We start from the raw sequence: 41619 nt of genomic DNA, 5'->3' as shown, positions 1-41619 counted from the left end.
CAGCGTCGCTGAGCACAATCTCCGTCGGACGTGGACCCCGAGTTGCCATGGGCAACTCTAACAACTGAACCACCATTTCAGACTCAGGACACTAGTTCTCCACCGCCGAACGGGCGGGTACCGGGCAGGCCACTCGGCCGGAGCTCAGGTACCCGCCCGTTCGGCGATCAGCTCCCCGATCGGCAGCGCCGACGTCGCCGCCGGCGACGGCGCGTTGACGACGTGCACCATCCGATCCGTGGTGCGGATCAGGAAGTCGTGCACGAAGGTGCCGTCCCGGAGCACCGCCTGCGCGCGGATGCCCGCGTGCCGATCCTGCAGATCGTCCAGTTCGAGCGACGGGCAGTACTTGCGGCACTCGTCGAGGTAGCCGCGCTTGAAGATCGCGTTGCGCATCTCCCGGAACCCGGTGCGCACGTTCGCGGCGGCGACCCGCCGCAACGCCGGGAAACGCACCATCTCGGCGACGTCGCGGCGATCGAAGGCGAACGGCCGGTACTTCTCCCGCGCGAAACCGAGGACCGCGTTGGGTCCGACGGTGATGTCGCCACCGATGGTCGGGCTCAGGTGCACGCCGAGGAACGGCAGCTCGGGGTCCGGAATCGGGTAGATCAGGTGCCGCACGATCGACGACTTCTCCGGCCGCAGCCGGTAGTACTCACCGCGGAACGGCATGATCTGGAAGTCGACGGGCAGCCCGGCGAGCCGCGCGATCCGGTCGGCTTGCAGTCCGGCGCACGCGATCAGCGTCCCGGCGGTCACCGTGGTGTCCCGGGTGGCGATCGTGACGGCGTCCGGTCGTTCGGAGATCTCGACGACGGCGGCGCCGGTGCGGACCTCACCGCCTGCCGCCCGGACGTCGTCGGCCAGCGCGCGGCACACCAACCGGTAGTCGATGATGCCGGTGGTCTCGATCAAGAGCGCTCCGAGACCCGACACGAGGGGTTCGCGGTCACGCAGTTCGGCGGCGTCGAGCCGCTGGTGCGCGATGCCGTTGATCCGGGCCCGCTCGACCAGGTTCTCCATGCGCGCGAGTTCGACGGTGTCGGTTGCGACGAGGAGTTTCCCGGTGACGCGGTAGGCGATGCCGTGATCGTCGGCGAACCGCTTCGTCGCCGCCGCTCCGCGCTTGCACAGGTCCGCCTTGAGGCTGCCGGGCTCGTAGTAGATGCCCGCATGGATGACGCCGCTGTTGTGCCCGGTCTGGTGGACACCGACGTCGGGCTCCTTCTCGAGCACCACCACGGAGGATCCCGGCGCTCGCCGAAGCAGCGCCCGCGCGGTCGCGAGCCCCACGATGCCGGCGCCGACGATGCAGTAGTCGAAGGTCATCGGACGATGATGCCGCAGCGATCGCAGAACGGGCGGTTGCCGAGCATTCCCCGAGAGGAATGCGCGGCAACCGCCCGTCCGGCGGGGTGGTTGCTAGTCGCTGTTGAAGTAGCTCAGCAGCCGCAGGATCTCGACGTACAGCCACACCAGGGTGACGGTCAGGCCGAGGGCGACGCCCCACGCGGCCTTCTCCGGCGCCTGGGCGCGGATCAACTGGTCGGCGGCGTCGAAGTCGAGCAGGAAGCTGAACGCGGCGATACCGATGCAGACGAGGCTGAAGACGATCGCGAGTCCGCCACCGTCGCGCAGGCCGAGGCCGCCGTCGATGAAGAAGCTGGCGATCAGATTGCCCAGCGACAACACCACGACGCCGATGAGTGCACCGATGATCATCCGCGTCAGCCGCGGGGTGACGCGGATGGCTCCGGTCTTGTAGACGACGAGCATGCCGAAGAACACGCCGAACGTACCGAGCACGGCCTGCGCGATCAGGGTCTCGGCGCTGACGCCGGAGATCTCGAACGTCATCAGGAACGACAGGGCACCGAGGAACAGGCCCTCGGCCGCGGCGTACGCGAGCACGATCGCCGGGTTGTCCATCTTGTTGCCGAAGCTGGCGATCAGGACGAGGACCAGGCCGACGAGTCCGCCGATGAGGACGAACGGAGCGGCCAGGTCGATGTTGTCGTTGACCAGCACGTACGAGATGATCGCGGTGATCGACAGCACGCCGAGCGTGATGCCCGTCTTGGTGACGACGTCGTCGATCGTCATGGACCGCTGGGCGGGTCCGGTGGTGTAGGGCTCGGCCTGGGTGTACTGCGGTTGGCCGAACTGCTGGGTCATCTGCCCGGCGCCTGCCGCGGCAGAACCGAACGAGGCGTATCCGCCCTCCTGTTTCGGGAGGTTGCGGAACACCGGGTTGCTGGTGGTGCGCACCGTGCGTGTCCCTTCTGTGGCGGGCCCGTGGGGGCCGGTCCGGCCGGTGTTGTCCGGCCGTGTACTTCTTCAACGAGCGGTGTCCGTCCACGAGTTCCCCACGGCCGGACAATTCGGACTCTACCGGTACGCCGCCCGGATCACCGCGCCACCGAGCGCGTGACCGTGAACTTCGGGTTACGCCCCACCTGGTCGGTCTCCCCGACCGCGGTCCGCAGTGCGGACCGGTATCCGAGGTGCGAGTTGTACACCGTCCACAGCTCGCCCCCGGACCGCAGAACGCGCCCGGCGGCCCGGAACATCGCCAGCGCCGCGCCGGTGTGGACCGCGGCCCCGACGTGGAACGGTGGATTGCACACGATCAGGTCCACGCTGCCCTCCGCGAGGCTCGACATCGCGTCGTCCCGGAGCACCGTGACCCGCGCCGCCCCGTTCACGGCGGCGGTCGCGGCGGCGGAGGCGACCGCGGCGGCCGACTGGTCCGTGGCGATCACGTCGAGGTCGGGTCGCAGCCGCGCCAGGGCGACCGCGAGGATCCCGGTACCGCACCCCAGGTCGACGGCGACCCGCGCGGCGGGATCGGTGCGCGGCAGGAAGTCGAGCAGGAAGCGGGTCCCGATGTCGAGGGTGGCGCCGGCGAATGCGGCGCCGTGCGCGACGACGTCGAGGTCGAGGTCGGCGAGGTGCTCGGTCCGCGGATAGGTCGGCGGCACCGGCGTCGGCTGCGCGGCGACGAGGACCCGCGACTTCTGCCTGCCGCGGGTGGCGTGGACGTCGCCGAAGCAGGTCGCCAGGACCTCGTTGAAGGCGTGGGTGAGATGCTTGTCGCGACCTCCCGCGAAGACCGTCACCGACGGATCCGCATATCGGGCAACGGTTTCCGCTATCTCCGTCAGGGCGGCCAGGCTTCGCGGCAGTTGCACGAGGACGACGGTCGCACCGGCGAGCAGTTCCGCTCCGAGCTCACACCGCCGGTAGCTGTCCGCCAGTCCGGCACGGTCGGCGTTGCCGGCCAGCGCGAGTTCACCGGTGAGCGGATCCTGGTGCACGCGAACGTCGTTCGCACCGAACCCGGCGATCGCACCGAGCGTCAGCGCTCCGTACCGGTCGCCGATCACCGCGACCCGACCCGGTCCCGCCGCGGCCACCGCCTCGGCGGCCTCGTCGAGGATCAGGCGGTCGGCGGCGTCGACGGCATGAAGGTTGGGCGCTTCGACGTCGGGATGACGCCGCAGCGTGGCGAAGAGTTCCTCGGGGACCGGCACCCGCCCAGTGTGTCAGGCGAGGGCCTCGATCAGTTCGACACCCACGTGACGACGGATTCGAGGTCGGCCCGGCCGGTGCGGAACCCGTTGGCCGGGTCGGCCAGGTCCGGGTAGCCGAACGAGATGGCACACAAGACGTTCCGGTCGTCGGCGATGTCGAAGAAGTCCCGCACGTAAGGGGCGCACCCGGCCAGCGCGGCCTGCGGCACGGTGGCGACGCCGAGACTCTGCGCGGCGAGCAGGAACGTGTTGACGTAGAGACCGCAGTCGACGGCCGCGTAGGTACCGAGCGCGGCGTCGGTGGTCACGATCGCGACGTGCGGTGCTCCGAACAGGTCGAAGTTCCTCATCGCCTGCTCGGCGGAGGCCTGCCTGTCCCCCGCGATGCCGAGGCTCGAGTACAGCTGCAGCGCGCATTCCCTGCGCCGATCGCGGTACACGCCGTGGTAGCTGCCGGGGAATTCGATGTCGGGCGCCTGCGAGACGGTCCGGACCGCCTCGGCGAGCCCCTGCCGGAACCGGTCGGTGGCCTCGCTGTCGGTGACCGCGACCTGCCAGGGCTGGGTGTTGCACCAGGACGGTGTGCGCTGCGCCATCGTCAGGATCTCGACGATCACGTCCTCGGGGACGGGATCGGGAAGGAACGCCCGGCAGCTGAAGCGGGAGGAGAGGAGTGCGGCGAGTGTCGACGGTGCGACGGTGGTGTCGGTCACGAGTGTCGAATCCTGGCAGATCGCGGGCCACGCGTGGTGATCGGATCCCGGTTCATACGTTGCGTCCGTTGTTGCCCCAGGTGACGGCGACGCCCTTGTCCCGCAGCCAGGCGGAGGGATCGACCTTGGTGCCCTGCGGGTCCCACACCTCGAAGTGCAGGTGCGGGCCCGTCGACTGACCGCGGTTGCCGACGGTGGCGATCTGCTGTCCCGCGGACACCTCCTGCCCGACGGTCACCTGGTAGTCGTTGACGTGGCCGTAGACGGTGATGGTGCGGTCCGGGTGCATGACGCGCACCCACAGTCCGAACCCGGAGGCCGGGCCGGCGGAGATCACGGTGCCGTCCTCGGCCGCGAGCACCGGAGTGCCGATCGGTGCGGCGATGTCGATGCCGCCGTGATGCTCGCCCCAGCGAGAACCGAAGTCGGAGGTCAGTGTTCCGGAAACCGGCTGCACGGTGCGCCCTCGCAGCGGCACCGCGGACCCGAAGTGCTGATCCTCGAGCCACTGCTCGGCGGTCGCGAATCCCGGAATCGAGTCCGCGGCGAGGTCGGGCACGTCGACGGTCGCGGGCACCTCGACGCCGAGCGACTGCAGACCGGACGTGACTTCGGCGGGCAGGGCGGGAAGATCGACCGCGGCCGCGGAGGCGGAGGCACCACCGAACTGCACCCCGCCGACGATGATCGCGCCGGTGGCGGCGGCCACTGTCGCGGCCTTGACCCCCGTTCCGTGACCTTGCGCGGGCGCGCGGTGGCGACCGCGTGCGACGCCCGGGTGGACAGCGAAGGGCACCGGCGAAAGCGCGCCTGAACTGCGATGATCTGCCACGGTCGGTATCCCATCCGTATCTTCGGGTCGGCGGCACCCAGGTCGCTGAGCACCGTTTGTCGCGACCGAAGATAACAACTTGGTCTCGGCGCGTCCAGGAAACGAACGCCTCCGCCGGTCACCCGGCGTGGCGTTCGTTCGGATGCCGACCGGGATCGGAACTAGGAACCCCAGTTCGGCACCACTCCACGCTGGCCGAGCCAGTCGTTGGGGTTGATCCGGCTGCCCGCGGCGTTCCACGTCTCGAAGTGCAGGTGCGGGCCGGTGGACTCACCACGGTTGCCGACGGTGGCGATCTGCTGGCCCGCGGCCACACGCTGACCGACGTGCACGGAGTAGGTGTCGACGTGGCCGTAGACGGTGATGGTCCCGTCGTCGTGCCGGATTCGGACCCACTGCCCGAAGCCGGAGGCCGGACCGGCCGAGATGACCTCACCGTCCGCCGCGGCCAGGATCGGCGTGCCGATCGAGGCCGCGATGTCGATGCCGCCGTGCTGGGTGCCCCAGCGGGCACCGTACCCGGAGCTCAGAGTGCCCGAGACGGGCTGGACGGTCCGGTGCACGGGCGAGGGCGCGGCACTGCCGGGTCCCAGCGGCACGGCGAATCCGGCGGCCCAGTCGGCGACGGGTCCGTTCGGCACCTCGATCGTGGGCAACTGGACACCGGCGGGCAGCACGCCGGCCGGAAGCTGCAGGGTCTGGGCGTCGGCCGCACCGGCACCGAACTGGACGCCTGCGACGGCGATGGCACCGGCGGCGGCGACGACCGCCGCCACCTTGACGCGGCGGGTGAGCGAGTGAGAACGGGTAACCGTCCTGTGGTGATGGGCCACAGCTGTTTCCTTCAATCCGTCTTCGTTGACACGGCCGGTGGGCGTGGTGGGCGCCGGCCGTGGGTCCCCCAGAACGGATTTGAAGGTAACGAAACGATCTCGACACGTCGATTGTGACCAAATATTTATCAAAACTTGATCTTGTTTGGACCTTTCGAGAAAACGCCAGGTCCAGGCCTTTTCCGACTTTCGTACGACACACACGTGATGTCGGTCACAACGGCCCCGCCGCCGCCCCGGAGAAGGCCCGAAACGAAGGCGGCCCCCGCACGTCACGCCGGGTCCGGCGAACGAGCGGGGGCTCGCGAGTACTACCGATCGGACGTCAGGCGAGCGCCTTCGCCTTGAGCTGCTCGTACTCGGCCTGCGTGATCGCGCCCGAGTCCAGCAGTGCCTTCGCCGACGCGATCGCGTCGGCGGGCGTCGTGGCTGCCACGTCCCTGATGTACGCGTCGGCGGCCTCCTTGGCCCGGGCGTTCGCCTCCACCGTGCGTTCGGTCATGCCACGACCCCGCACGATCAGGTACACGAACGCCGTCAGATACGGGAACACGATGAGGAAGATGATCCACACGACCTTGACGAATCCACTGACCTTGTGGTCCCGGAAGAGGTCCGTGAGGATCTGGAACAGGATGAACAGGTACGCGACGAAGGCGAACACCAGCAGCGTGTACCAGAGGAAATCCCAGAACGAGTCGAGCATGGGTGCGACCACTTTCCCGAAGAGGACCCGACCCGCGGTCCGGGGGCGGGGCAACGCCTTCGCAGCTTCGCACACCACCTCGCCTGCGTCTTCTCGTCCGTCGTTCGACCGACACCCGCGATGTGTGCCACGAATCGCGGCGGACTGACACCATGGAGGAATGGCCGTCTGGATCCTCCTGCTCCTCGCGTGGCTCGCGATCTCCGTTGTCGCGGCGCTCACGCTCGGAGCGATGATCCGCCTGCGGGACCGCAAGGAGTCGCCATCCGACACCGTCGAACCTCCCGTTCAGGATCGGCAGCCGCGCCGGGAGACCGGAGCATGACGCCACCCCCGCGCGAGACCCACCGGCTCCCGGATACAGTCGGCGGCGGGACGTCCCGGAGGGGGTGACGTGCCGCGCTCCGGCGCCGCCGTACGGCGGCGCCGGATTCGTGCAGTGGACGCTCGTTCATGAAAACCTGCAGGTCCGATACTCGCGCGTCACCGTGATCAGGCCCTACGATTCCCCCGCGCCGTTGTCGCCCCTCTGCGGAACGGCGAAGGCCCGCCGGCCCACCACCCCCCCTCCTGGGCCGGCGGGCCGCCCCGGCAACCACCGCGGACGCGCACCACAGACCGCCTCCCGAATCGTGGCGATACCGATTGATCGCTGCGCATGGTTTGCTGAATTCCATGTTTCGCGGGTTCAAGGATTCTGTCGCACGCGCAACCGGGGAGATTCGAGAACGGCTCTGGCCGGCTTCTCACGTGCACGAGTTGCCACCCGGCGACGGGCCGGCGATGCTCGGCGGCGACTGGGTCGACATCCCCGACGAGGACGGCCGTTGACACGCCCCGGAACAGGGAACCGTCCCGGAATTGCCGTCGCGGAGTGAATAATCGGGGCCATGGTCGACGGGGGCAGCACCGGCAGTTCGGGACGACGCACTCCTGACCGTCAACGAATACGCACCCTCGCCCAAGCCGCCCTCAACGCCGACCTCACCGTCGGCCAGGTCGACACGATCCTCACCGGACTCGACGGGGCACTGTCCGGTCTCGACGCGACGATGACGGACATGAACTCCACGATCGGCCGACTCGACGACGCGTTGAGTCGCGTCGTCCGGTCGCTCGACCACGTCGACGCCACGGTGCAGCGCATGGCGGCCGTGGTCGAACGAATGGAATACGTCGTCGGCCGGATCGAGCGGATCGTCGACGTCGCGGAGATCGCGGTCAAACCGCTCGGCATGCTGGAAAGCGCCGGACGCGGCGTCCTCGGATTCATCGGCCTGCGCGGACGCTGACGCCCACCCGGAGTGCCCCCGGTCGGGCTCGAACCGACACTTGGCGGATTTTAAGTCCGCTGCCTCTGCCAATTGGGCTACGGGGGCGAGGGTGCCCGGGGGCACCGGTGGATCAGAGGATCGACAGGGCGATGCCGTCGAGGATGTCGTGTTCGCTGACGACGAGTTCGGTGATGCCGGCGCGGCGGGCCAGTTCGACGCCGAGGACGTCGGCGACGAGCGCGCCGCCGCCGATCACGTCGACGCGGCCGGGGTGGATCGTGGCGATCGCGGCGCGTTGGTCGTGCGTCAGGTGCAGCAGCCGGTCGTTGATCTCGTGCAGGCGCTCGAGCGACATCCGCGACAGGTGGACACGCTCGGCGTCGTACTCGGGCAGTTCGAGGGACACCGCGGCGAGCGTGGTCATGGTGCCCGCGACCCCGACCCAGGTGTGCGCCTGCTCGACCGGCACCCGCTCAAAGGCCTCGCCGAGTTTGCTCGCGGCGAATTCCCGTGCCTCCGCGATCTGTTCGGCGGTCGGCGGGTCGTCGTGCAGGCAGCGTTCGGTGAGCCGCACGCAGCCGATGTCGGTGGAGTACGCGGCGTGCACGCCACCGCCGTCGCCGAGCACGACCTCCGTCGATCCGCCACCGAGGTCGACGACCACGAACGGGCCGGCGGACGCGTCGAGTTCACCGACTGCGCCGGCGAACGACAGGCGCGCCTCCTCGTCGCCGGTGATCACCTCGGCCTCGGCGCCCGGAATGACGGCGCCGAGGATCTCGCGGGTCATCGCGAAGAAGTCCTCGCGGTTGGCGGCGTCACGGGTCGCGGACGTCGCGACCATCCGCACCTTGGTGGCACCGGTCTCCCGGATCATCCCCGCGTACTCCTCGAGGGCCACCCGGGTTCGTTCGATGGCTTCCGGAGCGAATCGCCCGGTGGCGTCGACACCCTGACCGAGCCGGTTGACGCGCATCTCGCGGACGACATCGGTCAGGCCGTCGTCACTGGCGTCGGCGACGAGGAGCCGGATCGAGTTGGTGCCGCAGTCGATCGCGGCGACGCGAGTCATTCCGCACCTCCAGCGGGTGTGACGTACTTCGGCCAGTCCGCGGGAATCGCGGTGCCGCGCAATGGTCCTTCGGCGGCCAGTGCCACGGACTCGTCGCCGAGCGGGTTGACGCCGGGGCCCTTCGCCAGCGAGTGCGCCATCAGCACGTGCAGGCACTTGACCCGGTCCGGCATCCCGCCGCCGGTGAATTCCGTTCCGAGGGAGTCGATCTCGTTCCGCTCGCTGAGGTACGACTCGTGCGCGCGGCGGTAGGCGGCGGCGAGTTCCTCGTCCCGGGTAAGGCGTTCGGTCATCTCCCGCATCACGCCCGCGGACTCCTGCCTGCTGGCCTCGGCCGTCAGGCGCGGGTCGGTGAGGTAGTACAGCGTCGGGAACGGGGTGCCGTCGGGCAGCCGCGGCGCCGTCTTCACCACGCCGGGAGCACCGTCGGGCGCCCGGTAGGCGATCGCGAGCACGCCGCGCGGCTCACGACCCAGCTGCGCGGCAACGGCATCCAGGTCCGCCTGGGAAACGTTGTTCTCGCTCGGCTCGGTCACCCGGTGGGCCCTCCTTGATCGTGGGGAATGGTCATCGACCCGGCACTGTCCGGCGCCGGTGCGGGCGTCGGTGTCGGGGCGGGGGTCTCGGTGGGGGTGGGCTGCGGCTCCACGATCGGCCGCCACAGGTCGGTGTACCAGGGGTCGTTGTCGTGCTTCGGCGTGGTCAGGTCCTCGACCGGCGGCGCGGTCGCACCCGGCAGCTGCACCTGGTAGGGGGTCTCCCCCGGCATCACGTACTGCAACCGTTCCCTGGCCTGGGCCCGCACGTACGCGGGGTCGTCGGCCTGGTCGTTCTCCCGGGTCAGACGCGCGACGTCGGCTTCGAGTTGTTCGCGCTGTTCGGCCAGCTGCTCGGCCTCACTGCGCTGGGCGAGGTAGGTGCGCAGCGGCACCACGAGCGTGAGCAGGAGCGCGCACACCACCATCGCCAGGATCACCGCACGCGCCGTCGACAGCCCGAAGAACGTGCGTTCCGGGGTGATCCGGGCCGAGCCGCGTTTCGAGGACCGCGCGCCGACCGGCTTCTCGGTCGGCGACGGCGGCGACGCGGCGGGATCCTGGTCCCCGCCGCGGTTGCCGGTCGCGGCAGGTCCCGTCGGCCGGGTCCGCGACGGGCGTCGCGTCCCTGCCCCGTCGCGTGTGCGACGGGGGTCTCGGCCGCCCGGGCTGCTGCCCGGTCGGGACCTGCCGCGCTGGTTCACGAAGCCCTCGAACTAGCTCGCGTCGAACGAGAAACGCGGGAAGGCGAGCTCGCCGGCGTAGCGGGCGGCGTCACCGAGCGACTCCTCGATGCGCAGCAGCTGGTTGTACTTCGCGACGCGCTCGGAACGGGCCGGGGCACCGGTCTTGATCTGCCCGCTGCCGACGGCGACGGCGAGGTCGGCGATGGTGGTGTCCTCGGTCTCACCGGACCGGTGGCTCATCATCGTCTTGTAGCCGTTGCGGTGCGCGAGGTCGACGGCGTCGAGGGTCTCGGTCAGGGTGCCGATCTGGTTCACCTTGACCAGCAACGCGTTCGCGGCGCCCTTGGCGATGCCGTCCTCGAGACGCTCCGGGTTGGTGACGAACAGGTCGTCGCCGACGAGCTGGATCTTGTCGCCGATCGCCTCGGTCAGCGCGACCCAGCCGGTCCAGTCGTCCTCGCTGAGCGGGTCCTCGATCGAGACCAGCGGGTACTGACCGAGCAGCTCGGCGTAGAACGCGCCCATCTCCTCGGCGGAGCGGACCTTGCCCTCGAACTTGTAGCCGGAGCCGTCGGTGTAGAACTCGGTCGCCGCGACGTCGAGTGCCAGCGCGACATCGGAGCCCAGCGCCAGGCCGGTCTTGCCGATGGCCTCGCTGATCAGGTCCAGCGCCGCCTTGGTGCCCGCGACGTCCGGCGCGAAGCCGCCCTCGTCACCGAGACCGGTCGACAGGCCCTTGGCCTTGAGCACCGACTTGAGCGAGTGGTAGATCTCCGCACCCCAGCGCAGGGACTCCTTGAAGGTGGCGGCACCGACCGGCGCGACCATGAACTCCTGGACGTCGACACCGGTGTCGGCGTGCGCGCCGCCGTTGAGGATGTTCATCATCGGCACCGGCAGTACGTGCGCGTTCGGGCCGCCGACGTAGCGGAACAGTTCCAGGCCGGCGGAGTCGGCGGCGGCGCGGGCAACGGCCAGCGACACACCGAGCAGGGCGTTGGCGCCCAGGCGCGACTTGTCGGGGGTGCCGTCCTCGTCGAGCAGGGCCTGGTCGACCGTGCGCTGCTCCGAGGCGTCGAGCCCGATGATCGCGGGCGCGATGTCGCCGAGGACGGCCTCGACGGCCTTTTCGACACCCTTGCCGTTGTAGCGGTCGCCGCCGTCACGCAGCTCGACGGCCTCGTGCTCACCGGTGGACGCGCCGGACGGCACGGCCGCCCGGGCGAAGGTGCCGTCGTCGAGCAGCACCTCGACCTCGACCGTGGGGTTGCCTCGGGAATCGAGGATCTCGCGAGCTCCGACCTGCTCAATGATGGCCACGGATGCTTCTCCTTATGGGTGGCGTGACGAAGGCGTGACGGCTACATGGTGCCAGGTCCGAGCCTAACGGCAGCAACCGACCGCGCGGGGACCTCAGGCGGATCACGGCAGGCTGCGGGTCGCGTACGTGTTCGCCCGGTCGCGGACGTCGAGCAGGTACGGAACCGACAGGTTGTACGCCGTCAACGCCGCACGCCAGCCGTCCGCGGTGGTCAGGTCGCCGCCGCGGGCACACAGGTAGCGGGCGGCGGTGAGCGCGGCGTCGTCGATGTTGTCGGGATCGATCACCCCGTCACCGTTGGCGTCGACACCCCAGCGCTGCCACGTCTCCGGGATGAACTGCAGCGGCCCCATGGCGCGGTCGTGCACGGGGTCGCCGTCCATGGCCCCGCCGTCGGTGTCGGGGATCTCGGCGACGCCCGGCCCACCGTCGAGCGGGATGCCCCGGATCACCGGCGCGACGGTGCCGTCCGCGGCCACCGACGCGCCGCGGTACGTGCCGTGCCTGCTCTCGACGCCCGCGATACCCGCGATCGTGGTCCACGCGATGCCGCAGCCGGGCTGGGACCGCGCCATCACGGCGGCGGCGTATCCGTACGCCTCGAGCGCGGTCGTCGAGATCCCGGTCGAGTCCGACACGCCCGCGGCCCAGTCCACGAGCTGGGTTGCGGTGCGGCCGGGTCCGTCGACGTCGATCGGCGGCAGGAGTGCGCCCGGTCGCGGTGGTACGTCCTGCGGGATCGGTTCCCGGATGTCCCGGGTGCAACCGGCGAGGGCGACGCAGAGCACGAGTGTGGCGGAGGCTCGCAGTGTGACGGATCGTCGGCTCACCGGGTCCATCATCCATGCACGGTCACCACACGGACGGCACCGACCGTCCGGTGGGTCGAGCTGTCAGTACGCGCCCTCCGAGCGCAACACGGCGGCGGCGGTCTTCCAGAGGATCATCAGGTCGAGAGTCATCGTCCAGTTCTCGACGTACCGGAGGTCCATCCGCACCGACTCCTCCCAGGAGAGGTCGCTGCGGCCACTGATCTGCCACAGGCCCGTCAGCCCGGGTTTGACGAGCATCCGGCGCCGAACGCCGCCGTCGTCGTACTTCTCGACCTCGGCGATCAGGGGAGGTCGGGGGCCGACGAGGGACATGTGCCCGGCCACCACGTTGAACAGTTGCGGCAGCTCGTCGATCGAGTAGCGCCGAATGAAGTGACCCACCCGGGTGACCCGCGGATCGTCCTTGATCTTGAACAGGACACCCGCCCCCTCGTTGGCGGACGACAGTTCGGCCAGCCTGACGTCGGCGTCGCGCACCATGCTGCGGAACTTGATCATCTCGAAGGTCGTCCCGGCCCGTCCGACCCGCGTCTGACGGTAGAACGCGGGCCCGGGGCTGGTCAGCCGAATCGCACTGCCGACCGCGATCAGCAGCGGCGACATCGCGATCAGCAACCCGAGCGCGAGCACTCGGTCGAGGACGGACTTGACCACCCAGGCCGGTCCGGTGAATCGCGGCGCGCTCAACTGCAGCAACGGCGTTCCCGCCACCGGGCTGATGTGCAGCCGGGGCCCAACGATGTCCATGAGTGCGGGAGCGATGAGGAGATCGGCCCCGGTGCCCTCGAGGTCCCAGGCGAGGCGTTGGGTCCGAGACGGCGACCACCCGACCGACGGGAGCAGTGCCACGGCGGCGAAACCCCGCAGCGCCACGATCCCGACAATGTCGTGCTCGGTGCCCAGGACGGGCACCCCGTCGACCTCCAGGGGCAGGTCCTCGGCCGGGTCGGAGCGCGAGAGGCAGACCGCCTCGACGGTCCACCCCGTGTGGGTGGCCACCCGAGTCCGGTGGATCAGCTCCCGCACCGACACCTCGTCGCCGGTCGCGACCACCGACCGCAGATAGGATCCCGACCTCCGGCGACGATGAAGCCACTTGCGCAGCAGGTAACGACCCGTCAGCGACGCCATCGCGGCGAGGGGCAGGGCCCCGAACACCCACGAATGCCCGCCCGCCGTCTCGACCGCGTAGCCGGCCACCGCCATCACGGCGATGACCGTCACGTAGGCCGACGCGACCCGGCGGAACTCCTCGGGACCGGACCCGAGGATCCTCGGGTCCCAGGCGTGGTTGAGCGCGAGGGACAGCAGCGCGAGTATCGGAACCGCCACCGCAACAGCAAGATTGGCGGGAAGGTCGAGAACGGTCACGTCGTGGTAGACCGCCGAGACGAACACGTCGGCGATCACCACGCTCAGCACGTCGAGACCGAGCGCCGCTCGGGCGTAGCCAGACTCCCAACCCGGACGCGGAGGCGCGGACATCGGTATCGGGAGATCCCAGGCGCCTCGCCGTTCCGCGGGCGCGCCGATCGGTCGTCCACACAGCGGGCAGAACGCTTGGTCCTGCGCACGCATCGTCGAGGACCCGCTCCGCGCACCGCCTGTCGCATTGCATTCGCACATCAGGGATATCCCACTTGTCGGTCTACCGCAACCCCGCGAACAGGATCAAAACATACCCCAAGTCGGTTAGATCCCTCAAGACTGTCCTCCTACCCCCTTTCGTCGGCTTCGATCAGACCTTCCATCGGAGCCTGCTGCGGCGCACCGGAGCGGCGGGGGTCCCACACCGGAATTCGTCCCTCGCGGAGCAGTTCACCGCATCGCAGCGCGGACACCGGCCGGCTGAACAGGTACCCCTGCGCCCGGTGACAACCCAGCCGAAGCAGCGTGTGCGCCGAGCCCTCCGTCTCCACGCCCTCGGCGACCAGATCCAGGTCGAACGATTTCGCCAGACCCACAATCGATGTGACGATCGCGCGACCTCCGCGACTGTTGCCGAGATCCCGCACGAACTCGCGGTCGATCTTGAGCACGTCGAACCGCAGCTGCTTGAGCTGGGCCAACGAGCTGTATCCGGTTCCGAAGTCGTCGATCGCCACCCGCACGCCGAGGTCGGCGAGCCCCTGCAGGACCACGCGGGTGCGATCCATGTCCCCGACCATTCCGTTCTCGGTGATCTCCAGACACACCCGGCCACCCTCCACCTCGAACTCCGCGAGAATCCGTGCGACGGTGTCGACGAATTCGAGCCCCACCAGCTGAGCAGGCGACACGTTGACCCTCAGGGTCACGTCGAGCCCCGGGATCTCGGCCCGCCACCCGGCGTACTCGCGACACGCCCGGCGCAGCACCCAGGCACCCAGCTCGTCGGCGAGGTTGGTCGACTCGGCAACCGAGATGAACGACTTCGGCATGAGCAGTCCCAGGACCGGGTGGTCCCACCGGACGAGAGCCTCCACCGCGAGGATCTCCCCGGTACGAAGGTCGACCTCCGGCTGGTAGACGAGGTGGAGCCAGTCGTCCGTGATCGACGACTTGAGGCTGAGCTCGATGATGTTCCGGACCTCGATCTCCTCCCGCATGTCCTCCGTGAACGCGACAATCGCGTTGCCCCCCTGCGCTTTCGCCGCAATCACCGCCTGGTCCGCCTGCCACAGCAGATCGGACGCCGTGCACTCACCCGGCATCCCGACAGCGATTCCGATACTCGCGCTGCGGCTGATGGAGATGTTGCCGAGTATCACCCGTTCGTTGACCAGTCCGCTGATCCGCTCGGCTTCGCGGCGAGCGCCGTCCGCCCCGACGCCCTCACCGAGCACGACCACGAACTCGTCGCCTCCCAACCGCGCCACCAACGACCCGGGCGCGCACCGATCGGTGAGGCGCGTGCTGATCTCGACGATGAACCGGTCACCGGCGGTGTGGCCGAGGAAGTCGTTGAGAGACTTGAGACGGTCCAGGTCGAGGAACAGCACCGCGACCGGTCCGGGGCGCCCGCGCTCCATCCGACCGTTCAACTGGGCGAGCAGCGAGTGCCGGTTGGCCAGGCCGGTCAGCTCGTCGTGGTCGGCCCAGTAGCGCAGGCTGTTCTCGGCACGCACCCGTTCCTGCACCTGTGTGAGCAGCGCGGCAATTGCTCTGAGCACGTTGATCTCCACCGTGCTCCATTCCCGGTCGCCGAACTTGACGAATCCCAGCGTCCCGGTCGTCACGTCACCGGAGAGCAGTGGCACCGCCACCATCGACGCGGCGGTGACACCCGATGCCCGCCCGATGCGTTCCTGGTATTCGGTGCTGCTACCTCCCGGGCGCGCGAGGATGACGTCCCTCAGGTTCTCCGAGCTCGCGAACTCCGGGCCGGCATCGGCGAAGTAGACGACGCCGAGCGGATCCGGATCGGGCTTGTCCTCGCGTGGTGGCCACTCCGCGACCAACACCGTCGCGCCGATCTCGTGGTCGTTGCGTCGCAGGAAGCAGACATCGAGCCCGAAGTAGTCGACGACCTCGTGCAGCACCTGTTCGGCGCTGGCCTCCCACGTCTCGGACTGGGTGGCGGTCAGGCGGGAGGCGACCGAGGTCACCAACTCCTCGAGCGTGCGCGGTTGCATGGGAGACCTCAACTTTCCGTTCCGGGCGATCGACGACGGCTGCGTACCGACGGTGGGGGCGCGTGGCTCAGACGCAGCACGAGCGCCACGGCCTCGCCCTCGGCGACCCCGAAGAGGTCGAGCAGTGACCGACTGGCCTCGGCCAGCACTTCGGTGTGGTCCGGAGCCAGTTCCTCCAACTCGCCCGGCCGGACGCCGTACAGGAACACCGGGGACACCGGCTGCACGGCGAAGCCCTCCCCCTCGGACGTGATCCACACGTTCTCCACCGCGGACCCCCCGCGGAAGTAGTCGACGTCCCGGGTTCCGCCGATGACCACCGCCGCGAGCGCCGAGCTGGAGTTGACGCGATCGCGGGTCGCGTCCCCGAGACCGGCCCCGAGCTGCCACCGGGCGAGCTGGGCGGTGACGTCACCGCGGCGAACGATGCTCAGCGCCGCGAGGTCCGTCGCGCTGAGTTCGAGGCAGCGGACGTCGATGCCGGTGCCGACGTCCTCACCGGACCAACGAATCTCGCTCATCATCTCGCGATGGAGGCGGGGGGTCAGGAACCGGAGCCGATCGGAGAGGGCGAGCACGTCGGCGGCCGCCGCGATGTCGCCCCGATCGGTGAGCACCGCCAGGCGGGCCCCTTCGTGACGTGCCGACGACTCCAGCACATCGACGGTCAGCGGGTCGACCGGGCCGACGGTACCGGTCCGACGGTTCGTCGCGCGGCGCAGCATCCGCTCGTACCGGCTCGCGAGCTCGTCGTCGGCGCCGGCGCCGAATGTCATCGTCACCACGGGCACCGAACCGTCCGTGACCCGATCGTCGTCGCCGAACACCTCGACCGGCCCCAGCACCCGGTGGGCGGCAGCCGCGACACTCGCGTTGTAGAACGCCGCTCCGAGCGCGACGAAGCTGCCCCGGAACCGGACGTCCATCGCACTCGTGCGATCCGGATCCAGGTAGAGGCGAACGGCGCCCGGGTCCGCGATCACTCGCCACGGTTGTGCGTTGCCGCCCGACGGCGCCGCGCAGGCGGCCCGGACGACGGCATTCCGCGGGCTAGGGTTCTCCGGATCGGCCTCCGCGTCGTCCGCGTGGTCGGCGTCGGTCGGGTGGACCGGCGGTGCCAGGTCGTCGAGCGCTCGCTCCAGGTCGACCCGCACCCGACCGGACGGCAACGGCCGACCGGTCCCGAAGCGTCTGACCGCCGTTGCCACGCCGGCACCTCCGAGCAGCACATCGCCGCCGAGTTGGGGCCAGGTGGAGATGGTGGTGTCGATCTCCACCAGTGATGCACCCAACCGCGCGGACAACTGGTCTGCACCGAGAATTCCCAGCACCGCGGGCAGCTTCTCCTTCGGCGTCAGACCGGCCAGCGACCGGCTGGAGACCTCGCCGAGGAGCCCGTGGAAGAGCGGCCGGCCCGGTTCGAGATCGAACCGCTCGACATCGAGCAGTCCACGATCGCTGGTCTCCATCAGCACCGGGATGCGCAGGCGACGGGCCTCCTCTCGCACCGACACCTTCATGTCCAGCGAGTCGCACTCCTCGACAACCAGGTCGAGGCCGGCCAGGAAGTCCCCGACGGTCCGCTCGGTGACGCCGTCGGGCCATGCGGTCACTCTCAGGTACGGGTCGATCTCCGAGATCCTCCGCGCGGCCACGATCGCCTTGTTGACGCCGAGATCGAACACCCCCGCAGGGACCCGGTTGAGGTTCGACAGCTCCAGCGTGTCGTGGTCGGCGAGATGCAGTGCCCCACAGGCATTCTCCAGGGCCAGTGCCACGGCCACCGCGTGGCCCACACTGAGGCCGACCACTCCCACCTCGAGTGCGGCGAGACGTTGCTGCTCGGCGTCGGTGATCTTGTTGCGGTTCCGATCGAGCCGCAGCCGCCGGAACGAATTCGGACCGAGCACATGGACCAGCGTGCGGCGCCAGGGGTAGTACGCCCACATCGGGGCCTCCTCGGCGGCGCCGCGCATCACCGTCGGGACCAGCGCCCGCAAGCAGGACCGCTGCATGTCGATCGTGTCGTGCACGACGCAGTCCGGACGCTGTCGTAGTTCGGCCACGGTCTGCGCGTCCGCCGCCCGCCGCTCGTCCAGCAGCGTCGCGGAGTACTGCCCCGCCGAACCGGTCACGACGTCACCGGTCACACCGACCGACTCAGTCGGACGGGGTCGCCACCGTGCGCGTGCGACGAGGCCGCCGGCCTCGTGAGTCGGTGCGCGTCCGGTCCGATCGGCAGCTTGCGCCGATCCCACCACATCACCCGGGTGCAGTAGCGCTCGTCCGGGTACGGCGTCGGCGGGATACGGCTGCTGACCTCACCTCCGGACGACGACCACAACTTCAGCACGTGATCGGCCGCGGTGCCCAACACGAACTGCACGTCGAGCAGCTCGAGGCCCCACACGATCACGTCGGCGAGCGACCGCGTCAGTTCCTTGCGGCGTGCGACGCCGTCGGCCACCCATGCCGACTTCATCTCGACCACACCGAACGGAATCCGGTCGGCGACCATCGCCGTCAGTTCGCGTTCGCCCGGCCTGCCGGCCCATTCGCTGATCGCGTGCACCTGCTCCACCCGAGTGTGCGGACCCTGCGCTCGCATCCCTCCGTTCACCGAGCCGTCCGGCCCCACCGCGACGAAGAACAACGTGCTCGACGTGCCGTCACGAATCTGCTCGTACTGCAAGGCCTCGAGGACCTCGTGTTTGGTGTAGCTGTTGAGCGCACCGGCCAGATACTCCGACCACAGTTCGGGTTCCTCGTCCGGTTGCGCTGCGACGAATCTGCATTCGGACCGCGGATCCCACACACTGGTCGTTTCGAATTTCTCCCTGCCCCCCGAGATTTCGCACGACATTGCACGGGTCATCACTGCCTCCATTGTCGGAGTGTTCGAGTTCGGTTCACACCGGAAACCCGACCATCCGCGGAGCGTGCGCCTAGGTCAGCGAGATGAAGAGTTCGACCGCGTTCGGCGCGCGGGTGATCTCGATTTCCTCGGCGAAGCCACGGTCGATCCTTCCTTCCTTTGCCGCGGCCTCCGCCTGTTTCCACACATCGGCGACCGGATCGACTTCCCGGCCGTCCGGAACGAATTTCGCGAAGTATCCCGCCGACACCCGAATCATCACGTCACCCTCGGCCAGGTGCTCGGGACCGTCGCACCGATAGCCGACGACCGCGATCGAGCCACCGGTCGGGTTCGGGGTGTAGACCGTCACGATCTCGTCGATTCCCCGCGCGAGGATGCGTTCGCGGGTGAACTGCATCAGCCCACCCGATCGCGCCCCGGAACCGGCATCCTCGTTCGGCAGCACCAGCCCGCCGACGTCGACCACGTCACGTTTGACGATCTCAAAGCCCATGACGTGAACTCCGAGATTCGGGGGCGACCGCGATGTAGAGGTCGATGCGGTACGCGTTCGGGTAGCACTCGTAGGCTCCCGTCGCCGCTCGGTCGATCTGTCCCTCGGCCTCCGCCGCGCGCACCTGCTGCCACAGGTTGTGCACGACGTCGGGGTATTCACCGGTCGACACGAACCGTGCGTACAGTCCGCTCGGCACCTTCGCCAGGACATGACCGCGCATCACGTCCTCGGTCGATCTGCACCGGTACCCCACGACCTGGGTGCAGAACGATCCGGCGTCCTCCGAGTAGTCGGTGTAGATGGCGGCCAACTGGCCCGGGGGATTCTGACGAAGAACCGCGGACCACGCTCGCTCGAGATTCGAATCCCGCAGCATTCCCAACGGGCGCTTGGGACTTCGCACCGGCAGACCCCCCACGAAGGTTTCACCGAGTTCGGTGAACTGGAGCTTCTGTGACCGCACCTCAACCACACTCCCTCCCCGGAAGCAAGCCCCCAACCCGCGGGTGGGGACGTCACTCCGGTCAACGCAAATCAACCATAACCGTGAATTCAGAACACCGGGAGCGACAACGCGGCAAGCCCAAAACAGTGTTCGGACAAACCGATTCGATAACTGACCAAAGAATTGAATGAGGGGCAATAAACAAACTTCAGGTCTATTCGAGGCCTTGAAAGCCGGGCTCGAGTGTGGTTAGTTGGACACAGTCCACCAGCCAGCGTCCCGAGATGGAGGTGTGGACATGCGGTGCAGACTCTGCGGCTCGGACCGCCTCGCGAGCGTCCTCGATCTCGGCGCCACCCCACCGTGCGAACGCTTCCTGACCGTTGAGCAACTGGACGCACCCGAGCCCACGTACCCCCTGCACCTGCGCCTGTGCGAGGACTGCCTGCTCCTCCAGATCCCCGCGTTGATCAGCCCCGAGGAGACCTTCACCGACTACGCGTACTTCGCTTCGTACTCCGACAGCTGGGTCGAGCACGCGCGGCGCTTCGTCGTGGAGTCCGTCGATCGCCTCGAGCTCGGTACCCACTCCCGCGTGGTGGAGGTGGCGAGCAACGACGGCTATCTGCTCCAGCACGTCGTCCACGCCGGCATCCCGTGCGTCGGGATCGAGCCCTCGGTCAACGTCGGCACCGCCGCCCGCGCGCGCGGTGTGCCCACCCGCACCGAGTTCCTCGACCCGACGACGGCAGCTGCCGTTCGGAGCGAGTTCGGTCCCGCCGACCTCGTCGTCGCGAACAACGTGTACGCCCACGTTCCGGACCTGGTCGCGTTCACCATGGCGCTGCGCACACTGATGGCGGAGACGGGGTGGCTGAGCATCGAGGTTCATCACGCGTTGAACCTGGTCCGCCTCGGCCAGTTCGACACCGTCTACCACGAACACTTCCAGTACTACACGGTGCTGTCCGCGGCCCGCGCCCTCGCCGTCGCCGGTCTCGCGGTCACCGACGTCGAGGTGCTCCCGACCCATGGCGGGTCCATCCGGATCTGGGCCCGACCCGACGGCGTCGCCGGCGCGCCGAGCACACAGGTTCTGGAGCTCCTCGCGAGCGAGAAACTGGCAGGCCTGCACGAGGTGGACGGCTACGTCCACCTCGCCGAGCAGGCCCGGGCCGTCCGCCATCAGCTGCTGGGTTTCCTTCTCGACTGCCGCAGCAGCGGTCGTTCGGTTGTGGGGTACGGCGCGCCGGGCAAGGGCAACACCCTGCTCAACTACTGCGGCATCCGTCCTGACCTGCTCGAGTACACCGTCGACCGGAACCCGTACAAGCACGGACGGTTCACACCGGGCACCCGGATTCCGATCCGCGAACCGGAACAGATCGCCAAGGATCGACCCGACGTGGTGCTCGCGCTGCCGTGGAACCTCGAGCCGGAGCTCACCGAGCAACTCGACTACATCAAGGAGTGGGGCGGGCAACTGGTGTTCCCGCTCCCCCGACTGCACAAGGCCGCGGCGTGATGGTCCGGACGTGCACCGAAGGAGGGCGGACACCATGAAAGTCGTGTTGTTCTGCGGCGGCTACGGAATGCGCATGAGAACCACTCGTGACGACGAGATTCCCAAGCCGATGCAGATGGTGGGGCCCAGACCCCTGCTGTGGCACATCATGCGCTACTACGCGCACTTCGGGCACACCGAGTTCATCCTGTGCCTCGGCTACGGCGCCACCAAGATCAAGGACTACTTCCTCGACTACCACGAAGAGCAGTCCAACGACTTCGTGCTCCACGGCAACCAGGTCGAGTTGCTGCACACCGACATCAGCAACTGGTCGATCACCTTCGCCGACACCGGCCTCGAATCCTCGATCGGCGAGCGACTGCGCCGGGTGCGGCCGTACCTGGGTGGGGACCGGTGCTTCCTGGCCAACTACGCGGACGTCCTCACCGACGCCCCCCTCGACCTCGTGGTCGAACGTTTCCGCGAGTCGGGCGCGGTTGCCTCGCTGCTCGTGGTCCCGCCCCAGTCGTCCTTCCACTGCGTCGACGTCGCCGAGAACGGCGAGATCAAGCAGCTGACGCCGATCAGTCAGTTCCCGATCTGGGAGAACGGCGGCTACTTCGTCCTCACCCAGGAGATCTTCGACCTCCTGCCCCCCGGGGGTGACCTCGTCGCGGACGTCTGCGGCACCCTCGCCGGCGAGGGGCGACTGTTCGGCTACCGGTACGAGGGCTTCTGGAAGCCCGCCGACACGTTCAAGGAGCGGGCCGAACTCGACGCCGGATACGCCCGCGGGGAGCACCCGTGGATGCTCTGGGCCGACACGGAAGCGGTGGCGGTTCCATGATCGGACTCCGCGCGCACATCGAGGAGGTGGCAGTCCTCGGCGCGCACTGCGACGACATCGCCATCGGCGCGGGTGGCACCCTGCTGACACTCGCCACCGCGCACCCCGGACTGCGGGTACGCGCGCTCGTCCTCTCGGGCACCGACACCGGACGTGAGATCGAGGAACGACACGCACTGGCGGCCCTGTGCCCGGACGCCGATCTCGAGGTCACGGTGCTCGACGTGCCCGACGGGCACGCCCCCGCGTACTGGGGTCCGATCAAGAATGCGCTGGCGGCGTTCCGCAGCATGGTCGAACCCGATGTGGTGTTCGCCCCCCAACGCGGTGACGCGCACCAGGACCACCGACTGCTCGCCGAACTGGTCCCGACAGAGTTCCGGGACCACCTCGTGCTCGGCTACGAGATCCTCAAGTGGGAGTCGGACGCACCGCGACCGACGGTGTTCCATCCGCTGGCGGTCAAGATCGCCGAGGAGAAGGCGCGGATCCTGCTCAAGTTCTACCCGTCCCAGGCCGACCACGACTGGTTCGACGAGCGCGCGTTCCTCGGGTCGTCGCGCCTGCGCGGGGTGCAGTGCCACAAGCCCCATGCGGAGGCGTTCGTCGTGGAGAAGGCGATGTTGACGTTCGGGGGGAGTTGACATGCGAGTGCTCGTGACCGGTCATCAGGGCTACCTCGGGACGGTCATGGTGCCGGTGCTTCGCGCGGCCGGGCACGACGTCGTCGGCCTCGACACGGGACTGTTCGCCGAATGCGTCCTCGGTCCGGAACCCGACGACCCGCCGACAATCCCCGTCGACCTCCGCGACGTGACCGTCGAACAGTTGACCGGGTTCGATGCCGTCGTCCACCTGGCGGCACTGTCGAACGATCCGCTCGGCTCCCTCGAACCCCGGATCACCTACGACATCAATCACCACGCGTCGGTGCGACTGGCTCGACTGGCGAAAGATGCAGGAGTTCAACGGTTCCTGTACGCGTCCACCTGTTCCGTGTACGGGTCGGCCGGCGACGAGCTCGTCACCGAGCAGGCCCCGCTACGCCCACTGACTCCGTACGCGGAGAGCAAGGTCAGAGTCGAGGACGACGTGGCCGCGCTCGCCGACTCGGGATTCTCCCCGGTGTTCCTGCGCAACGCCACCGCCTTCGGGTTCTCGCCCCGACTGCGCGCCGACATCGTGCTCAACAACCTCGTCGGGCTCGCGTTGCTGACCGGTGAGGTGCGGGTTCTGTCCGACGGAACGCCGTGGCGTCCCCTCGTCCACGCTCGGGACATCGCGGCGGCGTTCGCCGCCGCTCTCGACGCCCCCGATCGTCGAATTCACTGCGCTGCCTACAATGTCGGAACCGAAGCGAACAATCTGACCGTCGCTCGGATCGCCGATGCGGTCGCCTCCGCGGTCCCCGGCTGTGACGTCGTGATCACCGGACAGTCGGGTCCGGACCGTCGCTCGTATCGCGTCGACTTCTCCGCGATCCGAACCGCGTTGGGCGGCTTCGAAGCACGGTGGACGGTGGCGGACGGAGCCGTCGAGTTGTACCGGCAGTACACCCGATGGGGGCTGACCGAGCCGGACTTCGAGTGCAGGTACACCAGGCTCGCCCGACTCGAACACCTTCGCCGGGACGGACGTGTCGACGACACTCTGCGACCACGGACGATCGGCGTCCGACATGGGTGACCTCGCCCCCGGTGACGTTGCCCGCTCAGAGGCGCCGCACCAGATCGGCCCACGACCCGGCGCCGGCGTCACGGGCACTGACGACGGTCACCGGCAGCGGCCACACGATCCCGAGGTCCGGGTCGTCGTGCACGACCGCGATGTCCTCCGTCGGGTCGTGTTCCCGGTCGATCCGGTAGCAGACGTCGGCGATCGGGGTGAGCGCCTGGAAACCGTGCAGGAATCCGGGAGGGACGTAGAGGTGGGCGAAGTCGACGTCGTCGAGGGTGAACGCCTGCTGCACTCCGAACGTCGGAGAGTCCGGGCGGATGTCCACCAGGACGTCGTGCACCGCACCGTGAGCACACCGCACGAGCTTCGCCTCGCCGCGACCCGAACGGCCGTGCATTCCCCGGACCACGCCGAGCACCGACCGGGACTGCGAATCCTGGACGAAGTCCGCCGCGTGGACTCCCACCCGCTCCCCCACCCGGGCGTCGAACGTCCGGGTGAACAGCCCGCGGTCGTCCCGGAACGGCTCGGGAACGAACACGAGAACGTCTGCCAGCTCGGTGGTTTCGACACGCATGTGCTCATCCTCCACCGCCGCGGCCTCGGATTCCACCGATTCGGCCGGCCGGGTCGTCGATGATGCGCTGCCGAGGATGCGGATCCACCGGCACCGACCGGGTGCTCGACCTCGGTCGTGTGCCCGCCGCGGACTTCTTCCCACTCGCGTCCACGCCGGTGTCGCTGGACGAGTCCTCCCACCCGCTCGCGATGGAGCTGTGCCGCGACTGCGGTCTGGCGCAACTCGCCGAGGACGACACCACGCCCGACGAACCTCGCGGTGTCGAACCCCAGGCACTCAAAGACCAGGCAGCGGAGGCAGTTCGGACCGTGGCAGCGGCCGGATGGTTACTCGGTGACACCGTCGTCGAGTTCGGCAGCCCCCACGGGGGCAGCTGGCTTCCGCTCCTCGGTGAGCGGGGACACCGGACCCCCCCTCCCGGTGTCCCCGCGTCAGTGGTCCTGGACTGCTTCGGCCTCATGCACGAACCGGACCAACTCCGCGCCGTCCGGCAACGCGCCGCGTCCACCGCCGTGGACGGGGTGCTTCTGCTCCAGTTCCACTCCCTGCGCACCATCGTCGAGCGGGGACAGTGGAACGCGCTGCGGCACGGACACTTCGCCTACTACTCGTTGACGACGCTGACCCGCCTGCTGGCGGATGCCGGAATGCGGGTCGCCGACGCGTGGGAGTTCCCGCTGTACGGCGGCACCGTCCTGACCGCCGCACGCCGGGGCGGAGGCCTGGACGTATCCGGATCGACCGCTGTCCGCCGGATCATGGCGAAAGAGCACGACGCCACACTGACCGAGGCGGAGACCGTCCGACGGCTGCAGTCCAGCGCGGACCTGCAAGCGACCTCACTTCGGCACTGGCTCGAGGAGATGGCCGCAGATGGCCGGCGTATCTGCGCGTACGGCGCCGCCTCCCGCGCAGTGGCACTGTTCACCCGCGCCCGGATCGACCGCAGGCTTGTCGCGGTGGTCGCCGACGCCTCGGAGGCCAAGCAGGGACGGAGGATGCCTGGTACCGACATCCCCATCGTCTCCCCCGACCACCTGCTCGCGACCGAGCCCCACCGAGTGCTCGTGACCGTCCCCGACCTGATGCCCGAGGTGAGTCGTCGACTTCCGACACTGCAGGGACGATGGATCACACCGGCACTCGAAGAAGCGGGAAACACCCTCATTACCAAGGGTATTCACGAGGTCATTGTTGGCGGCCAGCCAGGGGGCACCTGATGAAACGATCGATGAGGAGCCGCACGCTCGGAACGGCGCGTAGGCGGGCCAGCCAGCTCTTGTCGATCGCGCACGCGGGCGGCCCGCACGAAGTGCTCCAACGATGCGCGCGGCGTGCGTACGACATTTCCGGCGCCGCGGAGCTCGACTTCCCACTTCTCTGGGCGGACATGACCGATTCCGCCAGTGTGCACTGGACGGTACCGGCGAGCCCGCCGCCACGTGGCCGACCCCTGACAATCGGTTGGGCGATGACGCCACCGAAGCCCGGGTCCGGCGGACACACTACGATATTCCGCATGGTCGAGGCATTGGAAGTTGCCGGCCACAACTGCGTGATCCACCTCTACGATCGGCACGGTTCACCCGTCGGGTATCACGCTGCGGTGATTCGCGACCACTGGCCGGCGGTCAACGCTCGCATCGTAGACGCGCGCGACTCATTCGAACCCGCCGATGCGTACGTCGCAACGAGCTGGGAAAGCGCCCACGTGATCGGAAAGCACGCTACACATCCCGGTCGTCGGCTCTACTTCGTCCAGGACTACGAGCCGTACTTCTATCCCCGCGGCTCCGAGTACACACTGGCAGAGGACACCTACCGGTTCGGATATCGCACAATCGCGCTCGGAGGAATGGTAGCGGAGACGCTGCACGCCACCCACTCGATCCCCGCCGATCGACTGCCGTTCGGCACCGATGTCTCGGTGTACCGACTGACGAACAACGGACCGCGGAACGGCGTAGTCTGCTATGCCAAGCCGCGCACAGCCCGCCGAGGCTACGCGCTCGCGGTGGCAGCCCTAGCGGCGTTTCACCATCAGTGCCCGGACCAGGTGATCCACCTGTTCGGCGACGCGCACGTGCGTCCGCCATTCCCCGCGCAGATTCATGGAACGGTGTCGCCTTGTGAACTAGCTGACCTGTACAACTCGTGCATCGCCGGAATCACCATCTCATTCACCAACATCTCCCTGGTTCCGTATGAAATGCTTTCTTGTGGAACAATTCCCGTCGTCAACGACGACCGCTGCGCACGCGCCGAGCTGAGCAATTCCGCTGTGCGGTGGGCCGACCCCACCCCCGCCGCACTCGCACACGAACTGTCCGCGGCAGTGACCGGCAACGACGTCACCGAAACCGCCCGACAGGCGGCCACCGCGCTGGAGAACCTCGACTGGCAGCGGGCCACGGAGGAATTCGTACGGACAGTCGAGGCCGAGACCTACCGCGACCGGCTGAGCGTGCATCCGGCGCACACCGCGACGAGTTCGCGAATCGAGCATGCCGAGTGAGGTGACACTGCGACGGGAGCCCCGCACGGGCAAGCACGGAGGATCATGAAGGGTAATCTGGCACAGTCGATTCAGCGAGGAGTCGCCTGGTCGCTGGTCACCACGATCACAGTCCGACTGGGTACGCTCGTCGTCGGGGTCGCGCTGGCGAGAATCTTGACGCCCGAGCAATTCGGTGTCTACGCGGTCGCCTTGACCGTCACCACGATCCTCATCACCCTCGCCGACCTCGGATTGGGTGCGGTCCTGCTGCGTGCGGACGATCCGGAACGACTGGCCCCCACGGTCGCCACACTCGGTCTCGTCGCCGGCATTGCCCTGGCCGGTGCTATGGCAATCGGCTCGGAGACACTCGCAGCCTCGTTCGGGGTGCCCCACGCCGCCCCCGTCATCGCCGTCCTGTCACCGACACTCGCACTCGGCGGACTCGCCGTGGTGCCGTACAGCATGCTGCTGCGGAACTTCGAGCAGAACAAGCTTTTTGCGGCAAGTATCACCGACTTCGTGGTCGGCTCCGCTGTAGCGATCGTCCTGGTCCTGGTCGGCTTCGGGCCGATGGCTCTCGCCCTCTCCCGAGTGTCCGCCCAGAGCTGCTCGACTGTAATGCTGTTCGTGCTCTCGAGGCGTCGCCCCGCTCTGGGTCTCGATCCAGCAGCAGCCGGCCCCGCCCTGCGCTTCGGCCTGCCGGCGTCGTCGGCTGCACTCCTGTCCGTGACACTCATGAACATCGACAACGTGGTCGTGGCTCGCGTCGCGGGCGAAGTGGCGCTGGGCTTCTACGTTCTGGCATTCAACATCGCGAGCTGGCCGATGACAGCGATTGGACAAGCCGTTCAGTCGGTGTCCATCCAGGCCTTCGTGGAATCCGAGCGCCGACGGGTCGGCGGGAGCGCCGGCCGTGATCCAAGCCTGGCAGTCGGTACAACGTTCGTATCGGCCGCGGCCACGCCGGCCGGGATGCTACTGGCAGTCCTGTCAATTCCGCTCACCGACGTGCTGTATGGAAGCAAGTGGACGCCGGCCGCTTCGGCACTTGCCGCACTGGGCGCGTTCGGCGCGCTCCGGGTCCTGCTGACGATGTTCGACTACTACCTGCTGGCGCGCGGCAAGGCCGGAACCGTGGCGGGCATTCAAGCTCTGTGGATCCTGGTCCTGACACCCGCAATGATCGTGGGTACCCGCTTGTTCGGTATTGCGGGGGGCGGTTGGTCTCACGTGATCGTCGGCATGTGCGTAATGCTGCCCGTGTATCTCGTCGCGACCTACCGGGTCGGAGCCGACGTGTCGGCAGTCGTCCGCGGACTGATTCCTCCGATACTCGCAGCCGTCCCTGCCTGGCTGGCAGCGCACTGGATGGTGAACAGTGTCTCGTCATCCCTCCTCGGCCTCCTGTGCGGGGGCCTCGCCGGGATCGTGGTCTACTTCGTTCTGGTTCGTCGGTGGATCTCACGAATCTGGGAGGCCGTCCATCGCCAGGGATCTCCACCGGTCTCCTCGGACCAGGACCGAGTACCGTCCGGCTCGCGGGAAGATCTCGGTTCCCGCCGCGTTCCCCGAGTCCTGCCCGGTGACCCGCACCGAGCCCGGTGAGTTACGGGAGGCACTTGTCGTGGTGGTTCGAATACAGCCGGTCGCTCCTCCGACCAGACCGTCCGTCACCGTCATCGTTCCTTGCTATGAGTACGGGAGGTTCCTCGCGGATTCTGTCGGATCCGCGCTGACGCAGACCGACGTGGACGTCGACGTCCTGATCATCGACAACGCCTCGTCCGACGACAGTCCGGAGATCGCGAAATCCCTTGCAGCTGAAGATAATCGGGTCGAGTGCATCCTGCACACGACCAACCAGGGGCATATCGCCTCTTTCAACGAAGGACTCTCATCGGCGCGCGGAGAGTACGTCGTGCTGCTGTGCGCAGACGATGTACTCGCACCCGGCTCTCTCAGACGGTCCACGGCACTTCTCGACGCATGTCCCGAGGTTGCCTTCGTCTACGGTCACGCCCCGCATTTCGATGACGCGCCCCCGACGAGGAGGACCGAGGTCCGGAGTTGGTCGGTGTGGTCCGGTCCCGAATGGACGAATCGGATCTGCCACAACGGACATTCCGTGGTGACAAGTCCGGAAGCGGTGGTCCGCAGTTCCGCTGCCGGTGATGTCAGATACGACGCCGAGAGCGGCCATGCCGCGGACTTCAAGTACTGGCTCAATTGCGCACGGCGCGGCTGCGTCGGACGGGTCAACGGTCCCGACCAGGGCTACTACAGGGTTCACGGCGCAAATCTCCACCTCAACACCTACGGTGGTTGGTTCGACGACCTCGAATCCCGCGCAACGGCATTCGAGCGTTTCTTCGCCGAGATCTACGATGACGACCAGGACTGCGGACGTAGCGAGGGAATCGGGCGCGAGTTCTCCGGGCTGCGAAGCCTGCATGACGAGTGGAGGCGGACACTCGCGGCCGAAGCCCTCGACGAGGCCTGTCGGTCGTACGAGCGCGGTCGTGTCGTCGCGGTCGACGTCCACAACCTGGAACAGTTCGCCGTGTCGACATACCCCGCTGCGCGACAGTTACCTCAATGGCATCGCCTGTCCAGACGTAAGGCGATCGGCGCGAGGTGCGCCCCGTACGTCCCGCCCTTCTTTGCCAGTGCGGTTCGACGCCGAGTCAACGAGGAGATCAGGCGCCGGCGCTGGGTCCGCACCGGGATGTACGAGCGCACCGGGAGACACGCGGGCGATTGACCACCACGTGCGGTGTCAACAACCCACGTGCAGTGCGGCCTTCACGAAGCCCGCTGTCTGGTATCCGTATTCGAAAATCCATCCGGGAAGCGACATCTCGGCGGGACTCGCCACCATGATCAGCGCTCCGTCGAAACACCGGTCCAGGATGAACCTGGCTCGGGATATGTGCGGTGTGAACGTCACGACGATGACCTGGCGCCAGCCGAACTGCTCGGCGCGGCGACGCAGTTCACGGCCCTCGCCCAACGTCGTCGGCGGATCCGGCACGAAGCAGTCCACCTCGACACCGGGATGCGGCGCAACGCACAGCCGCGCCAACGCCGGATCCTCGGGCGCGTGCGGATTCGACATCACCACCACCGGCGCCCAACCGTCTTCGCCCAGAGCGATCCCGAAGGGGTACCGCTCGTAATAGGCACCGCCCAGAACGAATACGGCGTCCGCGTGCCTGAGCGGGTCGACTTGCGGCCGGACGTAAACCGGAAGTCCCCCCGCGAAGATCAGGACCAGAAGAACGCAGGCCGTCGCCGCCCACCGTCGGGCCCGGTGCTGCCGGCCCGTCACCGGACGACCACACGAGGCCGCGATCGGGCGCGTCCACCTGTCGCAGGCGATCTGGTGAGTAGGCCCATACCACGCGTATGCTAGCGCGTTGTGAGCCGATTGACGCGGGCCCGAGGGCACGCCTGGTTACCACCAATGCAACGGGGGGATCCGAGCACGGGCGCCGTCCGCTACCGGGTCGGAGACTGGGTGGAAGTACTCAGCCCCGAGGAAATTCTCCAGACGCTCGACGACCGCGGCGCCGTCGACAACATGCCGTTCATGCCCGAGATGCTGCGGCACGCGGGCAGGCGATTCCAGGTCTCCGCGTCGGCCCACAAGGCCTGCGACACGATCGACACGTATAGAAATCGCCGGATCGACGATGCCGTTCATCTGGGTGTTCGGTGCGATGGCAGCGCCCACGGGGGCTGCCAGGCATCCTGCCTGCTGTACTGGAAGACAGCGTGGCTGAGGCCGGTCGACGGTCCCGTACCGACACCTCCGTCGACGACCGCCCCGGTCACCGCCGTCAACACAGCGGTTGTTGATCGGGCTGCGCGAGCCGCTTCGCCGAAGGCCACTGATCGACGAGTGAAGTACTCATGCCAGGCCACTCGACTGGTCGAAGCGAGCATCCCGATGCGTCAGCGCGATCTCCGCCAATACTGGAGAGACTGGGCCTCGGGCAACGTCGACCTCTGGACAATGTTCCGATACATGCCACTGGCGCTGTACAACACGATTGTCTGGAGGACCGGGCGCTGCCGGGTGATTCCGTCCTTCGAGGGCCTGGCCGGGAGTACGACTCCCACCGAGGCGCTCGGCCTCCAGCCGGGCGAGCTCGTCGAGGTGAAGCCGATGGACGAGATCGCAGCGACGCTCGACGCCCACGGCCGCAACCGTGGCATGTACTTCGATGTCGAGATGATGCCCTTCTGTGGTGGGCGGTACCGCGTACACAAGCGGGTTGACAAGCTCATCGACGAAAAGACCGGCTACATGATGAATATGAAGACCCCCGGCGTCATTCTCGAGAATGTCGTGTGCAAGGGGTGCTACCACCCCGAACGACTGTTCTGCCCCCGGGACATCCACCCGTACTGGCGTGAGATATGGCTCAGGCGCGTGTGAGCTCGAGAATCCTTCGAGGCGGTGCGAAAAGGTGGTGAATCCGCCACCGCCCCGTAGTGCCCGCCGATTACCCTCGACTATGTGTCCGGTCGCCGGCTCCGTACCGCCATTCTCGGGATCAACTACGAACCCGAGTCGACAGGGATCGCGCCGTACACGACCGGTCTGGCCGTGGGGCTCGCGGAGCACGGGCACGACGTCGAGGTCTTGACCGGCTATCTGCACCACCCGCAGTGGCATCCCCGTGCGGTGGGCATCCCCGGGGCGCTGTTCGCGGCCCGTCTGCAGGCGAGGAAGCAGCCGGTGCTGGTCCTGCTCGTCATGCCCTCGACGTACCGGTGCGGCTTCACCGTGTTCATCCACACGCCGGGAGACGTCAGCCCGGTGGCCGCGACGGCTCGTCCGGACGCAGAGCTGGTCGATGTGACCGTGACCGCCGGGACCGCAGCAGACGCGTTCCAGTACGCGACGGCCTCCGTAACCGAATACGCAGCGAGGGTCCTGGCGTCGGTGTCCGGCTCGGCGCTCCCGCGCGCCGAGGGTGGTGTCGTGGCAACGAGCGCGGTCTCGCCGGGCCACTCCCCGTCAGCAACAGCCGTCACCCTCGCCACCGCGGCACGCGAGCATGGTGACACCGTGGTCCTGGTCGACTTCGATCTCGACTCCGCCGACCTCGGTCGGAGTCGTGACCTGTGCCGTCTCCGCGACCACCTCACTCCCGGCGGGGGCGGCGAGTCCCCCCGAGCGACACCGAGCGAGTCCATCCGATCAAACGAGGTCGGCACCGTGACATACCTTCCTCCACCGGCTCACCCACATGAGACAGGTGACATCCCTGAGCAGTCGGACCACGTCTGCGCAATCGGACGGCAAGGACAGGAGGGGGCATGACATGGATCTCTTCGACGTCGCCCGTGCGTGTATCCGGCGCTGGTACATATTCCTACCGCTGATGCTCGTCACAGCGTGGTTCGGCTACACCGCGTACACCAACGTCAAACCCGTCTACTACGCGAGCACCACCATCGGACTCGCACCTCCAAGCGTAAGGACACAACCCCCCAACGGTGAGGACGCGCGGCGCAACGCGCTCGTCGACACGGGCGGTGCACCGCTGCTGGCAAACCTACTGGCCATGGGCCTGATGGAACCGACTGTCAGTGCGCAGGTCACTGCCGCGGGCGGCGACGCCGGGTACACCGCGAAGGTGTTCTCCCTGCCACCGCCCCTCGGTCAGCTTCCCCTCGTCACGATCGAGTCCCAGCTCGCGGATCCTGCTCAGGTGACGAAGACACTCGAAGTGGTGGCCGCTCAGGGTCAGTCGACACTGCAGGCTCTCCAGCAGAGCGCCGGGGTCCCCGCCGACGAAATGGTCTCGACATTCGTCGTGCAGCCGCCCGGCCCCCCCGTCCAGGCAATGCCGAGCCGAACCCGGTCCGCCCTCTCGATACTCATTGCCGGCGCCGGACTTTCGACACTGGTCACGGTCCTCCTCGACGTCGCCCTGTCTCGAAGGAGAGCGAAACCCGTGAATCCTGAACGCGACTCGGAATCACCACGCTCCGAGACCGACGGATCCCCCTCGATGTCTCCCGAGCGAGACTCCTCATCACCGGCTGTCGAAACGGAAGGGGTCCGTGAATGACCCGAGCGCGACCGTGCGCCACCGCCGCAGGCATGCAGGAGATTCCGCGGGGCGGCGCCAGTCCTCCCGATCCGGCGCGGGCGGACGATCGACCGGACAGATTGCCGTGGCTGCTCGGGTTCTTCTACGTGCTCGTCCCTGTACTGCCGACGATCTCGGTCCTGGCCGGTCCACTCAAGAGCAACGGCTCCCCGGCGCGACTCGTCGCGTTCGTGTTCTTCGCACTGGCAGTGATGACATTCACACTGCTGCGGCGCTCTTCGCCCCGTGCGATCAACGTCGGCGCGGTCCTGATCAGCATCTACTTCTTCGCACAGGTCCTCGTCTACGGTGTCGGACTCCTCGCTCGTGGCGACACGATCGTCGAGGCGAGCAAGACCCGCGCGGTACTGGGCCTTGTCGCGAGCGTCGGTGTGGTGCTGTACACCGTTGTGTCTGTACGGACCACCCGACAGCGAGCAGTTGCGATCGGCTTGCTGGCCACCGCCCTGACGTTCGCCTGCACGGTGGGCCTGCTCCAGAGCTACACCGGAGTCGACCTGCGCTTTCTTTTCCAGCCACCGGGTTTCGTGCTCAACAACGACGCCGCACTGCTCTCGGAGCGGCAAGGGTCGTTCCGGGTGGTCGGCACCTCCCAGCACGCGATCGAGTTCTCGGTGCTGGCAGCAGCAACCGTGCCGCTCACTCTGCACCTCGCCCGATTCGCGACCCACAAATGGTGTCGAGGGCTCGCTGTGATCGCATGCGTGATCGCTGTGATGGCCATACCTGCCTCGGTGTCGAGGTCAGGCGTGATCTCGCTCGCCGCGGCACTTTTGCTCTACATGTTCTCACTGAACCTTCGCCAGCTCGGCAACGGCATCCTGATCGGATTCGGCGCGGTTCTCGCGTATGTCATCGCGTTCCCTGTGTCCGCGAATGCACTGTGGTCGACGATCATCCATTCAGAGCAGGACGACAGTGTCCTCACACGACTCGACGACTACGCCGCCGTCTCACAGACGTTCCACGACCATCCCTGGTTCGGGCTCGGCCTCGGCGCAACCCCTCCGACGGAGTACCGATTCCTCGACAACGAGTGGTTGCAGTCGATCGCACAGGGCGGGATGGTCGGTCTGGGCGCAATGATGCTGCTGGCCGCCAGCGGGATCATCGGAATCGCAGCGGGTTTGCGCGGCGCCGCGTCGCCACGGGATCGCGGCCAGGTCTACTCAGTGGGTTCGGCGTTTGTCGCCGTCCTGGTCTCGACCTTCACCTTCGACCTGTTCTCGTTCCAGCAGGCCTCGCTGCTGTTCTTCGCGCTCTACGGTCTCGTGTGGTCGACCTGTCGGCATCCGCGGGTGGCCCCGTCACATCCGACAGCGACCGTGGTTCCGGTCAGCGCAGGCGTTTGAGCACGCCCCTCACCGACTGCGTCACCCTCCGCACGGGAGGCGGAACCGTGAGGACTTCGGCCCGCAGCGACTCGGCAGTGTCGTTCGACCTGACACTGAACCGTGGCTGCAACCACGCCCCGGCCCTCGCGGCACGACGGTCGCTGGTGTGAACTGCGGTGTAGCCCTGTGCCCGCAGGTGCGCAAGGAGTGCGCGATCGTAGAGGCCGAGTGGCAGCGCCACCTCGTCGACCGGGGCACCGGACGCCTCCGCGATCCATTGCCTGGCCACGATCAGTTCCCGGTCGCGTGTCGTCGGTGACAGGCCTCGCCAGGACCGATGGTCCATGCCGTGACTGCCGATGGTCATGCCCCGACTCCTCAGTACCTGGACGTCGTCCTCCGCAAGACTTCCGGCGACACCGAACCGCCCGGCCAGCACGAAGAAGGTCGCGACGAGACCTCGCTCCTCGAGTGCCGTCAACCCGACCTCGACATCGGATCGATTGCCGTCGTCGAAACTGATCCGTACGAGTGGCCACCGGACCAATTCGTCAAGAATGCGTAGAAATTCGTCGACGCTCGTCCAGTAGGCGCCTTCGCCCGGTTCGAGACGTCGGGCGGGAACGCCGACTCCGTGGAAGCAGACGTTCACCAGCCGACGGTCATGCATGGCTGCCGCCCCCACCCGACTGGGTATGCGGACCCGTCCGGGTCGAGTCATCGCGGCCCCATGCCGTGCTCGAGTCGGGTTCCCTGCGCGCAAGAACCGCCGCGAGCGTCGATATCACCACATAGCTGACCGCCGCACCCACGAGGCGCGGGTCGGGCACCACGACGTCCCTCAGCCACGCGAACCGATCCGCATCGCGGACCCGCGCCGACACGATGCCCGCACGACTCGCAGCTCTCATCGCGGAATTACCACGTCGGACCCGCACCAGTCTCCGAACGAGGGCACGCGTACTCCGCGGCGCAGCTACGACCGTGTGCACCCGCTCGACTTGGATCTTCTCGGCCGCGCCGAACTGTGCGTCGAGAAACAGGTCGTCGGCCACCATGTCGGGGAACCGACCGAAGCGTGCGCGTCCATCGGCGGACAACGCGATCATGCCTCGACCGAACAGCCCGTCACGATACACCGGCAACTGTGAGCTGATCGCGACGTAGTGGCGGACCGGTAGTGGGCAGCCGGTCAGATCCACCCTGCGACGCGGGACTGCTGCCATCGGCCGACCCGCCCCGTCCAGCGCATCTCGGAGGGCCCGGACGACATCGGCGTCGACGACGATGTCGGCGTCGAGGTAGACCCGCGGAAACCCGACAGCGACGTCGTCTCCGGCGTTGAGAGCCCGCGGCTTGCTCGCCGCTCCGATCTCGACCACACGCGCACCGTGCGCGGCCGCCGCTTCGGCGGTTCGGTCGACACAGCCGTTCGCCACAACGGTCACGTCGAACTCACCGGGACGCGCATCGGCGAACAGCGCATCCAGGCATCGTCCAATGACCGGCGCCTCGTTGTGCGCGGCTATCACGATGCTGACCGTCGGTTCCGATGCCGAATACATGGTCGCCTTCCGCAACCCCGTTCGATACTCCACGATCCACTGACAAGTACTTCCCACGATAGCCGAGGCAGAAGCCCTCAGAAGTGATCGGACGGTTCCCTTACCCGTGCTCACGGTGTCCGATTGCATCGGGCCCGTCCATCCCGCTCGTGTAGGGTGGGAAGCTGTCACAGGAACCACGTGCCTTCCGAAAACCCTCGGAAAGGAACGGCGGATCGATCGATGCCACACAGTTTTGAAAAGCATGTCGCCGGTGTCTGCGGCACCCTCCTCCTTGTCGCCGGAGGGTGTACATCCGACCCACGCGGCGGGTCGACTGAACAGAACGGGACAGGCCCCGGCGGTCTACATGCCTCCGCACTGACGGTGCAGAACGGCTTCCCAGGCCCTTCGGACACCGGCGTACCGGCGGGTGCTGTCCTGACCGCCTACGACGGACCGATGACGATCACCGTACCCGGCACCGTCATCGATGCCCGAATCATCCGTGGCACCTTGCATGTCGATGCGCCCGGCGTCACCGTCACACGGTCGATGATTGCCGGAAACATCGACCTCGACGAGCCCACGTCCACACTCGTGCTCGAGGACGTAGAGGTCGACGGCGCCCCGACGTGGCAACCCGCGATCGGGTTCAACAACATCACGATGCGACGTGTGGAGGTCGAGGGTGCCCGGGTGTCGGTGCTGTGCGGATCCAACTGCACCATCGAGGATTCGTGGTTGCACGGCCAATACCTCGAGCCAGGGACCGACTGGCACGTGAACGGCTACCTCTCCAACGGCGGTTCCAATGTTCTCCTGCGGCACAACACACTTGTGTGCGACGCACCGGAGAATTCCGCGGAGGGCAGTTGCACCGGCCCGGCCGCATCGTTCGGCGACTTCGAACCTCTACGAAACATCACCTACGAACGCAACCTCTTCGCCGCCGGTCCGGGTGCGTACTGCCTCTACGCCGGTTACAACCCGGACAAGCCGTTCGGGAGCGATCCGATGGGAATCGTCGTGACCAACAACATCTTCGAACGTGGCCCGAACGGACAATGCGCCTCCTACGGACCTGTGGCGTCCTTCCAGGCCGGCCCCGGCAACGTTTGGGCCGGCAATCGATGGGACGACGGCGGGGAGGTGTCTCCAGGGTGAACCACCGACCGGGTGACGCACCGACCTGTGCCGGTAATTCGACCGGCAGGGTCTCACGAGCCGCGATCATGCGGTCCGGGACGACACTCTCGTGACCTGAATTCCCTGACGAGGCGCCGCGCAGGTGGTCCGAGCGGCGAGTCGGACAGCGCAGCAAGGCCTGCCCTGACCGCGCGGCGCCTCATACTGCGGGTCACCATTCCCTGGAAGACCTGGGTCTCCCCGGTCTTCGCTCTCCTCTTGTACTCGTCCTCGCCGCGGCCCAGATCTATCCGTTCCACGCCCACCGTGGACGCCGCGATCACAAGCTCGCGCAACAGCATCCACCCGGGCGCCAGCTGTGCGTACGCCGGGTCGTACACCGGGAACCACCAATGCAGAACCCGATCGGACCGGATGCCGAAGTGTGCGGCCAGCAAATGCGGTCCGGCACACAGCGTGGACAGGATCCCACCGAATTCCGTACTGCGCGTGCGCAACAACCGCGACATCAGCTCGACCCGGTCCGGGCGTCCGAAGTAGTCACGAGCACCGGTTGCCGCGTACTGTCTGCGTTTGAGCTCAATCAGCTTGGCCAGCACCCCCGCATCCGGATTGTCGACTCTGAACGAGACCGGCCCGAGGGTTCGCTCGGCCCTGGCCAGGTGCCTGCGGGCCTGAGCCATGTTCGCCCTGCCACTACGCGAGGCTCGCCCCAAATACGCCTCGAACCCACCCGAGACGTCGAGAAACGGCGAGACACGGCAACTCTCGATCCATGGCGCGAAATCAGCCACACCGGTTGCCAGATGATCGAACTCGAAGGTCCGCACCCCTCCGCTCAACAGCCTCCGCACCGGAAATCTCGACCCCACAGCGAGCAAGGGCCCCTGGAAGTCTGCGGCGGGCGACCCCAAGGGTGACAGCACGGACCGATCTCGATGGACGGGCATCAGGCCTGTGACCCTGTCGTCTCGGTCCGCCACCACCACGACCTTCACGTCCCGTCCCGTCGCGTGAACCGCTGCCGCAAAGCCAGGGTGAAAATACGGACTGTCCAGTTCGGCTGCCGCATCCCTCAACCGATGCCAGACGTCTAGATCGACCTGATCGAACGGAACCAGGGTGAGTAGGCCGACCCGCGGCGGCTCCCCGGCGGTCATCCGCCGACCAGTCGCGTCAGTCGCCGCGAGGGCAGGACCAGGGCAGCGAATGCAGCGCGAGAACCGGGGCGCCCGGCCAGGGCCCGGAGGCCCTCGCCTGCGGTCAACGCGACCGCGTAGGCAACCGTGGAGGGAAGACCCCGCCGTCTGCGAAACAGGCGGACCTTGTTCACCGCCATCAGCCCGGCGAGGGAAGGGTTGAACCCGGACGCGGCACCGATGTGCTCGACCACGGCCGACGGCTCGTACCAGAGTGCCCAACCCTGTTCAGCAGCACGGAGAATGAAATCCGTCTCCTCGCTGTACAGGAGAAACGACTCGTCCCAGTCCCCGGTGTCGCGGAGGGTCGCCACGGACATCAGGAGGGCGGCGCCGGTGGCCCACACCGCCGGGCCCGGCTCGGCATGGCGCTCGGAACTCATGATCAACTCACTCCAGCGACCGGCCAGTCGACCACCGAGCAGTGCTTCGGCAACGGCCCGGTGCACTGCGGGCATTCTGCGCAGGGTCGGCTGCACAGTTCCATCCGGATTCACCAGCCTGGGGGCCGCGATCCCGAAACCGGGCCGTTGCAAGGCCTCGGCGAGAGCGCCCAGTGCCCCGGGGCACAGTCGGCAGTCCGGGTTGAGGACACAGACCGCGTCGAGGTCGGCAAGGTCGAGGGTGGCAGCCCCCGCGTTGAACCCGGCGGCATAGCCCGCGTTTCGACCCACCTGGACAGTCGACGCCCCGGCCGCAGCGGCGACCTCGAGCGAGTTGTCGTCAGAGTTGTTGTCGGCCACGACAACTGCCACGAGATCGACTCCGCACGCACCGGCGTCGAGCGAATCCAGGCAGCCGGGAAGCACATCGGCACTGTTGTAAGTGACGATCACGACACCGCAACGAGGCTCGGACACGTGCACGTCAACCGTGTGAGGAAACCGGTGACCACATCACTCGACCACCCCGAATACATCCTGCTCGGGCACTAAATTCACCTCGGCGACGAGGCGCACTGCGACGGCACAGCCGGCGGACATTTCGTCAATCTACAACAGCGTGTGGAACACGCACCAGTCCCGCAGATCAGGCCGCGGAAGGGAACCCACTTCGTGCCTGCACAAACGCAGCGCTCGTTTCCCGATGCCGAGCGGCAATGTTCGATAGATTGAGTCCACTGATCGACGTGCGTCTGGTCCACGTCGTCGGAAGGCCCAGCATGGACACTCGTCGCCGTGTTCTGATCATCGTCCAGAACCTGCCGGTACCACTCGATCGACGGGTGTGGCTCGAATGCCAGGCCCTCACCTCGCAGGGCTACGTGGTCTCGGTGATCTGCCCGAAGGGTCCCGGTGACCCCGGTTTCGACGTTGTCGACGGGGTGGCGCTCTACAAGTATCGTCCCGCACCGGAAGCCGTCGGCTTCGTCGGGTACGTGCGAGAGTTCGTGTGGGCATGGCTGCGGACCGCTGTTCTGTCGATCAAGGTACGTCGGCAACGTGGGTTCGACGTCATCCAGGCGTGCAATCCACCGGACACCTACTGGCTGCTCGCCTGGCTGTGGCGCGTGCGTTCGGTCCGCTTCGTCTTCGACCACCACGACCTGAATCCCGAGTTGTACGTCTCGCGGTTCGGCGAGCCACATTCACTGCCGCAGCGTATGCAGTACCGAGGGCTGCTCTGGTTGGAACGGATGACCATGCGTGTCGCGGACCGGGTCATCTCCACCAACTCCTCGTACAAGCGGATCGCCGAGACACGTGACGGGTGCGCACCGGACACCGTCACGGTTGTGCGCAGCGGACCCGACACCCGCGTCATGCGCCCGATCTACCCGGACCCGGCCATCCGCGCGGGCCACGACCACCTCCTGGTCTACCTCGGGATCATGGGGCCACAGGACGGAGTCGAGGCCATCCTGGACGTGACCGACGAACTCGTGCATCACCGCGGACGCGACGGACTGCAGGTCGTACTCATGGGGTTCGGAGACTGCCTCGAGGCATTGCGGGCGCGAACCACCGAACTCGAACTGGACGATGTCGTGCACTTCACCGGCAGGGTCGGCCCGACGTCCATCGCCCAGTACCTCAGTGCAGCAGACGTCGGATTGGGACCCGACCAGAAGACGCCACTGAACGACCTGTCCACGATGAACAAGACGATGGAGTACATGGCGTACGCATTGCCGTCGGTCTCCTTCGACCTCGTCGAAACGCGCCGTTCCGAGGGCGACACCGGCATTCTGGTGCCGTCCGGCGACCTGGAAGCCTTTGCGGACGCCGTCGAACGACTGCTCGACAACCCGCCCCTGCGAGCCCGACTCGGCGTCGCTGCGCGACGCCGGGTCGCCCGTGAGCTCGACTGGCGTCCACAAGCGCAGGCGTACGTGGGCGTCTATGACGAGTTGCTGAACCATGGTGACGCCGGCCGCGGGCACGACTGGCCGTTCGCGCGCGCCACCGACAACGCCACCGAGACCACCGGTGCAGGCTGTGTCGACCTCGACGACGAGAACGAGCTTCGCCGATTCATCATCGAACGGACCACACGGCGCCAGTCCACTGACACGGACGGCACGAAGTTCCACTCGACCACGCGGCCCGAGTGACACGGCGTCGGAGGCGAGCATGCGTATCGCAGTACTCGGCACCGGCTATCTCGGGGCTACACATGCCGCTTGCCTGGCCGAACTCGGACATGAGGTACTCGGCGTGGACATTGCGGCCGAGAAGATCGCCAGACTCTCGTCGGGCGAAGTCCCGTTCTACGAGCCGGGACTCGAACGGGTGCTGAAGCGCAACCTTGCGGCCGGGACGCTGCGGTTCACCGCTGACCACCGCGAGGCCGCCGAATTCGCCCGTGCCCACTTCCTCACCGTGGGCACGCCGCAGCGGAAGGGGGATTTCGCCGCCGACCTGACTTTCGTCGACAACGCCGTCGACATGCTGGCACCACATCTGTCCGCCCCCACCGTCATCTTCGGCAAGTCGACCGTCCCGGTCGGGACTGCGGCACGACTCGGTGCGCGGGCGCGTCGGCTCGCTCCCGCCGCGGACGAGGTGGAGGTGGCGTGGAACCCCGAGTTCCTACGGGAGGGGTACGCGGTCAGGGACACCGTCCATCCCGACCGGATCGTCATCGGAGTGGATCGTGACCGCCCTGGTCGCGCCGAACAGGTGGCACGCGAAATCTACGCGGAGGCCCTCGACCAGGAGGACGTTCCTTTCCTGGTGACCGACCTGGCAACCGCCGAACTGGTCAAGAGTGCCGCCAACGCCTTTCTCGCCACCAAGATCTCGTTCATCAATTCGATGGCGGAGGTGTGCGAGGTGGCGGGGGCGGATGTCACCGTGCTGGCGGACGCGATCGGCTGCGACCCGCGCATCGGAAGGTTGTTTCTCAATGCGGGGCTGGGTTTCGGCGGCGGGTGCCT

At 67.6% G+C, this 41619-nt stretch carries 41 protein-coding genes and 1 tRNA gene (1 of these 42 cut by a window edge); 17 read left to right on the top strand and 25 right to left on the bottom strand.

Going from position 1 to position 41619, the window contains the following annotated elements; all coding sequences use genetic code 11:
• Window positions 1-144: 144 nt before the first annotated feature.
• The 7 genes from lhgO to ACFYVR_RS13375 all read right to left on the bottom strand — a co-directional run bounded on the left by lhgO (window position 145) and on the right by ACFYVR_RS13375 (window position 6620).
• Window positions 145-1332 carry an L-2-hydroxyglutarate oxidase gene (lhgO, locus tag ACFYVR_RS13405; RefSeq protein ID WP_387473659.1) on the bottom strand — a complete coding sequence of 396 codons (1188 nt, stop codon included), beginning with the start codon at window positions 1330-1332 and terminating at the stop codon, window positions 145-147.
• A gap of 93 nt (window positions 1333-1425) precedes the next feature.
• On the bottom strand, window positions 1426-2271 hold the full coding sequence (locus tag ACFYVR_RS13400; RefSeq protein ID WP_387473657.1) for a Bax inhibitor-1/YccA family protein: 846 nt from the start codon (window positions 2269-2271) through the stop codon (window positions 1426-1428).
• A 140-nt stretch (window positions 2272-2411) separates the two neighbouring features.
• On the bottom strand, window positions 2412-3536 hold the full coding sequence (locus ACFYVR_RS13395) for a class I SAM-dependent methyltransferase (RefSeq protein ID WP_387473655.1): 1125 nt from the start codon (window positions 3534-3536) through the stop codon (window positions 2412-2414).
• 29 nt (window positions 3537-3565) lie between these two features.
• Entirely contained in the window at window positions 3566-4249 is a 684-nt protein-coding gene (locus ACFYVR_RS13390; protein WP_387473654.1) for a nitroreductase, read from the bottom strand.
• A gap of 52 nt (window positions 4250-4301) precedes the next feature.
• On the bottom strand, window positions 4302-5081 hold the full coding sequence (locus tag ACFYVR_RS13385; RefSeq protein ID WP_387473652.1) for a M23 family metallopeptidase: 780 nt from the start codon (window positions 5079-5081) through the stop codon (window positions 4302-4304).
• A gap of 161 nt (window positions 5082-5242) precedes the next feature.
• A complete protein-coding gene (locus ACFYVR_RS13380) occupies window positions 5243-5914 on the bottom strand; it encodes a M23 family metallopeptidase (RefSeq protein ID WP_387473649.1) in 672 nt (223 codons plus the stop codon).
• 325 nt (window positions 5915-6239) lie between these two features.
• Window positions 6240-6620, bottom strand: a complete 381-nt coding sequence (locus ACFYVR_RS13375) for an SHOCT domain-containing protein (protein ID WP_387473704.1) — start codon at window positions 6618-6620, stop codon at window positions 6240-6242.
• A gap of 160 nt (window positions 6621-6780) precedes the next feature.
• Between ACFYVR_RS13375 and ACFYVR_RS13370 the strand changes: the two genes are divergently transcribed.
• Together ACFYVR_RS13370 and ACFYVR_RS13365 are read left to right on the top strand one after the other, a co-directional pair.
• Window positions 6781-6945 (top strand): hypothetical protein, encoded by a 165-nt coding sequence (locus ACFYVR_RS13370; RefSeq protein WP_387473646.1) that lies wholly within the window; start codon window positions 6781-6783, stop codon window positions 6943-6945.
• Window positions 6946-7510: 565 nt separating this feature from the next.
• A complete protein-coding gene (locus ACFYVR_RS13365) occupies window positions 7511-7912 on the top strand; it encodes a hypothetical protein (protein WP_387473644.1) in 402 nt (133 codons plus the stop codon).
• Between the two features lie 13 nt (window positions 7913-7925).
• Here the strand turns inward: ACFYVR_RS13365 and ACFYVR_RS13360 are convergent.
• The 12 genes from ACFYVR_RS13360 to ACFYVR_RS13305 all read right to left on the bottom strand — a co-directional run bounded on the left by ACFYVR_RS13360 (window position 7926) and on the right by ACFYVR_RS13305 (window position 19793).
• Window positions 7926-7999: transfer RNA gene (locus ACFYVR_RS13360), tRNA-Leu, on the bottom strand.
• A gap of 25 nt (window positions 8000-8024) precedes the next feature.
• A complete protein-coding gene (locus tag ACFYVR_RS13355) occupies window positions 8025-8966 on the bottom strand; it encodes an exopolyphosphatase (RefSeq protein WP_387473642.1) in 942 nt (313 codons plus the stop codon).
• Complete coding sequence (locus ACFYVR_RS13350; RefSeq protein WP_387473639.1) at window positions 8963-9502, bottom strand: DUF501 domain-containing protein; 540 nt, start codon at window positions 9500-9502, stop codon at window positions 8963-8965. Before ACFYVR_RS13350 ends, ACFYVR_RS13355 begins: the two co-directional genes overlap by 4 nt.
• Complete coding sequence (locus ACFYVR_RS13345) at window positions 9499-10206, bottom strand: septum formation initiator family protein (protein WP_387473637.1); 708 nt, start codon at window positions 10204-10206, stop codon at window positions 9499-9501. The genes ACFYVR_RS13350 and ACFYVR_RS13345 overlap by 4 nt, the downstream gene beginning before the upstream one ends.
• 12 nt (window positions 10207-10218) lie before the next feature.
• Window positions 10219-11508: a phosphopyruvate hydratase gene (gene eno, locus ACFYVR_RS13340; protein WP_387473635.1), complete on the bottom strand. Its 1290-nt coding sequence runs from the start codon at window positions 11506-11508 to the stop codon at window positions 10219-10221.
• 102 nt (window positions 11509-11610) lie between these two features.
• The gene (locus tag ACFYVR_RS13335) at window positions 11611-12351 is read right to left on the bottom strand and encodes a lytic transglycosylase domain-containing protein (RefSeq protein WP_387473633.1); all 741 of its coding nucleotides are present in this window, start codon (window positions 12349-12351) and stop codon (window positions 11611-11613) included.
• A 51-nt stretch (window positions 12352-12402) separates the two neighbouring features.
• Entirely contained in the window at window positions 12403-13827 is a 1425-nt protein-coding gene (locus ACFYVR_RS13330; protein ID WP_387473630.1) for a sugar transferase, read from the bottom strand.
• 230 nt (window positions 13828-14057) lie between these two features.
• On the bottom strand, window positions 14058-15956 hold the full coding sequence (locus ACFYVR_RS13325; RefSeq protein WP_387473628.1) for a putative bifunctional diguanylate cyclase/phosphodiesterase: 1899 nt from the start codon (window positions 15954-15956) through the stop codon (window positions 14058-14060).
• 8 nt (window positions 15957-15964) lie between these two features.
• Window positions 15965-18091, bottom strand: coding sequence for an Rv1355c family protein (locus tag ACFYVR_RS13320; RefSeq protein ID WP_387473626.1), 2127 nt, complete (start codon window positions 18089-18091; stop codon window positions 15965-15967).
• Between the two features lie 11 nt (window positions 18092-18102).
• Complete coding sequence (locus tag ACFYVR_RS13315; RefSeq protein ID WP_387473624.1) at window positions 18103-18831, bottom strand: hypothetical protein; 729 nt, start codon at window positions 18829-18831, stop codon at window positions 18103-18105.
• Window positions 18832-18901: 70 nt separating this feature from the next.
• Window positions 18902-19327, bottom strand: coding sequence for a hypothetical protein (locus ACFYVR_RS13310; protein ID WP_387473622.1), 426 nt, complete (start codon window positions 19325-19327; stop codon window positions 18902-18904).
• A complete protein-coding gene (locus ACFYVR_RS13305) occupies window positions 19317-19793 on the bottom strand; it encodes an effector binding domain-containing protein (protein WP_387473619.1) in 477 nt (158 codons plus the stop codon). The genes ACFYVR_RS13310 and ACFYVR_RS13305 overlap by 11 nt, the downstream gene beginning before the upstream one ends.
• 280 nt (window positions 19794-20073) lie before the next feature.
• Between ACFYVR_RS13305 and ACFYVR_RS13300 the strand changes: the two genes are divergently transcribed.
• Genes ACFYVR_RS13300 through ACFYVR_RS13285 form a run of 4 tightly spaced genes read left to right on the top strand, consistent with a single transcriptional unit; the run spans window position 20074 to window position 23815 of the window.
• Window positions 20074-21300, top strand: coding sequence for a methyltransferase domain-containing protein (locus ACFYVR_RS13300; RefSeq protein WP_387473616.1), 1227 nt, complete (start codon window positions 20074-20076; stop codon window positions 21298-21300).
• A 34-nt stretch (window positions 21301-21334) separates the two neighbouring features.
• Complete coding sequence (locus ACFYVR_RS13295; protein WP_387473614.1) at window positions 21335-22129, top strand: glucose-1-phosphate cytidylyltransferase; 795 nt, start codon at window positions 21335-21337, stop codon at window positions 22127-22129.
• Window positions 22126-22773, top strand: a complete 648-nt coding sequence (locus ACFYVR_RS13290; protein ID WP_387473612.1) for a PIG-L deacetylase family protein — start codon at window positions 22126-22128, stop codon at window positions 22771-22773. Before ACFYVR_RS13295 ends, ACFYVR_RS13290 begins: the two co-directional genes overlap by 4 nt.
• Window position 22774: 1 nt before the next feature.
• Entirely contained in the window at window positions 22775-23815 is a 1041-nt protein-coding gene (locus tag ACFYVR_RS13285; protein WP_387473610.1) for an NAD-dependent epimerase/dehydratase family protein, read from the top strand.
• A 25-nt stretch (window positions 23816-23840) separates the two neighbouring features.
• Here the strand turns inward: ACFYVR_RS13285 and ACFYVR_RS13280 are convergent, their stop codons facing one another.
• Complete coding sequence (locus ACFYVR_RS13280) at window positions 23841-24383, bottom strand: dTDP-4-dehydrorhamnose 3,5-epimerase family protein (RefSeq protein ID WP_387473608.1); 543 nt, start codon at window positions 24381-24383, stop codon at window positions 23841-23843.
• Between the two features lie 59 nt (window positions 24384-24442).
• Here ACFYVR_RS13280 and ACFYVR_RS13275 point away from each other — a divergent pair, with 59 nt between their 5' ends.
• The 4 genes from ACFYVR_RS13275 to ACFYVR_RS13260 all read left to right on the top strand — a co-directional run bounded on the left by ACFYVR_RS13275 (window position 24443) and on the right by ACFYVR_RS13260 (window position 29647).
• On the top strand, window positions 24443-25606 hold the full coding sequence (locus ACFYVR_RS13275) for a class I SAM-dependent methyltransferase (RefSeq protein ID WP_387473605.1): 1164 nt from the start codon (window positions 24443-24445) through the stop codon (window positions 25604-25606).
• Window positions 25607-25905: 299 nt separating this feature from the next.
• Window positions 25906-26901 (top strand): hypothetical protein, encoded by a 996-nt coding sequence (locus ACFYVR_RS13270; protein WP_387473602.1) that lies wholly within the window; start codon window positions 25906-25908, stop codon window positions 26899-26901.
• 45 nt (window positions 26902-26946) lie between these two features.
• Window positions 26947-28491, top strand: a complete 1545-nt coding sequence (locus ACFYVR_RS13265) for an oligosaccharide flippase family protein (RefSeq protein ID WP_387473599.1) — start codon at window positions 26947-26949, stop codon at window positions 28489-28491.
• Entirely contained in the window at window positions 28469-29647 is a 1179-nt protein-coding gene (locus ACFYVR_RS13260; RefSeq protein WP_387473597.1) for a glycosyltransferase family 2 protein, read from the top strand. Before ACFYVR_RS13265 ends, ACFYVR_RS13260 begins: the two co-directional genes overlap by 23 nt.
• A 15-nt stretch (window positions 29648-29662) precedes the next feature.
• Here ACFYVR_RS13260 and ACFYVR_RS13255 read toward each other — a convergent pair whose 3' ends face one another.
• Window positions 29663-30001: a hypothetical protein gene (locus ACFYVR_RS13255; RefSeq protein ID WP_387473594.1), complete on the bottom strand. Its 339-nt coding sequence runs from the start codon at window positions 29999-30001 to the stop codon at window positions 29663-29665.
• Window positions 30002-30403: 402 nt separating this feature from the next.
• Here ACFYVR_RS13255 and ACFYVR_RS13250 point away from each other — a divergent pair, with 402 nt between their 5' ends.
• The 4 genes from ACFYVR_RS13250 to ACFYVR_RS13235 all read left to right on the top strand — a co-directional run bounded on the left by ACFYVR_RS13250 (window position 30404) and on the right by ACFYVR_RS13235 (window position 34366).
• Complete coding sequence (locus ACFYVR_RS13250; protein WP_387473592.1) at window positions 30404-31327, top strand: hypothetical protein; 924 nt, start codon at window positions 30404-30406, stop codon at window positions 31325-31327.
• Window positions 31328-31408: 81 nt separating this feature from the next.
• Window positions 31409-32218: a hypothetical protein gene (locus tag ACFYVR_RS13245; protein WP_387473590.1), complete on the top strand. Its 810-nt coding sequence runs from the start codon at window positions 31409-31411 to the stop codon at window positions 32216-32218.
• A gap of 1 nt (window position 32219) precedes the next feature.
• Window positions 32220-32972: a hypothetical protein gene (locus ACFYVR_RS13240; RefSeq protein WP_387473587.1), complete on the top strand. Its 753-nt coding sequence runs from the start codon at window positions 32220-32222 to the stop codon at window positions 32970-32972.
• Window positions 32969-34366 carry an O-antigen ligase family protein gene (locus ACFYVR_RS13235; protein ID WP_387473585.1) on the top strand — a complete coding sequence of 466 codons (1398 nt, stop codon included), beginning with the start codon at window positions 32969-32971 and terminating at the stop codon, window positions 34364-34366. The genes ACFYVR_RS13240 and ACFYVR_RS13235 overlap by 4 nt, the downstream gene beginning before the upstream one ends.
• Here ACFYVR_RS13235 and ACFYVR_RS13230 read toward each other — a convergent pair.
• The gene (locus ACFYVR_RS13230; RefSeq protein WP_387473583.1) at window positions 34350-35018 is read right to left on the bottom strand and encodes a polysaccharide deacetylase family protein; all 669 of its coding nucleotides are present in this window, start codon (window positions 35016-35018) and stop codon (window positions 34350-34352) included. The genes ACFYVR_RS13235 and ACFYVR_RS13230 overlap by 17 nt on opposite strands.
• Complete coding sequence (locus ACFYVR_RS13225) at window positions 35011-35880, bottom strand: glycosyltransferase (RefSeq protein ID WP_387473581.1); 870 nt, start codon at window positions 35878-35880, stop codon at window positions 35011-35013. The genes ACFYVR_RS13230 and ACFYVR_RS13225 overlap by 8 nt, the downstream gene beginning before the upstream one ends.
• A 213-nt stretch (window positions 35881-36093) precedes the next feature.
• Between ACFYVR_RS13225 and ACFYVR_RS13220 the strand changes: the two genes are divergently transcribed.
• Window positions 36094-37059, top strand: coding sequence for a hypothetical protein (locus tag ACFYVR_RS13220; protein WP_387473579.1), 966 nt, complete (start codon window positions 36094-36096; stop codon window positions 37057-37059).
• A 53-nt stretch (window positions 37060-37112) separates the two neighbouring features.
• Here ACFYVR_RS13220 and ACFYVR_RS13215 read toward each other — a convergent pair whose 3' ends face one another.
• Both ACFYVR_RS13215 and ACFYVR_RS13210 read right to left on the bottom strand, forming a co-directional pair.
• Window positions 37113-38201 (bottom strand): GNAT family N-acetyltransferase, encoded by a 1089-nt coding sequence (locus tag ACFYVR_RS13215; protein ID WP_387473577.1) that lies wholly within the window; start codon window positions 38199-38201, stop codon window positions 37113-37115.
• Window positions 38198-39100 carry a glycosyltransferase family 2 protein gene (locus tag ACFYVR_RS13210; RefSeq protein ID WP_387473575.1) on the bottom strand — a complete coding sequence of 301 codons (903 nt, stop codon included), beginning with the start codon at window positions 39098-39100 and terminating at the stop codon, window positions 38198-38200. Before ACFYVR_RS13210 ends, ACFYVR_RS13215 begins: the two co-directional genes overlap by 4 nt.
• A 302-nt stretch (window positions 39101-39402) precedes the next feature.
• Between ACFYVR_RS13210 and ACFYVR_RS13205 the strand changes: the two genes are divergently transcribed.
• Both ACFYVR_RS13205 and ACFYVR_RS13200 read left to right on the top strand, forming a co-directional pair.
• Window positions 39403-40794, top strand: coding sequence for a glycosyltransferase family 4 protein (locus ACFYVR_RS13205; RefSeq protein ID WP_387473573.1), 1392 nt, complete (start codon window positions 39403-39405; stop codon window positions 40792-40794).
• A 19-nt stretch (window positions 40795-40813) separates the two neighbouring features.
• A protein-coding gene (locus ACFYVR_RS13200; protein ID WP_387473571.1) for a UDP-glucose dehydrogenase family protein crosses the window boundary here: on the top strand, window positions 40814-41619 show its 5' portion. 517 nt of this gene lie beyond the right edge of the window; 806 of the gene's 1323 nt are visible here — the first part of the coding sequence; it begins with the start codon at window positions 40814-40816; its stop codon lies off the right edge, out of view.

Origin of the sequence: Rhodococcus sp. NPDC003318, assembly GCF_042879035.1 — a bacterium.
Classification (GTDB): Bacteria; Actinomycetota; Actinomycetes; order Mycobacteriales; family Mycobacteriaceae; genus Rhodococcus_G.
Note: the sequence above shows the minus strand (reverse complement) of the source record. Positions and strands in the feature narration are given on the sequence as shown.

Excerpts from the sequence above, each read along its gene's own strand:
- lhgO (WP_387473659.1), bottom strand. The coding sequence starts at position 1,332 with ATGACCTTCGACTACTGCATCGTCGGCGCCGGCATCGTGGGGCTCGCG.
- ACFYVR_RS13375 (WP_387473704.1), bottom strand. The coding sequence starts at position 6,620 with ATGCTCGACTCGTTCTGGGATTTCCTCTGGTACACGCTGCTGGTGTTC.
- ACFYVR_RS13370 (WP_387473646.1), top strand. The coding sequence starts at position 6,781 with ATGGCCGTCTGGATCCTCCTGCTCCTCGCGTGGCTCGCGATCTCCGTT.
- ACFYVR_RS13365 (WP_387473644.1), top strand. The coding sequence starts at position 7,511 with ATGGTCGACGGGGGCAGCACCGGCAGTTCGGGACGACGCACTCCTGAC.
- ACFYVR_RS13355 (WP_387473642.1), bottom strand. The coding sequence starts at position 8,966 with ATGACTCGCGTCGCCGCGATCGACTGCGGCACCAACTCGATCCGGCTC.
- ACFYVR_RS13335 (WP_387473633.1), bottom strand. The coding sequence starts at position 12,351 with ATGATGGACCCGGTGAGCCGACGATCCGTCACACTGCGAGCCTCCGCC.
- ACFYVR_RS13330 (WP_387473630.1), bottom strand. The coding sequence starts at position 13,827 with ATGTCCGCGCCTCCGCGTCCGGGTTGGGAGTCTGGCTACGCCCGAGCG.
- ACFYVR_RS13325 (WP_387473628.1), bottom strand. The coding sequence starts at position 15,956 with ATGCAACCGCGCACGCTCGAGGAGTTGGTGACCTCGGTCGCCTCCCGC.
- ACFYVR_RS13315 (WP_387473624.1), bottom strand. The coding sequence starts at position 18,831 with ATGACCCGTGCAATGTCGTGCGAAATCTCGGGGGGCAGGGAGAAATTC.
- ACFYVR_RS13310 (WP_387473622.1), bottom strand. The coding sequence starts at position 19,327 with ATGGGCTTTGAGATCGTCAAACGTGACGTGGTCGACGTCGGCGGGCTG.
- ACFYVR_RS13300 (WP_387473616.1), top strand. The coding sequence starts at position 20,074 with ATGCGGTGCAGACTCTGCGGCTCGGACCGCCTCGCGAGCGTCCTCGAT.
- ACFYVR_RS13295 (WP_387473614.1), top strand. The coding sequence starts at position 21,335 with ATGAAAGTCGTGTTGTTCTGCGGCGGCTACGGAATGCGCATGAGAACC.
- ACFYVR_RS13290 (WP_387473612.1), top strand. The coding sequence starts at position 22,126 with ATGATCGGACTCCGCGCGCACATCGAGGAGGTGGCAGTCCTCGGCGCG.
- ACFYVR_RS13285 (WP_387473610.1), top strand. The coding sequence starts at position 22,775 with ATGCGAGTGCTCGTGACCGGTCATCAGGGCTACCTCGGGACGGTCATG.
- ACFYVR_RS13280 (WP_387473608.1), bottom strand. The coding sequence starts at position 24,383 with ATGCGTGTCGAAACCACCGAGCTGGCAGACGTTCTCGTGTTCGTTCCC.
- ACFYVR_RS13275 (WP_387473605.1), top strand. The coding sequence starts at position 24,443 with ATGATGCGCTGCCGAGGATGCGGATCCACCGGCACCGACCGGGTGCTC.
- ACFYVR_RS13270 (WP_387473602.1), top strand. The coding sequence starts at position 25,906 with ATGGTCGAGGCATTGGAAGTTGCCGGCCACAACTGCGTGATCCACCTC.
- ACFYVR_RS13265 (WP_387473599.1), top strand. The coding sequence starts at position 26,947 with ATGAAGGGTAATCTGGCACAGTCGATTCAGCGAGGAGTCGCCTGGTCG.
- ACFYVR_RS13255 (WP_387473594.1), bottom strand. The coding sequence starts at position 30,001 with ATGTCGAATCCGCACGCGCCCGAGGATCCGGCGTTGGCGCGGCTGTGC.
- ACFYVR_RS13240 (WP_387473587.1), top strand. The coding sequence starts at position 32,220 with ATGGATCTCTTCGACGTCGCCCGTGCGTGTATCCGGCGCTGGTACATA.
- ACFYVR_RS13235 (WP_387473585.1), top strand. The coding sequence starts at position 32,969 with ATGACCCGAGCGCGACCGTGCGCCACCGCCGCAGGCATGCAGGAGATT.
- ACFYVR_RS13230 (WP_387473583.1), bottom strand. The coding sequence starts at position 35,018 with ATGCATGACCGTCGGCTGGTGAACGTCTGCTTCCACGGAGTCGGCGTT.
- ACFYVR_RS13215 (WP_387473577.1), bottom strand. The coding sequence starts at position 38,201 with ATGACCGCCGGGGAGCCGCCGCGGGTCGGCCTACTCACCCTGGTTCCG.
- ACFYVR_RS13205 (WP_387473573.1), top strand. The coding sequence starts at position 39,403 with ATGGACACTCGTCGCCGTGTTCTGATCATCGTCCAGAACCTGCCGGTA.